Source organism: Acinetobacter sp. YH12219 (assembly GCF_013417875.1).
In the GTDB taxonomy this organism is placed as follows: Bacteria; Pseudomonadota; Gammaproteobacteria; order Pseudomonadales; family Moraxellaceae; genus Acinetobacter; species Acinetobacter amyesii.
In genome coordinates this window covers 1-46,595 of sequence record NZ_VPDC01000024.1, presented here as the reverse complement: position 1 = coordinate 46,595, position 46,595 = coordinate 1, and the positions used below count along the sequence as shown (strand labels likewise).

General features: G+C 39.1%; 47 protein-coding genes and 1 pseudogene. 21 read left to right on the top strand and 27 right to left on the bottom strand.

What is annotated here, in order from left to right; all coding sequences use genetic code 11:
• Positions 1 to 146: 146 nt before the first annotated feature.
• Positions 147 to 722: a hypothetical protein gene (locus FTV04_RS14400; RefSeq protein ID WP_180090116.1), complete on the top strand. Its 576-nt coding sequence runs from the start codon at positions 147 to 149 to the stop codon at positions 720 to 722.
• A 191-nt stretch (positions 723 to 913) separates the two neighbouring features.
• Here FTV04_RS14400 and FTV04_RS14395 read toward each other — a convergent pair whose 3' ends face one another.
• Together FTV04_RS14395 and FTV04_RS14390 are read right to left on the bottom strand one after the other, a co-directional pair.
• On the bottom strand, positions 914 to 1,519 hold the full coding sequence (locus FTV04_RS14395) for a 2-hydroxychromene-2-carboxylate isomerase (protein ID WP_180090114.1): 606 nt from the start codon (positions 1,517 to 1,519) through the stop codon (positions 914 to 916).
• Positions 1,520 to 1,833: 314 nt separating this feature from the next.
• The gene (locus tag FTV04_RS14390) at positions 1,834 to 2,583 is read right to left on the bottom strand and encodes an SDR family oxidoreductase (RefSeq protein WP_180090112.1); all 750 of its coding nucleotides are present in this window, start codon (positions 2,581 to 2,583) and stop codon (positions 1,834 to 1,836) included.
• 131 nt (positions 2,584 to 2,714) lie between these two features.
• On the opposite strand from FTV04_RS14390, the gene FTV04_RS14385 reads away from it, so the two are divergent.
• The 8 genes from FTV04_RS14385 (at position 2,715) to glmS (ending at position 10,333) form a co-directional block, all read left to right on the top strand.
• Positions 2,715 to 3,287 (top strand): TetR/AcrR family transcriptional regulator, encoded by a 573-nt coding sequence (locus FTV04_RS14385; RefSeq protein WP_180003563.1) that lies wholly within the window; start codon positions 2,715 to 2,717, stop codon positions 3,285 to 3,287.
• A 314-nt stretch (positions 3,288 to 3,601) separates the two neighbouring features.
• On the top strand, positions 3,602 to 4,723 hold the full coding sequence (ribBA, locus tag FTV04_RS14380; RefSeq protein ID WP_078191533.1) for a bifunctional 3,4-dihydroxy-2-butanone-4-phosphate synthase/GTP cyclohydrolase II: 1,122 nt from the start codon (positions 3,602 to 3,604) through the stop codon (positions 4,721 to 4,723).
• Between the two features lie 11 nt (positions 4,724 to 4,734).
• On the top strand, positions 4,735 to 5,205 hold the full coding sequence (ribE, locus tag FTV04_RS14375) for a 6,7-dimethyl-8-ribityllumazine synthase (RefSeq protein ID WP_180073534.1): 471 nt from the start codon (positions 4,735 to 4,737) through the stop codon (positions 5,203 to 5,205).
• A gap of 4 nt (positions 5,206 to 5,209) precedes the next feature.
• Complete coding sequence (gene nusB, locus FTV04_RS14370) at positions 5,210 to 5,659, top strand: transcription antitermination factor NusB (RefSeq protein WP_180090110.1); 450 nt, start codon at positions 5,210 to 5,212, stop codon at positions 5,657 to 5,659.
• A 20-nt stretch (positions 5,660 to 5,679) separates the two neighbouring features.
• On the top strand, positions 5,680 to 6,597 hold the full coding sequence (thiL, locus tag FTV04_RS14365; protein WP_180022202.1) for a thiamine-phosphate kinase: 918 nt from the start codon (positions 5,680 to 5,682) through the stop codon (positions 6,595 to 6,597).
• Positions 6,598 to 6,619: 22 nt separating this feature from the next.
• Complete coding sequence (locus tag FTV04_RS14360) at positions 6,620 to 7,096, top strand: phosphatidylglycerophosphatase A (RefSeq protein WP_180090122.1); 477 nt, start codon at positions 6,620 to 6,622, stop codon at positions 7,094 to 7,096.
• A 21-nt stretch (positions 7,097 to 7,117) separates the two neighbouring features.
• Positions 7,118 to 8,482: a bifunctional UDP-N-acetylglucosamine diphosphorylase/glucosamine-1-phosphate N-acetyltransferase GlmU gene (gene glmU, locus FTV04_RS14355; RefSeq protein ID WP_180073532.1), complete on the top strand. Its 1,365-nt coding sequence runs from the start codon at positions 7,118 to 7,120 to the stop codon at positions 8,480 to 8,482.
• A 12-nt stretch (positions 8,483 to 8,494) separates the two neighbouring features.
• Positions 8,495 to 10,333, top strand: coding sequence for a glutamine--fructose-6-phosphate transaminase (isomerizing) (gene glmS / locus FTV04_RS14350; protein ID WP_180022204.1), 1,839 nt, complete (start codon positions 8,495 to 8,497; stop codon positions 10,331 to 10,333).
• A gap of 38 nt (positions 10,334 to 10,371) precedes the next feature.
• Here glmS and galE read toward each other — a convergent pair whose 3' ends face one another.
• From galE to tviB, 23 genes are all read right to left on the bottom strand, one after another.
• Positions 10,372 to 11,391 carry a UDP-glucose 4-epimerase GalE gene (gene galE / locus FTV04_RS14345; protein WP_168379467.1) on the bottom strand — a complete coding sequence of 340 codons (1,020 nt, stop codon included), beginning with the start codon at positions 11,389 to 11,391 and terminating at the stop codon, positions 10,372 to 10,374.
• Positions 11,392 to 11,413: 22 nt separating this feature from the next.
• On the bottom strand, positions 11,414 to 12,019 hold the full coding sequence (locus tag FTV04_RS14340; RefSeq protein WP_168379466.1) for a sugar transferase: 606 nt from the start codon (positions 12,017 to 12,019) through the stop codon (positions 11,414 to 11,416).
• A gap of 124 nt (positions 12,020 to 12,143) precedes the next feature.
• Positions 12,144 to 13,268: a glycosyltransferase gene (locus FTV04_RS14335; protein WP_168379465.1), complete on the bottom strand. Its 1,125-nt coding sequence runs from the start codon at positions 13,266 to 13,268 to the stop codon at positions 12,144 to 12,146.
• Complete coding sequence (locus tag FTV04_RS14330) at positions 13,255 to 14,895, bottom strand: heparinase II/III family protein (protein ID WP_180090108.1); 1,641 nt, start codon at positions 14,893 to 14,895, stop codon at positions 13,255 to 13,257. Before FTV04_RS14330 ends, FTV04_RS14335 begins: the two co-directional genes overlap by 14 nt.
• A complete protein-coding gene (locus FTV04_RS14325; protein WP_168379463.1) occupies positions 14,892 to 15,836 on the bottom strand; it encodes a glycosyltransferase in 945 nt (314 codons plus the stop codon). Before FTV04_RS14325 ends, FTV04_RS14330 begins: the two co-directional genes overlap by 4 nt.
• A gap of 4 nt (positions 15,837 to 15,840) precedes the next feature.
• Positions 15,841 to 16,806: a glycosyltransferase gene (locus FTV04_RS14320; protein WP_180090106.1), complete on the bottom strand. Its 966-nt coding sequence runs from the start codon at positions 16,804 to 16,806 to the stop codon at positions 15,841 to 15,843.
• A 1-nt stretch (position 16,807) separates the two neighbouring features.
• On the bottom strand, positions 16,808 to 18,001 hold the full coding sequence (locus FTV04_RS14315; protein ID WP_168379461.1) for a hypothetical protein: 1,194 nt from the start codon (positions 17,999 to 18,001) through the stop codon (positions 16,808 to 16,810).
• A complete protein-coding gene (locus FTV04_RS14310; protein ID WP_180090104.1) occupies positions 18,002 to 19,096 on the bottom strand; it encodes a hypothetical protein in 1,095 nt (364 codons plus the stop codon).
• An 80-nt stretch (positions 19,097 to 19,176) separates the two neighbouring features.
• The gene (wecC, locus tag FTV04_RS14305) at positions 19,177 to 20,436 is read right to left on the bottom strand and encodes a UDP-N-acetyl-D-mannosamine dehydrogenase (protein ID WP_168379459.1); all 1,260 of its coding nucleotides are present in this window, start codon (positions 20,434 to 20,436) and stop codon (positions 19,177 to 19,179) included.
• 18 nt (positions 20,437 to 20,454) lie between these two features.
• Positions 20,455 to 21,579, bottom strand: coding sequence for a non-hydrolyzing UDP-N-acetylglucosamine 2-epimerase (gene wecB, locus FTV04_RS14300; RefSeq protein WP_180090102.1), 1,125 nt, complete (start codon positions 21,577 to 21,579; stop codon positions 20,455 to 20,457).
• Between the two features lie 103 nt (positions 21,580 to 21,682).
• Positions 21,683 to 23,539: a nucleoside-diphosphate sugar epimerase/dehydratase gene (locus FTV04_RS14295; protein WP_180090100.1), complete on the bottom strand. Its 1,857-nt coding sequence runs from the start codon at positions 23,537 to 23,539 to the stop codon at positions 21,683 to 21,685.
• A gap of 60 nt (positions 23,540 to 23,599) precedes the next feature.
• Positions 23,600 to 24,769, bottom strand: a complete 1,170-nt coding sequence (locus FTV04_RS14290) for a DegT/DnrJ/EryC1/StrS aminotransferase family protein (RefSeq protein WP_180090099.1) — start codon at positions 24,767 to 24,769, stop codon at positions 23,600 to 23,602.
• 35 nt (positions 24,770 to 24,804) lie between these two features.
• Positions 24,805 to 25,461 (bottom strand): NeuD/PglB/VioB family sugar acetyltransferase, encoded by a 657-nt coding sequence (locus tag FTV04_RS14285; protein WP_180066591.1) that lies wholly within the window; start codon positions 25,459 to 25,461, stop codon positions 24,805 to 24,807.
• A complete protein-coding gene (locus FTV04_RS14280) occupies positions 25,461 to 26,063 on the bottom strand; it encodes a sugar transferase (protein ID WP_180090097.1) in 603 nt (200 codons plus the stop codon). The genes FTV04_RS14285 and FTV04_RS14280 overlap by 1 nt, the downstream gene beginning before the upstream one ends.
• A gap of 153 nt (positions 26,064 to 26,216) precedes the next feature.
• Entirely contained in the window at positions 26,217 to 26,756 is a 540-nt protein-coding gene (locus tag FTV04_RS14275) for a serine O-acetyltransferase (protein WP_180090095.1), read from the bottom strand.
• 32 nt (positions 26,757 to 26,788) lie between these two features.
• On the bottom strand, positions 26,789 to 27,928 hold the full coding sequence (locus FTV04_RS14270; RefSeq protein WP_180090093.1) for a glycosyltransferase family 4 protein: 1,140 nt from the start codon (positions 27,926 to 27,928) through the stop codon (positions 26,789 to 26,791).
• Positions 27,925 to 29,019 (bottom strand): glycosyltransferase, encoded by a 1,095-nt coding sequence (locus FTV04_RS14265; RefSeq protein ID WP_180090091.1) that lies wholly within the window; start codon positions 29,017 to 29,019, stop codon positions 27,925 to 27,927. Before FTV04_RS14265 ends, FTV04_RS14270 begins: the two co-directional genes overlap by 4 nt.
• Positions 29,016 to 30,134, bottom strand: coding sequence for a glycosyltransferase (locus FTV04_RS14260; RefSeq protein WP_180090089.1), 1,119 nt, complete (start codon positions 30,132 to 30,134; stop codon positions 29,016 to 29,018). Before FTV04_RS14260 ends, FTV04_RS14265 begins: the two co-directional genes overlap by 4 nt.
• A gap of 31 nt (positions 30,135 to 30,165) precedes the next feature.
• On the bottom strand, positions 30,166 to 30,714 hold the full coding sequence (locus tag FTV04_RS14255) for a DapH/DapD/GlmU-related protein (RefSeq protein WP_180090088.1): 549 nt from the start codon (positions 30,712 to 30,714) through the stop codon (positions 30,166 to 30,168).
• 120 nt (positions 30,715 to 30,834) lie between these two features.
• A complete protein-coding gene (locus FTV04_RS14250) occupies positions 30,835 to 31,428 on the bottom strand; it encodes a DapH/DapD/GlmU-related protein (RefSeq protein ID WP_180090087.1) in 594 nt (197 codons plus the stop codon).
• On the bottom strand, positions 31,428 to 32,600 hold the full coding sequence (locus FTV04_RS14245) for a lipopolysaccharide biosynthesis protein (protein WP_180049547.1): 1,173 nt from the start codon (positions 32,598 to 32,600) through the stop codon (positions 31,428 to 31,430). The genes FTV04_RS14250 and FTV04_RS14245 overlap by 1 nt, the downstream gene beginning before the upstream one ends.
• Before the next feature lie 10 nt (positions 32,601 to 32,610).
• On the bottom strand, positions 32,611 to 33,633 hold the full coding sequence (locus FTV04_RS14240; RefSeq protein WP_180090085.1) for an NAD-dependent epimerase/dehydratase family protein: 1,023 nt from the start codon (positions 33,631 to 33,633) through the stop codon (positions 32,611 to 32,613).
• A 12-nt stretch (positions 33,634 to 33,645) separates the two neighbouring features.
• The gene (gene tviB, locus FTV04_RS14235) at positions 33,646 to 34,923 is read right to left on the bottom strand and encodes a Vi polysaccharide biosynthesis UDP-N-acetylglucosamine C-6 dehydrogenase TviB (protein WP_180090083.1); all 1,278 of its coding nucleotides are present in this window, start codon (positions 34,921 to 34,923) and stop codon (positions 33,646 to 33,648) included.
• A 406-nt stretch (positions 34,924 to 35,329) separates the two neighbouring features.
• Between tviB and FTV04_RS14230 the strand changes: the two genes are divergently transcribed.
• The 12 genes from FTV04_RS14230 to FTV04_RS14175 all read left to right on the top strand — a co-directional run bounded on the left by FTV04_RS14230 (position 35,330) and on the right by FTV04_RS14175 (position 45,788).
• A complete protein-coding gene (locus tag FTV04_RS14230; RefSeq protein WP_218949940.1) occupies positions 35,330 to 36,406 on the top strand; it encodes a polysaccharide biosynthesis/export family protein in 1,077 nt (358 codons plus the stop codon).
• Positions 36,406 to 36,834: a low molecular weight protein-tyrosine-phosphatase gene (locus tag FTV04_RS14225; protein WP_180008026.1), complete on the top strand. Its 429-nt coding sequence runs from the start codon at positions 36,406 to 36,408 to the stop codon at positions 36,832 to 36,834. Before FTV04_RS14230 ends, FTV04_RS14225 begins: the two co-directional genes overlap by 1 nt.
• Before the next feature lie 16 nt (positions 36,835 to 36,850).
• Complete coding sequence (locus FTV04_RS14220; RefSeq protein ID WP_180090081.1) at positions 36,851 to 39,043, top strand: polysaccharide biosynthesis tyrosine autokinase; 2,193 nt, start codon at positions 36,851 to 36,853, stop codon at positions 39,041 to 39,043.
• Positions 39,044 to 39,289: 246 nt separating this feature from the next.
• Positions 39,290 to 40,003, top strand: coding sequence for an FKBP-type peptidyl-prolyl cis-trans isomerase (locus FTV04_RS14215; RefSeq protein ID WP_078191625.1), 714 nt, complete (start codon positions 39,290 to 39,292; stop codon positions 40,001 to 40,003).
• A 54-nt stretch (positions 40,004 to 40,057) separates the two neighbouring features.
• A complete protein-coding gene (locus tag FTV04_RS14210) occupies positions 40,058 to 40,750 on the top strand; it encodes an FKBP-type peptidyl-prolyl cis-trans isomerase (protein ID WP_180011068.1) in 693 nt (230 codons plus the stop codon).
• Between the two features lie 193 nt (positions 40,751 to 40,943).
• Positions 40,944 to 41,684: a dienelactone hydrolase family protein gene (locus tag FTV04_RS14205; protein WP_168379440.1), complete on the top strand. Its 741-nt coding sequence runs from the start codon at positions 40,944 to 40,946 to the stop codon at positions 41,682 to 41,684.
• 51 nt (positions 41,685 to 41,735) lie between these two features.
• Positions 41,736 to 42,095: an HIT family protein gene (locus FTV04_RS14200; RefSeq protein ID WP_078191628.1), complete on the top strand. Its 360-nt coding sequence runs from the start codon at positions 41,736 to 41,738 to the stop codon at positions 42,093 to 42,095.
• 153 nt (positions 42,096 to 42,248) lie between these two features.
• The gene (mutY, locus tag FTV04_RS14195) at positions 42,249 to 43,295 is read left to right on the top strand and encodes an A/G-specific adenine glycosylase (RefSeq protein WP_180090079.1); all 1,047 of its coding nucleotides are present in this window, start codon (positions 42,249 to 42,251) and stop codon (positions 43,293 to 43,295) included.
• Positions 43,296 to 43,362: 67 nt separating this feature from the next.
• Positions 43,363 to 43,890: a M23 family metallopeptidase gene (locus FTV04_RS14190; RefSeq protein ID WP_180090118.1), complete on the top strand. Its 528-nt coding sequence runs from the start codon at positions 43,363 to 43,365 to the stop codon at positions 43,888 to 43,890.
• Between the two features lie 15 nt (positions 43,891 to 43,905).
• On the top strand, positions 43,906 to 44,151 hold the full coding sequence (locus FTV04_RS14185) for a hypothetical protein (protein ID WP_180022940.1): 246 nt from the start codon (positions 43,906 to 43,908) through the stop codon (positions 44,149 to 44,151).
• Between the two features lie 19 nt (positions 44,152 to 44,170).
• Complete coding sequence (locus tag FTV04_RS14180; RefSeq protein WP_180090077.1) at positions 44,171 to 44,740, top strand: DNA-3-methyladenine glycosylase I; 570 nt, start codon at positions 44,171 to 44,173, stop codon at positions 44,738 to 44,740.
• Positions 44,741 to 44,765: 25 nt separating this feature from the next.
• Positions 44,766 to 45,788 (top strand): NAD(P)-dependent alcohol dehydrogenase, encoded by a 1,023-nt coding sequence (locus tag FTV04_RS14175; RefSeq protein WP_180022938.1) that lies wholly within the window; start codon positions 44,766 to 44,768, stop codon positions 45,786 to 45,788.
• A 70-nt stretch (positions 45,789 to 45,858) separates the two neighbouring features.
• Here FTV04_RS14175 and FTV04_RS14170 read toward each other — a convergent pair.
• Positions 45,859 to 46,440: pseudogene (locus FTV04_RS14170) on the bottom strand (aminotransferase class I/II-fold pyridoxal phosphate-dependent enzyme); the annotation flags it as partial.
• A 17-nt stretch (positions 46,441 to 46,457) separates the two neighbouring features.
• Positions 46,458 to 46,595, bottom strand: a 138-nt coding sequence (locus FTV04_RS14165; protein WP_180090075.1) for a zinc ribbon domain-containing protein, incomplete at its 5' end; no start/stop codon positions are given.

Here is a 46,595-nt window from a genome sequence, read left to right as displayed (position 1 = left end):
CAAGTAACTTGGACCAGTGTTGATCATTTAGCATTGTTCGAGGCATAGCGAGTGTAAAATTGGGTTTGGCGATTTAATTTTACTATCTCGCTATTTTTTTAATCAACAAATGTCAACAGACCCTAATTAAAAATATTTAAATAGCTATGAAATATTGTGTCTCCTGTGGAGAAAAAGCATTAGTACAACATCACTTTTGTAGTGCCTGTGGTCATTCATTTGGTGATCAAGTGTCAGACAAACCTAAGCAAGCACGTTATCCCGCATTTGTGCCCAACCAAGATGATATTTCGACCTATGAACATCATCTCAAATACTTAAACAAATTAAGCTCTTTCCAAAGCAAAGTATTCTATCTTTTCTTCTTTGGTGCTTTCGCGGTCATGTTTTTTACTTTCACAAGTGTATTTTCAGGTTGGGCGTCTGTTTCCAAAGCATTTGGATCTATATGGCTATTTCCTTTTTGTATCATCAGTTGTATTGCCATAAAATTTACAAGTTTGGACTATTGGCTTGCTAAACAAATTTATGGTCGAAATTATCGTTATAAAGACAATGGATTAAGACTCGTTTACCAAGAGCTACCAAGCGCTAAAAATCATAAAGATGAATTTATCTGTATCTTTTGCGGCAATAAACGATTCTTTCGTAAAGGTATTTATGCAAGCGATTCATGCACCGTAAATTGCACCAAATGTCAGCATTATTTATATACGGAATAAAGCTTAAGTTTTTTAAGTTAGTACGCCAAAAATAAGACTCAATACAAATGAAAGCTGAGTAAAAGTAGATGTAAGTAAGACAATCAGCCATGATCCATTCTATAATTTTACTTACATCTACAATAACTTCTGCATTCCCGTCCTAAAACTGGTGCTCATATTCAGTAGCATTCACTCAAGTATTCGTCCAATTAGGCTGATCGTGATGAAGCCTGTAAAGCCGCCTCAACAAAATGTAAATGATCAACACCCCAATATAACTCATCATCGACAAACCAACTTGGCGCCCCAAACACACCACGTGCAATGGCTTCTTCGGTAATAACTTTAAGCTCAGACTTTACTTTTTCATCTTCAAGCCATGATTTAACCTGCGCTACCTCCAATCCAAGCTCCTGCATCAATTGAATTAATTCATTGAGATCATTTAAATTGCGTGGCTGACCAAACATTGCGTTAAAAATACCCGTCAGTACATTGAGAAATAGTTCAGGCTGAAATAATTGGACTGCGGTTATCAAACGCATCAACTGCAAAGTATTGATCGGAAAATACGGATTCATCTGTACTGGTATCTGCCATAGCTTTGCCCAACGTTGAAGATCAATCATGGAATAACGTGCCTTCGCAGGTACCGCCATCGGGCTACTATTGCCTGTAGCTTTAAACACTCCACCAAGAAGCATCGGCTTCCAGATCAGCTCGGCTTGATACTGCTGTGCAATCTGTTGAATGCGATGAAAACCGATATAACTATATGGGCTGCCGACATCAAAATAAAATTCAATGACTTTCATGTTTTTCGTCCTTTTTTTGCTTATTTTCCTAACTGATGTTACGCACGTAAAAGTAACATCGTATTTTTTAAATGATTTTTAAGCCGATTTGACGGAGTCTTACATCCAGGGTTTAAATAAAGGGATTAGCCTTCGGCTGGAGGTACTTTTGTTTCGGCAAAAGTACCCAAAACCATTGTCATCCGCAAAACTCGTTCACTAGCGTCTAATTATTCAAAGTATCGCAAAAACATTTTTGAATAGATGTAGTCCTGTCTCAAACACTTGCGGATGACCTTACCGCGTATCGTTCTTTTATTTGAATCAAATTACGCTTACCAGCGTTCCATCCACGGTCGCAGATCTAATTCATGCGTCCATGCATCTCGTGGTTGCTGTGAGAGATGCCAATAATTTTCTGCAATATGTACGGGATTTAAAATACCATCTTGCGCTTTTTTTGCGTACAAATCGGGAAAAGTCTCTTTAATAAAGTCGGTATCAATCGCCCCATCAACCACCACATGCGCCACATGAATATTTCTAGGCCCAAGTTCACGCGCCATGCTTTGTGCCAAGGCACGAAGCGCATGTTTTGCGCCAGCAAAAGCGGCAAAGCCTGCGGCACCACGAACCCCAGCCGTCGCACCCGTAAAAATAATTGTGCCAGATTCACGGCTCACCATGCGCTTCGCCACTTCCCGACCCGTTAAAAATGCCGAGAAACATGCCATTTCCCAAATCTTGAAATATTTACGTGCGGTTTCTTCCAAAATACTACATGGCACATTGGCACCAATATTAAAGACCATGACCTCAATCGGGCCAATGTTTGATTCAATGTGCTCGATGAGTTCAATCACTTGCTCTTCTTTTCGAGCATCCGAACCAAAGCCAAAAGCAGTCCCTCCCTGTGCTTGAATTTCAGCAATTAAGGGCTGTAATTTGTCGACATTACGCCGCGTCATACATGCGGTATAACCACCACAAGCAAAGCGTTTGGTAATTTCACCACCGGTGGCATCTCCTGCACCAATGATCAATGCCACACCTTTGACAGGCTTAGATATATGATTATTTTCCATGACGATCTCCTCGTGCTGGATAGTTTTTATATTCCATGTGCGATCAATTTTATTGAATAACGATCGTTACTATAACGAATACTATGTTATGATTAATTTATCGTCAATCATAATTTTTTGGGGTCATGCATATGCGCTATAAACCCGAATACAAACAACAAAAACGACAAGAATTGCTCAACATTACGGGGCAAATTGCGAAAAAAAATGGCTTTGCTGCAACAGGTGTTGACGGCTTAATGAAAGCTGCAGGTGTCACTAGTGGCGCATTCTATTCACATTTTTCGTCAAAACAGGATTTACTCAAAGCATTGGTTGAATATGAATTGCAGCAAAGCTTTAACATGTGGCAAAGTAACCCGAATCACAATGCAGCAGACTGGATTAATTTTGAATTAGACCGTTACTTAACCCCTTCCCACCTTGAACATCCTGAACAAGGCTGTGTTTTGCCGACACTCGCGACTGAAGTAGCTCGCGCAGATGACACGATTAAACAAGCTTATGAAAAGGAATTACTGCGCGGTCATGCTTTATTTAGCACACATTTGGCGAGTGAAGAAAAAGCTTGGGCCATGATGTCCCAATTGGTCGGTGCGGTTTTAATTGCACGGGCAATGCATGATCCCGAATTACAAAAAAGCATTTTGCAGGCCAATAAAATGATCATTCAAGATTATTTAGCTGCACACTCAGCTGCATAAGCTCCTATTATTTTGTGTGATCCTTCATGTAGTTAAGCGATTAAACGCTTCCGACAAACTGTCAGTTTCATTTGGCTCAATTATTCAAAATCCATATAAGGTTGCCAATTTTTATGCTTTTCAATCGCTTAAAGATTGGGCATAAATGGCACAATTCAAATAAAGTCCTCTTTTCAAGGTTCTGACGACTGTGTATAACAATGAGCCATTAAAGGAAAATGATAAGCATAGGCAAAGAACGCAAAAAAACGTTAGACTATGCAACAATCAATGCAAGTAAATGTCATTCGAGACAAACAAAAAGGTGAAGATTGATGCCGCTCAATACTGTTGAAGAGCTCGTAGCTGATATTCGTGCAGGAAAAATGGTCATCCTCATGGATGATGAAGATCGTGAAAATGAAGGCGACCTTGTTATCGCTGCGACCCACGTACGTCCTGAAGATATCAACTTCATGATTACGCATGCGCGTGGTCTTGTGTGCTTAACGCTCAGCAAAGAGCGTTGCCAACAGTTGAACCTACCACTCATGGTTGATGCCAATGGTGCCCAGCACGGCACCAACTTTACATTGTCTATTGAAGCAGCAAATGGCATTTCAACAGGCATCTCACCTGCTGAACGTGCGCACACCATTCAAACTGCTGTAGCAGCACATGCAAAACCCGCTGATATTGTTCAGCCAGGCCATATTTTCCCGCTGATGGCGCAGCCTGGTGGTGTCCTTCACCGTGCAGGTCATACAGAAGCCGGTTGTGATTTATCGCGTTTAGCAGGTCTTGAACCCGCATCTGTGATTTGTGAAATCATCAATGAAGACGGCACCATGGCACGTCGCCCTGATCTTGAAGTCTTTGCTGAAAAGCATGGCTTAAAAATGGGGACGATTGCGGACTTAATTCACTACCGCATGACCAATGAGCAAACCGTTGAGCGCATTGATCAACAAACTTTAGATACTGAATATGGTACTTTTGAATTGTTCCGTTACCGTGAAATTGGTAACCCAGACATTCATTTAGCACTGGTTAAAGGCGAACCGAAACAAGGAGTAACCACGGTCCGTGTACATGGTTTCAGCCCGGTTCGTGACTTATTAAAACTCAATAAACAAGATGGCGCTCCGGCGTGGAATCTCGATAAAGCACTCAAAGAAATCGCATCCAGCGATCGTGGTGTTTTAGTATGGATTGGTCAGCGTCATTTACAGGACTTAGGCCCTGCTTTAGAAAATTTAACTGCACCGAAAAATGTTAAATCCAATGCGGCACTGTCTCAGCAGTATCAAACCATTGGTGTCGGCGCACAAATTTTACGTGATTTAGGCGTGGAAAAAATGAAGCTTCTCAGCTCGCCACTACGCTTTAATGCACTATCAGGTTTTAACTTAGAAGTGGTGGAATACATCACCGCAAATCAAACATCAGAGAAATAATCGAGGTTGCTATGGCAGTTCGCCGTATTGAAGGTATGTTACATCTCGCGAACGAAGACCGTTATGCGATTTTAGTTGGTCGTTTTAATAGCTTTGTTGTTGAACATTTGCTAGAAGGTGCCGTTGATACATTGAAACGTCATGGCGTATCAGAGGATAATATCACTGTTGTTCATGCACCGGGTGCTTGGGAACTTCCTGTGGTTGCGAAGAAACTTGCAGCTTCAGGTCGTTTCGATGCCATCATCGCGCTTGGCGCAGTGATTCGTGGTAGCACGCCTCACTTCGATTTTGTTGCTGGCGAATGTGCTAAAGGTTTAGGCGTTGTTGGTCTAGACACTGGCTTACCAGTAATTAATGGTGTATTGACTACGGATAGTATTGAACAAGCGATTGAACGCTCAGGTACAAAAGCAGGCAATAAAGGTAGTGAAGCTGCCTTGACTGCTATTGAAATGGTTAACTTGTTAAAGGCTATTTAACGCTATGTCGCAAACACTTCAAGCAACTTATGCAGCAAAACGTAAAGCACGTCGCTTTGCTGTACAAGGAATTTATGAATGGCAAATGAGCCGCAATCCTGTCCATGAGATTGAAGCACGTACACGTGTGGATAATGCCATGCACAAGGTCGACCTCGGCTATTACCACGAGTTATTGACCGAAGTTGTTGCCAATCATGAAGCATTGGATGCGCTTTTAATCCCTGTACTCGATCGTGAAGTAGACGCTTTAGATGGTGTTGAACTTGCAACACTTCGTCTTGGCGCATATGAACTCAAAGAACATCTTGAGATTCCATATCGCGTCGTGTTAGATGAAGCGATCGAGTTAGCTAAACATTTTGGCGGTGCAGACAGCCACAAATACATCAATGGTGTATTGGATCGTTTAGCGACTACATTGCGTGTAGCAGAAAAACAACAAGCTAATTAATTTTTTAAGTAGTACGTTGTATGGCTGAGTTCTCGATCATTGATACCTATTTTAATCGACAGAATATCAATTCTGTCGATTTAGGGGTCGGTGATGACTCAGCCTTGCTCACCCCTCCTCCACAGCAACAATTGGTCATCTGTGCCGATACACTGGTTGCTGGGCGTCACTTCCCCCTCGACACAAACCCACATGCCATAGGCTGGAAATCTGTTGCCGTCAATCTCTCTGATATTGCCGCAATGGGTGCCAAACCACACAGTATTTTATTGGCCTTGAGCTTACCCCAAATTGATCATGACTGGCTCAAAGGCTTTAGTCAGGGTTTATATGATTGTTGCGATCAATTTGGTGTGAGTTTAATTGGTGGTGATACCACTCAAAGTCCACATTTAACGATTTCAGTCACAGCCCTCGGCTGGGTAGAATCAGGACAGGCTGTCCCACGTTCAGGCGCCAAAATTGGTGATTATATCTGCGTCAGCGGACAAGTCGGTGATGCTGCATTTGGCTTAAAACATTTGGGCCACCAATTACAAAAGCGCTTGGACTATCCAATGCCACGTTGCTTACTGGGCCAACAGCTAAAAGGCTTAGCCAACAGTATGATTGATGTCTCTGATGGGCTCGCACAAGATTTAGGACATATCCTCGCTGCTTCACACGTCGGTGCAGAAATTGAATTAGATCAACTTCCTATCGATCACGATGTAAAACAATTACAACAAGAAAAGCAGTGGCAATACGCCCTCGCGGGTGGAGATGACTATGAGTTATGCTTTACAATAAGTCCGCAGAATTATAAAAAGCTTCTGCAACTAGAATTAGATGTAAACATTAGTAAAATCGGTCAAATCACCCCAAATTTGGGAATCCGTTATAACAATCACGGTGTTGACCAAGTCATAAAATTTAAGGGATACCAGCATTTTGCATAAGCCAGCCATTAACTTTAAATCCATGTCTTGGTTTAACCGAGTCATCGCCTTTTGTGGCGTGGGATTTGGCTCGGGTCTTGCACCCAAAGCACCGGGTACCTTTGGCTCTGCTTTTGCTTTGTTTTTTATTCCAGGTTGGCTTGCAATCGGCTTTTTCAACTCCATTATAGTCATGATCCTCATGTCGATTATTGGGATCTATATTTGTGGTCAAACCGCCAAAGTCATGGGTGTCCATGACGATGGCCGCATCGTATGGGATGAATTTGCCGGTCAGTCCATTACCTTCCTCCCGATTTTATATCTTGGGCAAATGAGCTGGACTTGGGCATTGATTGGTTTTGCTTTATTCCGTTTATTTGATGTCTGGAAACCGTGGCCAATTCGTGTCATTGACCGTCAAGTCGGTGGTGGCTTTGGCATCATGTTCGACGACATCATTGCAGGTCTTTGGGCCGCGCTTTGCATCTGTATTTATTTTTATATTTTGTCTATGTAATAGAAACACCTAGGATTAAACATGTCTACTAGCGTTATTATTCTTGCTGCAGGTAAAGGGACACGTATGCGTTCTCGTTTACCCAAAGTATTACAACCACTCGCAGGACAACCCCTACTTGGCCATGTCATCAACACGGCGAAAAAACTAAATGCAGAAGAAATAATTACCATTTATGGGCATGGCGGTGAATTGGTTCAAAACGCGTTTGCACATGAAAATGTCAAATGGGTTGAACAAGCAGAACAATTGGGTACAGGCCATGCAGTCAAAGTGACTCTGCCTGTCCTAGCAAAAACTGGGATTTCTTTGATTCTCTCAGGTGATGTGCCTTGTATCACTGAAGCAACATTACAAAAACTATTAGATGCATCTGCTCAAACAGGTATTGGCTTAGTAACCCTAACGGTTAATGATGCGACTGGTTATGGTCGTATTGTACGTGAAAATGGCAAAATTCAAGCCATTGTTGAACACAAAGATGCCTCTGAAGAACAACGTAAAATCAAAGAATTTAATACCGGTATTTATGCCGTAAGTAATGCCAAATTACATGAATGGTTGCCAAAATTAAGCAACAACAATGCGCAAGGTGAATATTACCTGACCGATATCGTTGCTATGGCAATTGCTGACGGTCTCGAAGTGGCATCTGTTGAGCCAGAACGCGCTTTCGAAGTGGAAGGTGTCAATGACCGTGTACAGTTAGCTGCACTTGAACGTGAATTTCAAGCATTCCAAGCTAAACAACTGATGCAACAAGGCGTTCACCTGATTGATCCTGCACGTTTCGACTTACGTGGTACATTGACTGTTGGTCAAGATGTCCGTATCGATATCAACGTGATTATTGAAGGTGATGTTGAACTCGGTGATAACGTAGAAATTGGTGCAGGTTGTATCATTAAAAACACCAAGATTGCAGCAGGTACTAAAGTTCAACCATATAGCGTTTTTGACAGCGCCATTGTTGGTGAAGACGCTCAAATCGGTCCATTTGCACGTTTACGCCCAGGCGCAAAATTGGCCAATGAAGTGCATATTGGTAACTTTGTTGAAGTTAAAAATACCACTGTCGGCTTAGGCTCTAAAGCCAACCACTTTACCTATTTAGGTGATGCAGAAGTCGGTGCAGGTTCAAACATTGGCGCAGGCACCATTACCTGCAACTATGATGGCGCAAACAAATTTAAAACCATTATCGGTGACTCAGCCTTCATCGGCTCAAATAGCTCATTAGTCGCTCCTGTCACCATTGGTCATGGTGCAACAGTGGGTGCTGGCTCAACCATTACACGTGACGTGGCAGACAATAGCCTTGCGGTAGAACGTTCGAAGCAATTTGCCAAAGAAAACTATCAACGTCCACAAAAATTGAAGAAATAAGAGGATTAAATTATGTGCGGTATTGTCGGTGGCGTTGCAGAACGTAGTATTACCAATATTTTAATTGAAGGCTTAAAGCGTCTTGAATATCGTGGCTATGACTCTGCAGGTTTAGCGCTGATTAATAAAGGCCACGTTCTACGTGAACGTCGCGTAGGTAAAGTTGCAAATCTTGAACAAGCCGTTGAAGAAGCAGATATCGCAGGTTCAGTCGGTATTGCTCATACGCGCTGGGCAACCCATGGTAAACCGACTGAAAATAATGCCCATCCGCATATTTCAGGCAATGTTGCTGTAGTTCATAACGGCATTATTGAAAACTATCAAGAGCTTAAAGATGATCTTGAAGCACTTGGTTATGTCTTTACCTCACAAACAGATACAGAAGTTGTCGCGCATTTAGTCAATGATGCTTTAAAAAGCACTCCGAGTCTTTTAGAAGCAGTTAAAAGTGTCGTGCCTCAACTCAAAGGTGCTTATGCACTAGGTATCGTACATACCGACCATCCTGATGAATTAATCACGGTGCGTGAAGGTTCACCTCTTGTGATTGGTGTCGGTATTGGCGAGAACTTTATTAGCTCGGATCAATTGGCACTTTTACCGATTACCAACCGTTTTATCTACCTTGAAGAAGGTGATATTGCACGTTTGACACGTAATACCATTGAAGTATTCGTCGATGGTAAATTAGTGAATCGACCAATCAAAGAGCTTGATGCGACTGTAAGCAATGCTTCAAAAGGTGAATATAAACACTATATGCTCAAAGAAATTTATGAGCAGCCTGAAGCGATTAAGCAAACGATTTCACAAGCATTAAATGGTAATGCGCTTCGTGATGATTTTCTTGCCAATGCAGCTCAAGATTTCAGCCAAATTCAACAAGTGCAAATCATCGCATGTGGTACCAGCTACCATGCCGGCATGATTGCCAAATATTGGTTTGAACAACTGATTGACGTGCCTTGCCAAGTCGAAATTGCCAGTGAATTCCGTTATCGCTCGCCTGTGATTGTGAATAACACACTGTATGTTTGTATTTCTCAATCAGGTGAAACAGCCGATACTTTAGCTGCACTGCGTGATACGCAAAAGCGTGCAGCAGCGAAAAGCTTGAATATCACCACCATGACCATTTGCAACGTGGCAACCTCGTCGATGGTACGTGAAACCAACTACAGTTTGTTGACGCTCGCAGGCCCTGAAATTGGTGTTGCTTCGACCAAAGCATTTACCACACAGCTTGCGGCATTGATGCTATTGGTATTGAAAATTGGTCAAATTAAGCAAAGCATTTCAACTGACCGTGTCTCTGAAATTATTGCTGCGCTATGGCATACACCGAAAGTGATTTTAGATACTTTACAAAATAATGCTGAGATTCTACGTCTATCAGAATTATTTGTTGAAAAAAATCACTGCCTATTCTTGGGTCGTGGAACTGAGTTCCCGATTGCCCTTGAAGGTGCTTTGAAACTTAAAGAGATTTCATATATCCACGCAGAAGGTTATGCGGCTGGTGAATTAAAACATGGTCCATTGGCACTGGTTGATAATGATATGCCTGTGGTGATTCTTGCGCCACAAGATGACATGTTAGATAAACTCAAATCGAATATGGAAGAAGTGCAAGCGCGTGGTGGTGAGTTATTTGTTTTTGCAGATGAAAACAGCGGCATCAAAGCGAAAGATCGTCAACACGTGGTTTATGTGCCAAGTGTGAATGAAATCTTGGCACCGATTGTGTATAGCATTCCAGTACAACTGCTCTCTTATCATGTTGCAGTGCTACGTGGAACAGATGTCGATCAGCCACGTAACTTGGCGAAGTCTGTGACGGTGGAATAATACCCCAATGTAAAAAAGGAGCCTCATGGCTCCTTTTTTTATTTAACATACCCATTAGGATTATTTATCTGCCAATTCCAACTATCTCGCAGCATATCTTCTAAAGAAAATTGAGGTGTCCAATTTAATTCTATTTTTGCTCGACGATTATCCGCAAAACAAACAGCAACATCTCCGCTACGACGTGCTACAAATTCATATTTTATTTCAACGCCATTTACTTGCTCAAATGTGTTTATCACTTGAAGTACTGATGCACCTTTGCCCGTAGCAATATTCCAAGCGCGGCAGCCCTGACTTTTCACACGATTTTTTAACGCACAGATATGTGCATCTGCTAAATCCATAACATGAACATAATCACGTATACCAGTTCCATCTAAAGTTGGATAATCATTTCCAAAAATCGCTAATTTATCTCTTTGTCCTATTGCAACCTGTGTTACATAAGGTATTAAATTATTAGGAACACCATGTGGATCTTCTCCAATCCGTCCACTAACATGTGCCCCAACTGGGTTAAAATAACGTAATAATGCAATCGACCAACGCTCATCACTTGCAGATAACTTTTCCAATAGCTGCTCGACAATATACTTCGTATAACCATAATTATTGGTCGTATTTCCAGTAGGCATATTCTCATCTAAAGGAGATTGATGAGTTTCACCATATACTGTTGCTGATGAACTAAATACAAAATTAAAAACATTAGCTCGCTGCATCGACTTTAAAAGATTTAGAGTTCCTGAAATATTATTGTCAAAATATTCAAAAGGGATTTGCTGACTTTCACCCACTGCTTTTAAACCAGCAAAATGTATCACTGCATTGATTTGATGCATTTGAAAAATTCTATCTAGACACTCCCCATCTCGAATGTCACCTTGAATGAATATTAATGATTGATTTGCTAGAATTTGAACACGTTTAAGCGCTTCTACAGAACCATTGGCTAAATTATCTAAGACTACAACAGAATACCCTTCTTCTAACAACTTCAGACAAGTATGTGAGCCAATATATCCAGCCCCTCCAGTAACTAAAACCTTAAACACTAATTAACTCCAAGCAAAATATTTACTTAATTTTTTTCGTAGTTCCAGAAAATCGTTCCGCACCAACTTCTTGATCTGGTGCATTAATACCCTCCTTTTTTAACATGACCTCAACTGTTTTAAACATAATTTTAAAGTCTAACCAAATTGAATGTGTATTTACATATTGCACATCAAGATCAAATTTTTCTTCCCAAGACAAATTATTTCGACCACTGACTTGGGCAAGCCCCGTCATTCCTGGTTTGACGTCATGACGGCGCATTTGTTCAGGAGTATAATGTTCTAAAAAATCTTTCATCTGAGGTCTTGGCCCCACAATACTCATGTCACCTTTTAGTACATTAATCAATTGCGGCATTTCATCTAAGCTTGTTGATCTTAACTTATGACCAAAAGGTGTAATACGCTGATCATCAGGTAATGGATTACCCCTTTTATCAAAAGCGTCCAACATAGAGCGGAATTTCATCATTTTAAATATTTTTGCATTTTTACCAGGTCTTTCTTGATAAAAGAAGATAGGAGATCCTAAATTTTTACGGACTTTATAGGCCACCAAAAGAAATATTGGGCTTAAAATTATTAATGCTGTTAAAGCAATTAATATATCAACTAACCTTTTCATTTATCAAACCTGCTAAGCCTCAACATGTTGTAAATTTTATAATAAAACTCTAACTTCCTAATTCATGGATTAAAAAAATCTTAAAGTTCGATTTTTAATATATAACCTACAACAATAATTAAATTTAAAATAAATAAATCAAATGTTTAACCGTTACATCTCTAATATATTGCGCTTGGATTTTTTGACGATTCAAGAAAGATAACGATGGATTAAACTCCGAAAAAACTTTTTCAATTTCCTGCTTCAATATTTCTACAGAGCACGGCTGAATCAGTGAAACATTTTCAAATTTGCCTAATGTTGCCGATGCAACTCCTTGTCCACCATAAATGATATATTTTCCAGTTGAAAGATACTCATATAATTTAGATGGCATAGCTGTTGCAAAATCTGGGGTTAGCTGTGCATATAAAATATCGCTGCTGTTATAAATTTCAATCAGCTCATTAAAATTTTTTCTACCCAGAAAATTTAGATTTGAAGCCGCATGATCCGCTAGAGCATAAATACGTTCAAAATCTGTCCCTCCGCCCACAATGTTAAACTTCACATTGGGCAATTGTTTGCTCACTTCAACGAGTGTCGAAAGATCTTGAGCTAAGCCAACATTGCCAACATAAGTCACTGTTTTCTTATGTGACTGATTTTCTAACACTGAACTTAACTGTTCGAATACAGATAAAGATACACCATTCGGTACTTTAATCATATTCTGATAGTTTGAAACATACTTGGAAATATATTCAAATTCATGATCATTCGTTACGCTAATGATTTTAAATCGTTTTAAATTAAAAAGCGCGCATTTTGTAAATATAGTTTTAGCAATTCTGTTAATCAATGATTTAGTATCTAAATACTCCCAGCTTAAATCACGAATATCCAGCACGTTTATTTTATGAGCAGGCAATAAGGCGCTCATATGCAGTAAAAACATGGATGGAATCGTAATTAAGTTGATATCACAGCTCATTTCCTTGGCTTTTTTTAATGCCAAAGATGCAATTTTCATTTCTAATAATGCACGTTTTACGAAAGATGGAATTTTTGTGTCTATAAAAGGAATTTTGTAGTGATTAAAATTCGCATCTTCTAGCAAATGGTAATTGTCATGATCCATTGAAATTAGTTTTACTTCATGGCCTTGCTCAAGCGCCGCATTCACTAAACTTAAAATACGATTCCTTGAAGCATTTTCGCTTTCTAGACTATTTGCACTAATGATACATATCTTAGACATTTTCATCGTCCACATCCATTATGGTAATGCTTATTTTACATTCACCTGATTTTAAAAATATTTTCAAACATAGATTATCTATGGATTTACCAAATTCAGGATGCCATAAAGTATTTAAGAGCTGTGAATCTACCTGCCCCTCTAGATGAAGATAGACTGTCGTATCATCAAGCCTACATTCATACTCATTTGATGATATTTGTTTAATTTGAACATATGGATGAAAATAAAGATAAGAAACCGCCTGATTAAATTGACCTGTAATTTGATCAATTAAGCTGATTTTATGTTCATTAAATGCCACTGATCGCCGATGTGTGACACTTTTTAAGGATTTATACGATGCTACTAATTCATGGATCTGATTGCCCTTGTGAGCTATAGACTCAACTTTAGGACTAACGCGCCTTGCCACCCTGAAGCCTGACCAGATTTCACTCGAGTTCTGACCATCTATTTCAACAGTATTATGTGCAGCAGTTCCTCGCTGTAATAATCGTTCCTTACCTAGACCATATTGAGAGATACCCGAATTTACGATAAATCGCGACCCATTGACACTCAGTTCAAAACTCAACGTGTCTGCATGTGCATGTCCAGGCTGATATGAAGGACCGACTTCAGCAACATCCATCAAGAATTTATAGGTTGGGCGCTGTACGCTCACATAACCACTTGGCTTTAAATAACAATCAACTAAATCTGACGCTGCAACATTCATCCCTAGTTGCTGTGCATAGTCTAATAATTTTGCATACTGTGAGGCTATTCCAAAAGTAGCATCATTAAAGAAAGAGATTTCTCCATCAGGGTGAGTCATTGCATCTAGCCATTGCAACATACTTATAATTTTAGCTGCAAGATGTTGATGATTGATGACCTCTAATTGATCATAGATTTGAGCCAGTTGATAGATATCTAACAAATCTTCAAGAAAGATTGCATGGTACATTGGGGTTAATTCAAAGTTTGCACCATCATCTAATACTTGTTCATCAACCTCTTTACGATAAATTTTTAAACCAAGTTCTAGCCATTTTTGAGATTCAGGCGTTTGAAAATAGAGACCCGCAAAAATCAGTGCTTTAGCATTGGCAAATAAATGATTCGCTAAAATATGCCACTCAACCGTTTTAGACAGATGCTCTACCTGCAAGGCTAAACTGTTCAATTGTGCTTGATCTAAAGGATTGCCCTGCAAACTCCATTTAATCCAGTTTACGATACGAAGGGAGTTTGGATAAGGCTCCCAAGCATTGCCTGAAGAATAAGGATTTTCATCAATCCATTTATGAATTAAATCATCATGCCAGTGTTTACGCTCTACAGCATTTTCTGCATTGAGATCATCAAAATAATGTAAATTATAGAGCCATAATTTTTCTTGCTGATTAGTATTCCAATCCTCAGCCGTATTTAACTGACCTAAATGATTTAGAAATACAAACTGTGTTGGACTGAGCATACTAATAGGCTTGGCTATTGTATTGTGCCAACTTCGGGCTACATTTCTAAGCTGAATGTTAAATACTGTTTGCTTCGTTTTTGGCTTAAGCAAAAGATAATGTAAACGATAGTATATTTGTATAAATTTTAAATACTTAACAGTATTTATTAATCTTAATACTTTCATTTGGACTCTTCTATCAAATTCTCGATTGCATTAAATAAATCATCATTTTTCAAATTAAAAAGCTTTGTTCCAGCAGGCCTAGAAACTACATCAGTCGCTAAGACTGGACAATCAAAAAATAACGACTCCTTCAAACTTACTGAATCGCCATCTGTTGTCGTTATGCGTAGAAAAACCAGTCCAGATTTAAATAGTGGCCAAATAGGAGTATTGTTTGTTAATAAAATGAAGTTGTTATACTTACTTTGCAAATTTTCTGACATCTTCCTGATTTTTAAACCAAATTCATCATTAGAGAATTCAGCAATTGCCATAACGAATATTAAATCTGGATGCTCATTCGCCAGTCTGTCATAAGCTTTTAATGTAAGTTCCAAGCTATAAATATCTTGTCCAGAAATATCTAAATTTGTTTTTGATGCACTAGCGATTACTAAATTTTTTTTAAAAAGATTACTTTTTAATTTATCTGGATAAATAGAATTAATAATATTATCGGCTTCTTCAACATTAGGTGGAATAAATGCCTGTTCTATTTTAAAATTTAAATTATTATAAAAATTAATTTTTTTATAATTATCTTTTAAATGCGAGCTAACCAATACTATCTCTTTAGCATTTTTTAAAAATTTTAAACAAATACTTTTCTTAAAACCACCAAAATTTTCGATATGTCTAGACGTATTATGATCAATAAAATAAAAACCTTTGGTCTTACAAATTACCGCAATAAAAACAATTAAAAAGTTAAATGTACTAATATATATAAGATCTTTCTTAAAAAGAAAGGTATATATAATTTTCCATAAAGTATTTAGGTTTGGTTCAATTACACAAACGTCATAATCTTTCTGAAGTAAACCAACTTTTCTTTTATTAAATATAGTAACTCCACCTGTAGGTTCAGGTAATGTACCAATAAAATATAATTTTTCTTTCATTACATTACAATCCAAGTTCTTTTAAAAAAATATTTACAGAATTGGAAATACTAATGGAACTAAAATTTTCTTGAAAAACTTGTAAAGCTTTTTCTTCATTTGCTTCAAATTTAATTTCTCGAATAGAATCTAAATTTTTATCATTAACAATATATCCAGCCTGTTCGATTAAATTTTTATAAGAAGTAATACCTTTAGTTGAAATTACATTAACTCCACATGATAAATACTCAGCGAGTTTAATTGGCGAAGCAACATTATTTACTACAATGTCATCCCTAATTAAAAAACCAAAAGAAGCCGCAGATAAGAAATTTTCAATTTCTTGTTTAGAGGATAATGATACTACTGATGTCACTTTTAATAATTTTGCTGTAGCTAGTTCTTTCAATTGAGCATGGCACACTGCTAAATCATTAGTTGCTACTGAAAATTTAGCTTCATTATTATTCTCAACAATTATATTCATCATTTTTATAATTATATCAAAATTTTGCCATTTTGACATGCCGCCAATATAACAATAGTTATTCTGATCACGTTTAACACTTTTATTTATTTTTAAATCCGAAAAGCAAGGAATGACAATATTTTTTTTCTTATTAAGAAAAGGCTTTTTTTGATAAAATGTTTTCATATAAGGAGAAACATATATATGTGAATTACTTAAAAATAATGCAACATACTCCAATATCCATATAATCATATATTTTATATAAGATTTATGTTTTAAATAACTTTCATGTGGCGATGACCCCTGAACCCAAAAAATTATATGTGGTCTTCCAAAATTTATAAAAAAAGTTAAAATTACTTGATACATGTCTGAACAGACGATGTATTTTTCATTAGATAAATTATTATCTATTTTTCGGCAATTTGTTCTAGAACTAAAAACTTGAAAAATTCTCTGATATGCCAAATCAACAGCTGAATTTTTTTTTACTTTATAAAAGTTAAACAAGATCATCTTACTTACCTGATTTAGACATACAACCCAAAGCAAACCAAAAGATTGCTACATATGGTAGATAACTAACAAAAACCAATGGTTCTACAAATGTAACAATAAATGAAGCTATGATAAGCTGATAGAAAGCAAAGACATTTTTTCTCTCTTTCCAGGAAATTTTAAATGCATTAGCTATAAAAAAAGTTAAACATGTAAAGTAGAGTATAAAAAATATTATACCAAAATTAGCTATTATATTCATCCAAACATTATGAATATCTTTATAATCATATCCATAATCAAATAATGTATATCCACCTTTATATGCAGTACCTATTAATAGATTTTCTTTTATAATTTCAATAGCAGTTAGACCAGCATCTCCTCTACCTGTAGTAAAATCTGCACTTTTATCAAAAATCATACCCAAACGACTATTTTGTATTAAAAAATACTTAATAGTATCAAAATAATAATAAATTAATAATGAAAAACTTACTATAAAAATACTAGATTTAATATATCCAATTTTTTTTACAAAATTCAATAATAAAAAAGAAAAAATTATTATAGTTCCAGTTTTCCCATCGGAAATAAAAACTGAAAGTAGTATTAAAAACAGAACAAAAAAGCATATTAATCTATCAAATCTACTTTTAACATTATAAAAAAGATATAAAAACAGAAAGTACAAAATAATTAAAGAAGTATTCCAACCTGTTCTACCTATATTATATCCATTATTATATAAATTTAAATCAAAAACACTTACACCATAATCAATATTATATACATAGTTTAATGAATCATTGAATTTGGCCAAAACAACCCACAATAATCCAAGTATTAAAATAATTGAAGAAAACCTACTAAACTTAGAAAAATTCAGATTATCAAATCCAACATAATAACCCAAAAATGCATAACACATCGAAAATATAACTGACAATAAAAACACAAACTGTATATTAAATATTAATAAGCTATAAAAAATAGATACAATTAATATTATTAATAAAAAAACTCCATTTTTTTTTAAAAAGAACTCTCCATTAGTATTTAAAAAAACATACATAGAAAATAAAAGGAAAAAACCATTTATTATTAAATGAACCCAAAATAGGCTCCCAACAAAAGGAACATAATAAAATATTGACAGTATAAATGATGCTAAAATTATATCTGACAAACTTTTTTTAAAATGATTTTCCATTTAAAACCTTTTGAAAATAAAAAATTGTAATACAATTACAAAAAGGTAACTTAATGATGTTCCAACAAATATAGCAGAATAATCTAGTCGGCTTTCAAAAAAAATATAACTAAAAATAAGGGTTAAAAATGCCCAAATTAAATTAATATAAAATCCGTACCTTGGTTTTCCAACTGACAACCAAAAACCAGAAAAACTAGAAGCCAATATATATAAAAAGGATGACGTCATCATAGAATAATACATTAAATTTAAACTATAACTTACTTCAAAATCTGAGATAAGAAATATTATACTTTTAAATAATATTAAAAATACTGCAACAAATAATCCAAACAAAAAATAAAATTTAAAAATTTTATTTATATTATTCCTATCCTCATTTAATTTAGATATTAGAAAACCAACTAAAACTCCAGGAAAAAAAACTATCAGATTATATATTTGAAAAAACCAGGAAAACTCACCTAATTTCTCATATGACAATCCATAGTATTTTCCTAAATTAATACAAATAAAATATACTGGAGCTACACATAATGCCGATAAAAATATCGGAAGTGAGTTTTTCCTCAAATATTGAATGTTTTTTTGAGAAAATATTAAAGCTAAAGATTCTTTTTTTATAAAAATCAAGCCATCTGACTTATACAAATTCAAGGAAAGTAAAATAAATCTATATAATAAAAGCGCAAACAAGGCACCGAAGATATTATATTTTTTTATAAAAAAATAAATAAGTGGAAGCATAACTATAAAACTTATAATTGCATTTACTGCCATATTCTTATAATTTTTAGTAGCATACATTTTACCTTCAACTAAGGCTGATGCTCCCATAAAAAAGGATATAAAAATAGCTAAAATATAATATAAGTTATAATTAAAACATAACACTAACAAAGCTAATATAGAAAGAATTACTAATATTAAAAAATGAGAGGCTAAAATAGCCTCTTTTTCTAAATTATTTTTTATATTAGAAGAATATGCTTGATTCACTGACAAGCCTCCACCACATATAAAAAATATACTTAAATTTGCAATTAGCATAGTATAATAAGAGAATAAGCCATAATCATGCTTACTCAACATAAGCAAGCCTAAATAGCTTGATAACAATATGCTAATTTTAGAAAATAAGTTATATATTACAGAATAGATTAGGCCTCCCACTACAGCAGAATTCCTTTTGTATCCACAATATATTTTGATGCAATTATAAAATTATTTTTAAATTCTTTATGATCAACTAAAATCAAATGAATATCAGCCATTTGCCTTTCATCTAAAGAAATCAAACGTACATTATCTGGTAATTTTTGTGGCAATTCACAAATATTAGGCTCAATTGCTAAAATATTTAGGCCTTGTTCAGCTAACTGTTTAGTAATTTCTAAAGCAGGGCTTTCACGCAGATCATCAATATTCGGTTTAAATGCCAAACCATAACAAGCTACTGTTACATCCTTTATTGTTTTTTCAGGGTTCGCTTGCAAAAATTCAGCAATCTTAATTTTAACCTGATCTATCACCCATTCAGGTTTCGCATCGTTTACTTCACGTGCAGTGCGGATTAAACGCGCTTGCTCAGGTGTTTTTGCCACAATAAACCATGGATCAACTGCAATACAGTGACCGCCTACGCCTGGCCCAGGTTGTAAGATATTGACACGCGGATGACGGTTTGCTAACGCAATCAATTCCCAAACATTAATATCTAACTTATCGCAAATTACAGACAGTTCATTTGCAAAAGCAATATTGACATCACGGAAAGAGTTTTCCGTAAGTTTACACATCTCAGCTGTACGTGCATTTGTTTCAATACAACCACCTTGTACAAAAGTTTTGTACAACTGGCTTGATGCAGCTGAACATGGCGCAGTCATACCACCAATGATACGGTCATTGCTGATAAGCTCTAACAATACTTTACCTGGAAGAACACGTTCAGGACAATGAGCGACACGGATATCAGATGCTTCGCCTTCTTGCTGTGGAAAGCTTAAATCTGCACGTGCTTCGCTCAACCATGCAGACATTTGCTCAGTTGCGCCAACAGGTGAAGTAGACTCTAAAATAACCAAATTGCCTTTAGCCAAATAAGGTGCAAGTGCTTTTGCTGCTGCTTCAATATATTTTAAATCAGGTTCATGATCATCTTTAAATGGCGTAGGCACAGCAACAATATAAGCATCCGCTTCTACAGGTATGGTTTGCGCAGACAACATGCCTTTTTCTACAACGTCTTTAACCAGCGCATCTAGGTCAGGTTCTACAATATGTACTTTACCTTGGTTAATCATGTCTACTGCGTGCTGATTCACATCAACACCTGTAACTTTAATCCCATGCGCCGCAAATGTCGCAGCAGTCGGCAAGCCGATATAACCCAAACCGATGACACAAATATGTTCAAATTTATTATTCATAATACGACTTATACTTACTCAGTTATTTTTTAAAAATTCAATAATTTGCTGACAAGACGTACCATCACCATACGGGTTATGGGCTTCTGCCATTTGATTGTATAACGCGGTATCTTCAAGTAATTCAGAGACAGATTTTTCAATGATCACAGCATCTGTACCTACCAGTTTTACAGTTCCTGCATCTACTGCTTCTGGACGTTCAGTCGTATCACGCATCACCAAAACAGGCTTACCTAAAGAAGGTGCTTCTTCTTGAATACCGCCAGAATCGGTCAAAATTAAATAGCTGTGATTCATTAAATAAACAAAAGGCAGATAATCCTGCGGTGCAATTAAATGAATGTTTGAAATACCAGATAACAGCTCATTTACAGGTTTTTGCACATTCGGATTTAAATGTACTGGATATACAATTTGTACATCTGAATATTTTTTCGCAATATTTGCCAATGCTTGGCAGATATTTAAAAAGCCTTGACCAAAGTTTTCACGACGGTGTCCTGTCACTAAAATCATTTTTTTACTTTGATCTAAAAAGCTGAATTGCGATTTAAAATCAGCAATAATTTTATGATCAGTTTCTACTTTTTCTTTAACATTCAGCAATGCATCAATTACAGTATTACCCGTAATAGTAATATTATTTGGATTAATATTTTCTTTAATTAAATTATTATAAGAAGATTGTGTAGGTGCAAAATGATAATTAGCAAGTGAGCCAGTTAGCTTACGGTTTGCTTCTTCTGGCCATGGTGAGTAAATATCACCTGTACGTAACCCAGCTTCCACATGACCAATCTTCACTTTGTGATAATACGCCGCTAAAGATGCTGCAAATGTTGTTGCTGTATCGCCATGAACTAGAACAACGTCTGGGAGCCACTCATCAAATACTCCCTCCAGCCCTTTTAAAACACCCGATGTCACATCTGATAATGTCTGACCAGGCTTCATCAAATTTAGATCAAAATCAGGTTTTAAATTAAATAATTCTAACACTTGGTCTAACATTTGACGGTGTTGACCGGTAACACAAACCTTTGTTTCAAAAAAATTATTATTTTCTTTCAACTTTATAGCTAAAGGTGCCATTTTTATGGCTTCAGGACGTGTACCAAAAACCAGTAAAATTCTTTTCACAAACTACCCTTAAATTCAATTATCGATATAAAAATGTTTTAACTTACTGAACTATTCTATCAATTTTAAAATTCCATTAAAATGCTAGAAATGTTGATTTATATTATTTTTTGGCTGATTTAAAACCACTAACATATTGAGATAACAATATGTATAGTTTTTTTGTTTCAATATCATTGTTATAAATACTAATCAACTCATTAAAAGCATTTAAGATAACCACATAAGATCTATAATTTTCAAATGATTTTAAAATCCGCTCATGCCCAGTTTTCTCTACATTATCCGAATCAATCAACAGCTCTTCATACAATTTTTCACCTGGCCGTAAGCCCGTGAATTGTATCTCAATATCACCCTGTCCAGTTTCATTGATAGCTCGAAGACCACTTAAACGAATCATTTGTTTAGCTAAGTCTATTATTTTAACTGGCTCGCCCATATCAAGCAGAAATACATCACCACCTGTCCCCATCGCACCTGCCTGAATCACGAGTTGAGCTGCCTCAGGAATGGTCATAAAATAACGCGTGACTTCCGGGTGCGTTACTGTAACAGGCCCGCCTTTAGCAATCTGCTTTTTAAACAAAGGAACAACAGATCCCGAAGAACCTAATACATTCCCAAAACGGACAATACTGATTTGGGTGTTTGGATGTGTCGATGCCAAGCCCTGACAATACAGCTCTGCCATGCGTTTAGAAGCACCCATGACATTGGTTGGACGCACAGCTTTATCAGTTGAAATTAAAACAAAAGTTTCAACATTTTGATTCACTGCGGCATCGACACTACGCTGTGTGCCAATGGACGTATTATAAATACCTTCAAATGGGTTTGCCTCCACTAGAGGCACATGTTTATAAGCCGCCGCGTGATAAACCGTTTGTACCGCATACTGTTGCAATATACGCTCTAACTTCGGCTGATTGGTGACAGAACCTAATACTGAAATAATTTGTATATCAGATGCCTGCAATTCACGGTCTATCGAATACAAGGCAAATTCAGACATTTCAAACAGCACCAGCATTTTCGGCTGATGCTTCACGATCTGACGGCAAAGTTCAGAGCCGATCGACCCTCCTGCCCCTGTCACCATGACCACTTTATTTTTAATATTCTTTTCTAACAATTCAGGTTTCGGCGGTACAGGATCACGTCCAAGTAAATCAATAATATCCACTTCACGAATATCAGAGACTTGGACTTGACCATCCACCAGTTGCGTTACCCCTGGCAGTTCCATAATTTTGACATCTGCCGTATCAAAAGACTCAATAATCTCTTTTTTCCGTGCACGACCAACGGAAGGCATGGCAAGTAAGACTTCTTCAATACCAAATTTACCCAATTTGGTTTGTGCTTTTGTCGGTGAATAAATCTTTAAACCGCTTAATGACTGCCCTTGTAAAGAGCGTTTATCATCGATAAAACACACCGGTAAATAATCATCTGAACGGTTTAGCGCTGCGGCAATTTGCTGACCTGCTAAACCTGCGCCATAAATTGCAACGCGTTTACGGCTCTGTTTTTTTGCGAAGGTTTTGAGGGTTGCGTAGCGAATGACGGCACGGCTCCACCACATGTATGAAAACAGCATAAAGCCATACATGAGCGGAATACTCATGGGAATAAAAGCGACATTCAATTTTTTAATCGTGTACAAGGCCACGATTTGAATAAATGTCCCGATTAATATCCGCAGTAAGTAGTCTTCATTAAAAGAACGGACAATTGCGCGGTAAATCCCCAGCAAAGCAAAAATAGCAATGCCACAAATACCGACATAGATATACCAAGCATCTAAGCCTTGCATGACCTGTACATTCGGACGCGCCAAACGAATGGCATACGCCAGCCACATCATCAACGGTAAAACACAGATATCCATCAGCACCAAAACGATTTGTTTTTGGCGACGCGGTAATGATGCTATAGATCGGATAATGTCTTTCACAACGTGCTCGAATCAGGTCAAAGGAATATTCGCGCCTAATATTATACGCGCTTTTCAGGTTTAGATTTTTGCGATGACTTGCGTAATAGCATCCACTGTTTTTTGCATGCTGGCATCCGACAATGTTGGATGTACAAGGAACATCAAACTGCTTTCACCGAGTTGTTTTGCTTGTGGCAATGATTGTTTTGGACGCCATGCTGTGCCATCAAAAGCTTTTTCTAAATACACTTCTGAACATGAACCACTAAAGCATGGAACTGCTTGAGATGAAATTTCCGCCATGATGCGGTCACGTGACCAGCCTTCTGGCAAAGCATCAACATTGACTTGCACATAGCATTTATAAGCGGCATGTACATAATCGTTTGAAGGTTTCGCTACGGTAAAATAAGGGCTACTTTCAAATACAGCTTGGATACGCGCCATATTAGCATTACGTTTTTCCGTCCATTCAGGCATTTGTTTGAGTTGCAGACGACCAATCACAGCTTGCATTTCCATCATGCGCCAGTTAGTACCAAATGAATCATGCAACCAACGGAAGCCCGGTGGATGTTGCTTGTTATAGACGCTATCAAAGTTTTTGCCGTGATCTTTATACGACCACATTGTTTTCCAAAGACCTTCATCATTGGTGGTGACCATCCCGCCTTCACCGCCTGTAGTCATAATCTTGTCTTGACAGAATGACCATGCGCCAATATGACCAATTGAACCTGCCGATTTACCTTTGTACATCGCGCCATGTGCTTGGGCACAGTCTTCAATTACAAAAATGCCTTTTTCCTCAGCCAATTGCATGATTGGGTCCATATCACACATCCACCCTGCCAAATGCACACAGATAATGGCTTTGGTATTCGGTGTAATCACTGCTTCAATGGTACGGCGTGAGATATTCTGTGAATCCAGTTCAACATCAGCAAAAATAGGATTGGCACCTGCGGTGACAATTGAACTTGCTGAAGCCAAGAAAGTCCGTGAAGTGACAATCACATCATCACCTGCACCAATACCCAAAGCTTTGAGGGCTAAATCGAGTGCTACTGTACCATTGGCAACGGCAACTGCATGCTGAGTTCCTGCAAACTGTGCAAATTCCTTTTCGAATTCACGGCATTCCTGACCTGTCCAATAATTTACTTTATTGGATAATAGGACTTTTGACACCGCATCGGCTTCTACTTGGGTAAAGCTTGGCCAAGGCTCAAATGCACTGTTTAACATGGAGTTTTCCCAGTCTAAAAATCTAGTTTAAAAATCTATTTTGAAGTCAGAATTCGGGCGGGATTACCCACCACGGTGACGCCTGCGGGTACACTTTTGGTCACGACAGCACCCATACCCACAATCGCACCTGCACCAATCACTAAAGGCTGATCAGGTGTGCCCTGCTTAATCATCGCACCCGCGCCAATATAGGCATGTGCATGTATATGAATATTGCCGTTACATTTTACGCCTGGTGCGAAAGTAACGAAATCCCCAATCACACAATCATGCTCGACATAACTGTATAAATTGGCATGAAAACACTTGCCGATTTTGACATTTGAGCCAATGGTGACAAAGGGACTCAAAGCAGAACCTTCAGCGAGTTCTATCTGATCCATTAAAACCACATTGTCCGCAGTGATCGACCAAAGCTGAATGCCATCCGCTTCTAAACGCTGAGCGATTTTTTCACGCACACGACTATTGGCAATCGCAATTTGCACGTATTTTGTCGATGCAAATTCATTTAGAAACGCTTGGTAATTCATGGCACGATGACCATTGACTGAAGCAATGTCTGTTAAAGCATCATCGATAAAGATAATTTCAGACGCATCACCTTGACGTGCCAATTGCTGACGCGCGACAGGCATCAGGCTACGCCCACAACCTGAAGCCCCATAAATCGCATAGAGTGTTGTCATTATTTTTGTTCCGGTGTGCCGGTAAATTTTGTCATGGTTGCCTCGCCTTCAGCACTAATATCATCCTTGGCAATCACTTTTTTCACGGTTTTTAGCATGATTTTAAAATCCAGCCATAAAGACTGATTTTCCACATACCATGTGTCTAGCTCAAACTTTTTTTCCCATGAAATGGCATTACGACCATTCACTTGAGCATGCCCTGTGATGCCCGGACGCACGTGATGACGTTTCGCTTGTTGCGTATTATAAAGGGGCAAATATTCCATCAATAATGGACGTGGCCCGACAATACTCATATCACCCTTAATCACATTCCACAGTTCTGGCATTTCATCCAAACTGGTGGCACGAAGCATTTTACCAAATGGCGTGAGGCGTTCACTGTCCGGTAATGGATTGCCATCCGTATCAAGTGCATCTTTCATGGTGCGGAACTTGATCATCTCAAACGGTTTGCCATGCAAGCCCGGACGAACCTGACGAAACAGAACCGGTGAACCGAGATTCTTTTTCACCTTATAAGCCACTAAAGCATAAACAGGAGACAGCAGCACCAGCGCAGATGATGCGATAACAATATCCAATAAACGCTTTAACATGGTTCGCTCTTGAGGTTAGATAAAGATGGGAAAATGGTATCCATTTCTAGCAATGATTATACCCTGTTCGACGCCATCAGATTTGTAAAATATTTCAACGGTCAAAGGGACTCAAGTAGTCGCTGTTCTAAAACCGCCAAACAATATAGCTGTTTAGAGATCTATCCAACGACGATTGACTGCATGCCCTGGGTTATTCATGCTGATCACCTTCGCGTAGTTTCCTACTGCAGTTGCATTTTCAGGAATGTCTTTCGTCACCACGCTGCCCGCACCGATAGTGGCATTATTGCCAATTTTGACATGCTCAATGATGCAAACATTCGGCCCAATATAAACATTATCTCCAATTTCTGCTGCTTGACGGCCGCCATTGGCACCAATCGTTGTAAATTGCGACAAATTCACATTATTGCCAAGCACAGTCGTAGGGTTAACAACCAATGGTCCACCATGACCAATATATAAGCCATAACCAATTTGAGTTGTGGTATGAATATCTATGCCGTACTGCTTTTTTTTATAATAATAAATCGGATAAGCCAGCTTCGCCCAAAATGATTTTGCACTGGCTAAACGCAGCCAAAATGAAAAATTAAAACCACGATTGAATAAATAAGTTTTCAAAAAGGTTTTCAAACTGACATGACCGGTATAACGGTATAAATCACTTTTTATATATTTTAAAGTCATCTGGATCGCCTCTTAAATTGGATGAATCGCCTTTAATGGATATCCATTTCAGCCATCATGTGCTTATTCACTTGATGCACATCATATTTATTCAGCGCAATTTCACGTGAACGCTGTCCCATATATTCAATCAATTTTGGATCTTCAATAAAGTACTGCATGCTTTGCACCAAATCTTCGACTGATTTCACCGCAACCAAATAACCATTCACACCGTGCGATACTGTTTCACGGCAACCCGGTGCATCGGTGGTAATAATCGCACGCCCCATCGCCATCGCCTCTAATACCGTACGTGGCGTGCCTTCACGGTAGGAGGGCAACACGTAGACCGAGCTTTCCGCAATTGCAGGACGGACATCACTGAGTTTGCCCCAATATTTAAGGCGATCATCGGCAATCCATTCATCGAGTTCGGCTTGAGAAATAGCTGATGGATTATCATCAATCCAACCGACCAAATGAAATTCCGATTCAGGATATTGTGCTTTGATGATGCGCGCCGATTCAGCATATTCGCGCACACCTTTATCACCCAAAAGCCGTGCAATGAGTAAGAATGAGACTTTGACCTGCCCTTGTTCATTTTTGGGTAAAGGCATAACATCAAAGTCTTGCACATTCACCCCTGAGCCATTCACCACCACCGTCGGTTTACTAACATCCAGTAAGTGCATCTCTTGGAACAGCTTTAAATCATCTGGGTTTTGGAAAAAGACTTTGTCGCTACGTTTGAGCGCTTGCGCATATAAGCCATGCACCATTTTTTGGAATACACTGCGCTTGCCAGATTCCACATTTTGAAAAGCGTAGCCCAGACCAGTAATTAAAGCAAAACGATGCGGTACTTTCGCAAGCCAAGCCGCGAGCGTGCCGTAAATGACCGGTTTAATGGTATAGGACAGCACGTAGTCAGGTTTAATTTGACGAATTTGCTGATACAGGTTTTTGAGTAATTTTAAGTCTGCAACTGGATTGGTGCCCGTACGCTGCATGGGAATCTCATGTAGATGATAGCCAAGGGCTTGCAGTTTTTGCTGTTCTTCAGGAAACCTGGCAAACTCAGGTGCCATGATGTGAATTTCATAACCTCGGGCAGAAATCGCTTCTAATAACTTGCCACGAAAATTGAGTACCGATGGCAAAAAACTGCTGATCATTAAAAACTTCATGCCTGTTGGCTCCACATCTGCATATATTGACGGCTAACAGTTTCAATACTGAAATTCTGCTTTACCCGTTCACGCGTCGCCTGTTTTAAACTTTGTTTTTCTGCTTCTGTCTTTTGTACATATGCCAAAATGGCATCCGCCAAAGCTTGCGCATTACGTGGTGGAACAATACTTCCTAAATCCTGCACAATATATTTGGCATCGCCAACATCTGTACTAATACATGGCAGTCCCGATGCCATCGCTTCGACCAACACATTCGGGAAGCCTTCTGTAATTGAAGTCATGAGGAATGCATCGATGGATTGATAAAAAGCTGGCATATCTGAGATTTGATCCAGTAAATGGACTTTTTCGGCATCTAATTGATGCTGCTCAAATAAAGCTTTGACGTCCGCGTTATCTAAACTCGCCCCACTACCCGCAATTTTAAAGATGATATTTTCATCTTTAAGTAAACCCATGGTTTCAAATAAATACGGATAGCCTTTTGCCGAATGGTAACGTCCGGCAAAGCCAATCACGGTTGGCTGATGCAATTCTGGGTTCGGCTGAAATTTATCGAGAAACACACCATTGGCGATCACTTGGCTATTTGGATTTTGAATGCCAAATGCTTGGTGCTGCTCTAATGAAGAATGCGCACAATAAATAATGCTGTTCGGTTGTTTTGATAAAATTTTACTTAAACTTAAAGCAATCTTGGTACTGATCGATTCATCTTTCGGGGAAGCAAGCGAGTGATGAATGCCCCACACGACTTTTGGTTTTTTTGCTAAGCCAATGACGCTCAAACTGGTTAAGGCATTGGCATGGTACATCCAACATTGCACGGTTTGAGGTTGTAACTGTTTCAGCAATTTACGTAATTTTTGAATCGTACTCAGCGTATTGATGCCATTCCAGCCTAAAGCATAATGTGACTGACAACGATCGAGCGTGCTTTGATAGATGCTCGATGTTTTCATTAAACTGATGATCACGTGCTGATATTGGTTTTCAGTATATTGAATCAGACGCGACAGCATCATTTCTGCACCGCCCACCCCTGCAAAGTTGGTGATCACATGCACCATCAACGGTTTGCTCATGTTGCAGACTCCATCATGTTTAAGTACTGCTGCAATACCGTTGCTTTGTGGAATTGCTGAATATGGGCTTCAAAATTAGCTTCTGAATAATGTACATAATCAGCAAAAATTGCCTGTTGCATAGCTTGTGTCAAACCTGCTTGATCATTGCATTCAACCAATAAGCCAAATTTAGCATGGTCTAAAATTTCCATTGGTCCACTTGGACAATCAGTACTGACCACCTTCACTTTGGAAGCAAGCGCCTGAATCAGCACACCTGGTAGACCTTCCCAATTGGAGCTTAAAACAAATAGCGAAGCATATTTAAAATAGGCATACGGGTTTGAATTAAAGCCAGGTAAATCCACCACATCGTTTAAGCCTAAGTCCGATACTAAAGCTTCAAATTCAGTACGCAGTTCACCCTCACCTAAAATGATCAGACGAGTTTCAGAATGCTGATCATGTAAAGCGTTAAAGGAACTGATCAGAAAACCAAAATTTTTCGCTTCAGTCAGACGCCCTACTGCCAAAATCACTTTATTGCTTTCATTGAAAAATTTGTGTGTGACGGGCACTTTGAGTTTTTCAAAATAGGCATCATCCAGTACAGGGTTATAAATGGTGCTCAGGTTATTTTTCTTATAAACATAATATTCACGAAAATCGGCTTCTACACCTTTAGAGACACAAACCACTTGCTGTGCCATGGGATACGTCCAATTCACCAAAGTTTTTAAAACAAATTTAGCGAGACCCTGTAATTTCAAATTCTTAGACGGCGTCGATACTTCACGGAAGATTAAAGCGGTTTGCACGCCTGCCAGCTTTTTGGCAATACCTGCCACAATATTGGTATGGGTTTGCGTTGCCACCAAGCAGTCATATTGCTCAGCTTTCAGCTTCATCTTTAAGGGTGTGATGCTATTCATCACCCGACCGCAATTAAAATTCACCAATTGAATTTTCCGGCTGACTTCAGGCAACAACTTGGCTTTATCACCTGTGACATCACACACGCCCAAATGAATATTCAGACCTTGTTCTGCAAAGCTGTTCGCCAGTTGAATGACTGTACGTTCTGCACCGCCACCGCCCAAGCTTGGCAAAAAGAACATGACTTTATTCAACATAATCAGACCTAAATTTTAAAATGGGAGAATATTAATGCGGTGTTTTTGAGGCTTGAATGGCCATAGCGCGCTCAACCCGCTCACGATAATCCGTGATGCCGACAAGTTCACTGTCACTGGCACAGGTACTTTGAATTTTGGCTTGATAGTCTGCAAAACTGGATACCACTTTGGCAGGCACACCAATCGCCACGCTATGATCAGGGATGTCTTTGGTCACCACTGAGCCTGCACCAATGACAACATTTGAGCCAATACTCACACCGGGCATAACGATTGTATTGACCCCAATAAATACATGCGAACCGACTTGAATTGGTGCAAAGCGTTGGTAGCGCTTGCCTTGCTCATCATGAACCAAACATGTACTGCCGTCATGGGTAATAAATTTCACCCCTGAGGTCACGGTCACATGATCACCAAGGCTGACCAAAAATGGTTCTGAGCCCCAGCTTTTAATATAAATTCGGCAGTTTTCCCCGACTTTTACACCTTTTTTACGTGCATAAGCCACACTGCCTTTTGCCATAAAATAAGCCAAATCAAACAGCTGTCGAAACGCAGAAACCATAAATGACATACACAGTACCTGAATGGAGCGAGGCAACTTAAAAGGAGGAAAATAAGTCAGCTATTTTACGCTGAAAATCCACTTTACGATATGGAAAACGCAGTCACGATGCAGGATGAAAAAATAAGATCAGAGCGATTTGATTTTTTTGGCAGGACTGCCGACATAGACACCCGAGTCGTCCAAAGGTTTCGACACGAGGCTACACGCGCCAATCACCGAATCACTTGGAATTTTCACACCATCAAGTACCGTCACCCGCGCACCAAGCCAAATATTTTCACCTAAACTGACCCCTTGTTTAGTGATGGCATCTTTCACCAACAAATCGGGTTCACCAAACTTATGATTGCTCGCAATGATGATACTCTGCGTGCCGATACGGGTATTATCGCCAATGCTCACACCGCCACAACCATTGATAAATGACTTAGAATTGATACTCACGTCTTTGCCAATAGACACCTTGCCACCAAAGCATTTGATATAACAGCTTTCACCAATAAAACTGTTATCCGCGATTTCTAAAATTGCGCCTTGCTCGACAATTAAACTGACATGATCGCCAATATAAACATTCTGACCGATTTTGACCTGACCGCTGATATCGACCGTACAGGCTTTGCCGAAATAACGAAATTTCGTGCCAAAAGCCACATTATAAAATTGCTGACGGCATTGTGCAGTGAACCAATTCATCAGTTTTAACAGTTTAAAAAACATCAGCTTTTGTTTCTCCACACCACATATAAAATGGCAAAGTTATAAATAATTAACGCCACAGGCACCGCCAGGAGCATATAAATTTTATCAGCACATAAAACATATAAGCCTGCAAATAAAGCGAACTTAATCATGAGTTCAACAATTTGCAGTTTAAATAATACTTGGCTATTGCGCTTGGCAATTAAATAAGCCGAACTTGGCGGATTACAAAAAACCGCCCAATAGCCCAACGCTAAAATTTGAAAATAGGTCGAAATCCCGACCCATTCAGAACCGAAAATCCATAGATATACCGATTCAGGCAAGATAAAGAAAATTGCAAAAAGAGGCAGTGACACCAAGCTTAAAAGCACACTTGCCTTTAACGCATTATTGTTTGAATCCGTGCTTTTAAACTTACGGATAAAAAATTGACGTAAAGTCTGTGAAATCAGATTGATCGGCACACGTAAGGTACGCTCGACAATGGCATAGAAGCCCATTGCCTGCACACCCACAAAATGCGACACCACATAGTATGGCAAGTTATGTGAAAAACTATTCAGCAAGGCATGCGGTGTATTGGCGTAAATGAAATCTTTATAATTTTTAAACGCATGCCAACTGACTTGATAAAGTTGATGTTTCAGTAAATAAATCAGCACCGCCACAATCATGATAATCGAACTAATGTTATAACTATTCACCAAGCTGATCTGCATCACGAATGGCAACGAGAGTTGCACTAACACGACAATGGCATTTCTAAAAATATTTAAACCTGCACAAAAATATTCTTTATGCGCTGCAAATTGATAGTTATACAGACTTTGAATCAAAGTGTTGGCAAGTATGCCTGTGGCAACAGCCCCTGCCATTTCAATATTTAGAATAAAACTAATAACAATACCGCTAACAATCGCGATGAAAGTTGAAAATACTACCCCTTCAAAGATCAGGCTTTTTTTATCACCTTCTTCGGCAACCAATAAAGCTTGATCAAGACGTAAATTCGCCACCGTCGATATAACACTGACTATCGCCAATGCAATCCCGTAAGCCCCAAAGTCAGCAACAGAATATAGGCGTGTTAAAACAGGAAGTGCGATAAATGTCATTATCGCACCTGCCAGTAAACTTAAGGTAATCAGCCCAATCGACTGATACTTTGCGAAAATTTTCGCAATCATCTGTTCAATATCATTTTAAGTTGTTTACGTACCAACGCATCGCCAGTTGAATGCCTTCGGCAATTTTGAACTGCGGTGCATAACCCAAGCCTTGCTCAATTTTGGCAATGCTGGCTTGTGAATGACGTACATCACCAGCTCGGAAATCACGGTACACAGGATCGCGCTCAAAGTTCACCGCATTTTCAGCAAGTGCCACCTGAATGGCACGATATAACTCATTCAACGTAGTACGGTCACCCACAGCCACGTTATACACTTGGTTTTTTGCCTCATCTGATGCAGTCGCCGCCAAGATATTGGCTTGAACCGTATTATCAATAAAACAGAAGTCACGACTGGTTTCACCGTCACCGTTGATGAAGACATCTTCGCCAGCAATCATTGCAGCTGTCCACTTAGGAATTACTGCAGCATAAGCACCATTTGGATCTTGACGCTGACCAAAGACATTGAAATAACGCAAGCCAATCGCTTTAAAACCGTAGCTACGTGCAAAGACGTCAGCATACAACTCATTAACATATTTCGTTACGGCATAAGGTGAAAGCGGATTACCAATATTTTCTTCAACTTTTGGCAATGCAGGATGATCCCCATAAGTCGAACTGCTGGCTGCGTATGTGAAGCTGGCAACACCTGCATCACGCGCAGCAGTAAGCATATTTAAAAAACCACTGATATTGGTGTCATTGGTGGTGATCGGATCGGCAATCGAACGCGGCACAGAACCTAAAGCCGCTTCATGCAAGACATAATCCACGCCTGCACAGGCATTTTGGCAGTCGGCAAACTTACGAATATCGCCTTCAATAAAACTAAATTTTGCCCATTGTTCAGCTGTCACTAAGCCCTTTACTTCATCCAAATTATGCTGATGACCCGTAGCAAAGTTATCTAAACCCACTACGATTTGATTCAGCTTTAATAAAGTTTCAAGCAAGTTTGAACCGATAAATCCAGCAACTCCAGTTACCAACCATGTTTTAGGCGCTGTTTTAAGGTTTTCACATACCTGTTGATATTGATTCATTTGGTATGCCTCTTACAAACGAAGATCAGATTCGGCTTGAGATAACACATATTTCAAGTCATATAGCACATGCTCAGATTTACCTAAAGCACGGATCGCCTCTACACCCATGTCTTTAAATTGTTCATGCGCAACCGCTAAAATTACTGCATCATATTTGCCATTTTCTAAGTTTGAAATTGGGCAAATACCATATTCATGCTCAGCTTCAGATGCATCTACCCAAGGGTCATAGACATCAATCTGGGTATGATATTCTTTGAGTTCATTGACGATATCAATAATGCGAGTATTACGAATATCTGGGCAGTTTTCTTTAAAACTTAAGCCTAAAATCAGTACTTTGGCATCTTCAACTTGAATGCGTTTTTTCAGCATGGCTTTAACCAGCTGAGTGACCACATAAGCACCCATACCATCATTTAAACGGCGGCCCGCTAAAATAATTTCTGGGTTGTAGCCAATCGCTTGGGCTTTATGAGTCAAGTAGTATGGGTCAACACCGATACAGTGACCACCAACTAAACCCGGTCGGAATGGAAGGAAGTTCCATTTGGTACCTGCTGCTTGTAATACCGCTTCAGTATCAATGCCCATTTTATTGAAAATCAACGCCAATTCATTAATTAAAGCAATATTCACATCACGCTGGGTGTTTTCAATTACCTTCGCTGCTTCTGCAACCTTAATGCTAGCTGCTTTATGAGTACCCGCTTCAATAATCAGGTTATAGACTTCATCAACATAATCAGCGACTTCAGGTGTTGAACCCGAGGTGATTTTTAAAATATTCGTCACACGGTGCAGTTTATCGCCTGGGTTAATACGCTCAGGGCTATAACCTGCATAAAAATCTTGATTGAATGTTAAACCTGAGTTCTTCTCTAAAACAGGAATACAGACTTCTTCAGTCGCACCAGGATAAACCGTTGATTCATAGACAACCACGTCACCTTTTTTCAACACTTTTGCAATGCTTTCTGAAGCTTTTACCAATGGGGTTAAATCTGGCTGTTTATATTCATCAATCGGGGTTGGCACTGTAACAATAAAGAAATTACAGTCTTTTAAATTGTCTAAATTTGCGCTGTAACTTAATTGAGCTGATTGTGCTAATTCTTCAGGAGAAACTTCTAAGGTATGATCACGTCCGCTACGCAATTCATCAATACGCTTCTGATGAATATCAAAGCCCACCACGGGAACTTTTTTTCCAAACTCAACAGCTAGCGGTAAACCGACATAACCTAATCCGATTATGGCAATTTTTAATTCGGAGAGTTGTAACATACTGAAGCCTATGTCATCGATGAATCATCAATCATCGTTATGTTGTAAATAGCGCTAAATTATATCAGAAAATCAAATTTCGATTGTGTAATGATGTTCTATGACGACTGTAATTTTAATCAAAAATATTTATAGGATTAAACAATTCACCCTATAAAACCAACATTGCATATTTAAAAAAATTCAAATAACAACTAGATCTTTAAAAAGATATTCATCCATACAAGTGTTGATTAAACTTACGATTTAAAACAAATGTAAAACTATATTCTACAAGGTGAATAGTATAAACTTAACATTCTAAAATGAGTAATTTGGGTACTTAAACCCGTCCATTTCAATTCAATGATTCAAATATTTTATAAATAGGATTTGTATTCGAGTGAGTTACTATCGTTATAGCTGTATGTTAGCTTTGAGTCTAAGTATGACGGGTTGTGCCATTACTTCAGGCTTACAAACCTATGACCTTCCTAAAGAAGGCACATTTCAGACTGATTTAGGCTCGACAGTCAATGTTATTAAGCTAACTCAAGAAAATTTAGTTGCTGTTCAACCCGCCCAAGTAAATCAGCAAAATTTTGCCCATCTGTTCAATCAACAACAAAAAAGTTATCGTCTAAACTCAGGTGATATTTTATCTATTTATTTATGGGCATATCCCGAAATAACCCCCCCAACAAATACAATTAACAATCAAGATGCCATTATTTCTAACGGCTACCAAATTGATCAAAGTGGCTATATCCAATTCCCTATTATTGGTCGATATAAAGCTGCAGGAAAATCCCTAACAAAAGTCAATCAGGAGTTACGTAGCCAACTTGCTCGTTACTTAAAAACCCCAGATGTGATTGTTCGCGTTCTTTCCTACCAAGGACAACGTTTTTCGGTTCAAGGTAATGTAATGAAAGGTGGTCAGTTTAATCTAACCGACCAACCTACCAGCGTATATACTGCACTTGGTCTTGCTGGCGGTGTGAATACGCAATTTGGCGATAATACGTCTATTACCTTGGTACGCCAAGGACAAACTTACAACTTAAATAGCATTCAGTTAGAAAAGGCTGGCTATTCACTACATAATCTACTCATACAGCCTAACGATACAATTTATGTCAATTCACGCGAAAATCAGAAAATTTATGTAATGGGTGAATCTGGTCAAAACAAACCTGTCCCTATGCGGGATCAAGGCATGAGCTTAAGTGATGTCCTCGGAGAGAGCCTAGGGCTAAATTCGCTTTCAGCAAGTCGAGGTAAAATCTACGTAGTGCGTAGCGATATGAATAGCCCAATGACTGAAATTTACCATTTAGATTTAACCAGTATCGGTGATTTTGGTCTCGCAAACCAGTTCAAAATGCGTAGCAATGATATTGTGTATGTTGATGCATCTGGTTTAGCTCGTTGGCAGCGTGTGATCAATCAAGTGATTCCTTTCTCAAATATGATCTATAACATGGACAGATTGGGCCAATAATGTTATTTAAAAATATTTTGGTAGTCTGTGTAGGTAATATTTGCCGAAGCCCTATGGCAGAATATCTCCTAAAAAAAGCTCATCCCGACCTGAATATTTATTCAGCTGGAATCTCAGGTATGATTGGACATGCAGCAGATGAAAAAGCTCAATACTGTATGCAAAAAATTGGCATCGATATGAGTGGACATATTGCCCAAAAATTAAATGCTGAACTGATCAAAAAATCAGATTTAATTTTGGTCATGAGTTCAAATCAACAAAAGCATATTGAACAAACGTGGCCATTTGCAAAGGGAAAGACCTTTCGTTTAGGACATTGGCAAGGTAAAAATGTGCCTGACCCATACCAGCACGATCAAGCCTTTTTTGACCAGACCTCAGAACTGATCCAATCTTGCGTTGCAGATTGGACTAAACAAATTTAACTTTTGATGTACGATTATGAGCCAAAATACCAATACAGAAGATACAATTGATTTAAAAGAATTATTTTTCTCTCTGATTGCACAGTGGAAGTTAATTGCTCTATGTGTGATTTTAAGCCTCGTTTGTGCCTTACTTTATTTAAGAGCAACACCAGATACTTATGCAGTCAATGCTTTAGTACAAGTTGAAGAAAGTAAAGGGGCTTCAGCTGCTTTGTTAGGTGATCTGTCTAATATGATTGATCAAAAACAACCCGCCCAAGCAGAAATTGAGATTCTTAAATCGCGTTTAGTTCTAGGTACCGTGATTCAAAATTTACATCTCGATCTAAAAATTTCGGGTACTGAAAATTCCTTTACTGACCGATTAATCTCAGCTCATGAATACGCCACCGAATATAAAAATAAATCTGTGGTTTTCAAAGATAATGAAAAAAGTTTTGAAATCCGCCAATTTGATATCCCCGCACTATATCGCGACAAGGATCTTGGCCTACAGTTTCAAGAAAATAAATTTTCTTTAGTTGATCTTCAGACTGAACAAACAATTTTAACAGCACCATTGAACCAAAAAAATTCTTTACGTACAGCAGAAGGCCTTTGGGAAATCTCAATTTATAGCAAAGATCAATTCAAAGACGACTATTTAATTCAAAAGCAGTCTCTACCTGCAGCAGTTGACAGTATTTTGGCAAATTATTCTGTTGCTGAAAAAGGTAAAATGACGGGCGTGCTTGGCCTTAACTATCAAGGCCAAGATAAAGAACATATTACAAAAGTTTTAAATGCCATTTTAGCAGCCTACAGCCATCAAAATATTGAAAGACGCTCTGCTGAAAGTGCACAAACTTTAAAATTCTTGGATGAACAACTCCCTGAATTGAAACAACAGCTTGATGTCGCAGAACGTGAATTTAACAAATTCCGTCAAGAGTTTAATACTGTCGATGTCACTAAAGAATCTGAACTCTATTTAACTCAAAGTGTCACTCTTGAAACTCAAAAAGCTGAATTAGAGCAAAAAGTTGCTGAAGCTTCTGCGAAGTACACCAGTGAGCATCCAGTGATGCAACAAATGAATGCTCAATTGGGTGCAATCAATAGCAAAATTGGTGAACTAAATACCACCTTAAAAAAATTACCAGACTTACAACGTCGTTATTTACAGCTATACCGTGAAGTTGAAGTAAAACAACAACTTTATACAGCGTTGTTGAATTCTTACCAACAGCTTCGTATTGCCAAAGCTGGTGAAATTGGTAATGTCCGTATTGTGGATACTGCTGTAGAGCCGATTGAACCGATTGCGCCGAAAAAACTACAAATCTTGATACTTTCAATTTTCCTCGGTGGTTTCCTCGGTACATTACTTGCGTTGTTTCGTAACATGTTGCGCTCAGGGATCAAAGATTCATCAGAAATTGAAAACAATCTGGATCTTCCTGTTTATGCCACTGTGCCCCGCTCACCTGTTCAAGAGAGTCGCATCAAGTTACTGAAGAAGAAAAAGACCATTCCTGTACTTGCAGTTAAAAATAGCGATGATATTGCAATTGAAAGCTTGCGCAGTATGCGTACTGCCATTCACTTTGCACTGACATCTGCAAAAAATAACCTGATCATGATTTCGGGGCCTGCACCAGAAGTCGGTAAATCGTTTATTTCAACCAATTTAGCTACGATTCTTGCGCAAAGTGATAAACGCGTTTTAATTGTTGATGCCGATTTACGTCGTGGTTATTTAAACAAATACTTCAATCATGACAACCAACCAGGTCTTTCTGAGTATTTAAATGGTCAGCGTGATCTAGACAGCATCATTAAAACCACTGAAATTCCAAATTTAAGTGTGATTACTCGCGGTAAGAGCCCTTCTAACCCATCTGAGCTTTTAAGTTCTGGTAAATTCAAAGAATTCTTAGAGTTGATTTCACCGATGTTTGATCATGTGATCATTGATACGCCTCCTGTACTTGCTGTGACAGACGGTATCATTATTTCGCAATATGCTGGTGTGAATTTGGTGATTGCTCGTTATGCGAAAACTCAGTTGAAAGAACTAGAGTTAACCGTGAACCGCTTTGAACAAGTGGGTGTGAAGGTCAATGGTATTATTCTAAACGACATTCAACGTAGCTCAGCTGGTTATGGTTATGGTTATGGCTATAACTATTCTTATGGTTATAAAGCTTCAAAAGACCAAGACTAATTCAAGCCTATTCAAAAAAGCCACCAAATACGGTGGCTTTTTTTATTTGCGAAATTTATGTTGCATGCATCTTTCTGTATAAAAAATGTTTTATATATTCATACCGTTATAGTATAAAAATAAGAACATGACTATGATGATCTTTCCTGCACCTTACCTGATCATAGAGATAGGTAAGCGTTGAACAGGAAAAGTCTGCTAGAATTTCAGCAACTTTTTACATATAAAATAATTGTGGGAAAATATATGAGTAAGGCCCTACCTATCGCTGTCGCTGTATTACTCGGCGGTGCCGCACTTGTTCCTGTTTACTATGCAACTAAAACGCCTGCTACGCAATCAGCAACATCAACTCAACCAGCTGCAAATGCTTCTGCTGTCGCTAAAATTAGTTATGCACTTGGTTATGAAGTTGCCCATCAAACGCCTCCAGAATTAGATATTGATAGCTTTGTCACTGGCGTTCGTGCGGGTCATGCGCGTGCAAAACCAGCATATACTGAAGAAGAATTACAAAAAGCATATGCTGAGTTCCAGCAAGAAATGCAAAACAAGCAGCTCGAAAGCAATAAGCAAGCACAAAGTAGCAGCGATAATTTCTTAACAGAAAACAAAAGCAAAGCTGGGGTTAAAACCACTGCTTCTGGTTTACAGTACCTAACAACGAAAGAAGGTACAGGTAAACAACCGCAAGCCACATCAGTTGTTAAAGTTCACTACACAGGTAAGTTAGTGGATGGCACAGTATTTGATAGTTCAGTACAGCGCGGCGAGCCAATTGAATTCCCATTGAACCAAGTAATTCCAGGTTGGACTGAAGGTCTACAGTTAATGAAAGAAGGCGGCAAAGCCACTTTGTATATTCCTTCAAACCTAGGTTATGGTGCTCAAGGTGTTCCAGGAACGATTCCACCGAACAGTACTTTAATTTTTGATGTAGAACTCATTGAAGTTAAATAATAAAACCGGTACAGGAGAGCTTTTCGCTCTCCTGCTTTATTTTGAGACTCGGTCATGAAATTACAGATCAGTATGTTGTGTTTGGCACTCTGCTCAAGCACTGTATTTGCCAAAGATGTCAGTAATAAAAGTAGTGCTGCAGAACAAGTCGGTTATAGTTTTGGTTATTTAATGGGACGCAGTAATGCTGAATCGATTAAGGACTTAGATATTGATGCATTTGTTGCGGGTTTAAAGGCAGCATCTAAAGGTCAAGCTTCGTCACTAACAGATGAAGAAATGACCCGTGCCTTAACTCAATATAAAAAGCAAACCGAAGCGAAACAACTGATTGAACTGAAGCAAAAAGCGGATGCGAATGCCACCATTGGTTCAGCTTTCCTTGCTGAAAATGCCAAAAAACCGGGCATTCAGGTCACGAAATCTGGCCTGCAATATCAAGTCATTCAAGCCGGCAAAGGTAAGTCACCTAAAGCCAATTCAACAGTGAAAGTTCACTATGAAGGTCGCTTAATTGATGGCACTGTTTTTGATAGTTCAATTGCACGCAACCAACCTGCGATGTTCCAAGTGAGCCAAGTCATTCAGGGTTGGACAGAAGGTCTACAGTTGATGAAAGAAGGTGCAAAATATCGCTTCTTCATTCCTGCCAATTTGGGCTATGGTCAAATTGGTTCAGCAGACGTCATTGAGCCAAATAGCACGCTGATTTTTGATGTAGAGCTCATTGAAGTTCTCCCGAAATAACAATACTCTCTTTAGGAGCATCGACAAATCTCGGTGCTCCTCAATATTTCTTCTTTCCATTATTTTCTTTTACAATTTTTTTTATTGATTTGACTTAAAATTCACATTGATATCTTATATTTATTTCACAAAAACCAATTTCCCTTTATCTTAAGTCTTCATCAACTGCGTAGCCGCACATAAGGATTTGACCATGACCGTTAAAATTAAGACTCGCGAAATTCAATATACAGCAGCTGATGGAACTCAACTTTTTGGCTATTTTGCCGCACCAGAGTCAGACACTGCAGTCGCAGGTGTGTTAGTTGCCCCGGAATGGTGGGGACGCAATGAATATACCGAACAACGTGCGCGCGAATTGGCTGAACAAGGCTATGCTGCTTTCGCTTTGGATATGTATGGTGACAAAAAAGTCACCACAGATGCCAAGCAAGCTTATGAATGGATGATGCAGACTTTTGATCATGCCGACACCATTGTGACCCGTGCGTCTGCTGCATTAAACACTTTGGCACAGCAAAAAGAAGTAAATGCAGATAAACTCGCAGCTATAGGCTTTTGCTATGGCGGAAAAGTCGTGCTGGATTTAGCTCGTTCAGGTGCTGCATTAAAAGCTGTGGTGACCTTCCATGCAACACTTGCTACAGCGACTCCTGCACAAACAGGACAAGTCCAAGCAGAGATTTTAGTGCAACATGGTGAGCTCGACTCGATGGTGAGCTTAGATGATGTTGCGACCTTTAGAAATGAAATGGATGCTGCCCAAGTGCAGTATCAAATCAATATTTTTGAAGGCGCAAAACACGGCTTTAGCAACCCGATGGCGGATGAACGTGCCAAAGCCAACGGCGTAGATTTAGCTTATAACGCTGCTGCAGAACAACAAAGCTTAGCGGCCATGTATGCCTTGTTAGCACGCCAGCTTGGTTCTTAAAGCCATAAGAACCACTACCAATATTTAATTTATAAAAATGAGGAGAGCACAATGACAGAACTCAATTGTCCATATTGCAATTTTGACGAATATGACGTTATTGCAAAAAATGATTTTGGTGTTGTACTTCCTGAACCACATACACTGTCTAAAGGGCATGCTGTCATTGTCCCGCTACGTCATGTTGGTTCATTTTTTGAAATTACTGATAAAGAACGTAAAAGTTTAATGTCCTTACTTGAACAAGCGCGTAATGAATTAAATTTACGCTATCAACCCACTGGCTTTCATATTGGGTTTAATGATGGACAAGTTTTTGGCGAAGCCACTGAACATGTGCATATTCACATTATTCCACGTTATGAAAACCAAACATTGGCGCTCGATACCCGCTGGGGCTTTAAAAGCTAAACTTTAAATTTACACTCACTAAGGAGCCTCGGCTCCTTTTTTGATGGCCACTATTTTTGCATTTCCCCTGATATACAGTTTTCGTTTTGAACAAAAAGAATGACTATTGAAAGATGTATACTAGGCAGGTTTTTTCAATTTTGACTGTATTGCATGTTTAACTTTTCTGATGCCCTTCTCGACTGGTTTGATGTCCATGGTCGTCATGACTTACCGTGGCAAGTGAAGGATGACCCTTACAAAGTATGGGTTTCAGAAATTATGCTACAACAGACTCAAGTCAAAACCGTCTTACAATATTTTGATCGATTTATTCAACGGTTTCCGACTGTTGAAGATTTAGGCCATGCCTCTTGGGATGATGTGGCACCCTATTGGGCTGGCTTAGGCTACTATGCACGGGCTCGGAACTTACACAAAGCCGCAGGCATTGTTGCACGTCAGGGACATTTTCCAAGCAATCTTGAGCAGTGGATGGAACTACCGGGTATCGGCCCGTCTACCGCGGGTGCGCTGATGTCTTTAGGTTTAAGACAATATGGCGTGATTATGGACGGCAACGTCAAGCGTGTATTGTCTCGTTTCTTTGCTATTGAAGATGATTTATCGAAACCTGTACATGAACGGGCCATGTGGCAACTGGCGACAGAGCTCTGCCCCACTGAACGCAACCACGATTATACCCAAGCGATTATGGATCTGGGTGCAACCGTTTGCACGCCGAAAAAACCGCTCTGTTTATATTGTCCCATGCAACAGCACTGCAAAGCACATGCACAAGGTTTAGAGACTGAATTACCTTATAAAAAGCCTAAAAAGCCTGTTCCAGTGAGAGAGGCTCAAGTCATGCTGATTCAATCTGCAGGAGAATGGCTGTGGATACAACGTCCGAATAGCGGTCTATGGGGCGGTCTGTGGTGTTTACCTATTTTTGATCAACCCCATGAGTTTCAATCCCACACTCAGCAGCTTGGTCTGAAACCTACCACCACTCAAGTGCAGATATCACATAGCTTTACTCATTTCACTTGGCTTTTAGAAGCTACTGTATTTACCGTTACCGCAGATCAAAAAGAGCATTTAGCGATTGAATGCAACGCACAGTGGTTTACACCGATACAAGCCACTTCACTCGGTATTCCAACCGCCATGAAAAAACTTATTTCTACGCTAGAACTCGAAAGCTATTCTATGCCATAGTTTTGGACTGCTCATCAATTGTATAGGGACAAATGTGACTCAAGGATTTTTTCAGCTTCGCAAAGGGTTGTTTGGCGGTATTGGTTTTATTTTGCTTTTACTCAGCGCCTGTACGTCGACTCCACCCAAACCATCTAGCAGTACATTGCCTGCTCATGAAGTGAAAAAATTACAAAACATGCGTTTATCCAATCAATTGCCTGTTCCTGTTCATCAAGTCAAACGAAGTGCCCTCAAGGATACTTGGGGCGCAGCGCGTAGCCAAGGACGAAGCCACGAAGGCATTGATATTATTGTTCCACGTGGAACAAAAGTTCTCAGTGCTACAGAAGGTTTAGTTGCTGACTTACGTAATAACAATTTGGGTGGTAAAGTGATATGGATTATGGGGCCCGCAGGTTCTTGGCATTATTATGCGCATCTTGATGCTCATAAACGCGGCTTAAACGTCGGCGACTATGTCAAAAAAGGTGATGTCATTGGCTATGTAGGTAATACTGGCAATGCCCGACATACTGCACCACATTTGCATTATGGCATTTACTTGGGTGGTAAAGGTCGCAATGCTGTTAACCCCTATCCGTATTTACGTTAATTTTAGGAAACATACATGTCAGAAGCGTTGATCAATCGTCTGGTGGAATTTGCAGAATCTGGTAATCAACAAAAAATCAGCCTCAATGGCCAGTCTTATCAGGGCTGGATCATGGAGATCACTGAAGAAGCATTACTCATCAGCACCGGCTACGCAGACAAATCGGGTAACGATGTATGGATTCAATTTGCCGATCTCGATCAAGCGGAACTCTTGTATTGGGACAATAAAAACGATCAATGGACAGCTTTTAAAATTTAAGTCAAAAGGAGCATTTAACATGACGACACAACGCTGTGCTTGGTGCTCCGAAGATCCTTTGTATATTTCCTACCACGACACTGAGTGGGCGAAACCTAGTTTTGATGAGCAGCATCTCTTTGAAATGCTGTGTCTTGAAGGACAACAAGCGGGGCTGTCTTGGATCACTGTGCTGAAAAAACGGGCCTGTTATCAGCAGCATTTTTTTCAATATCCCATTGCCGAAATTGCAGCGTTGAGTGACCTACAATTACAAGAAAAATTACAAGATTCAGGTTTGATTCGCCATATCGGCAAACTCACTGCCATTCGAGATAATGCCAAAGCATGGCAACAGTTAAAAGCCCAAGGGATTCATCCTGTGGAATTTCTTTGGAGTTTTGTCGAAGGACACATTGCCAATAATGATGTCGTTGAATATCGTAGCGCCCCTGCACAAACCGCTCAAAGTCAGGCCATGTCCAAAGCATTAAAAAAGCATGGCTTTAAATTTGTCGGCCCAACGACTTGCTATGCTCTGATGCAAGCTATCGGTATGGTAAATGATCATGAAAATCACTGTGACTTTAAATACACGCACGCAGAATGACCTCAAAAACAGAAAGGATAGAATAATGAGTGACAATACAATCCACGCCTATGCAGCAATGAACAGTGGTGAAGCCCTTGTTCCCTATCAATTTGATGCAGGTGAATTACAAGCCCATCAGGTTGAAGTCAAAGTCGAGTATTGCGGTCTTTGTCACTCAGATATTTCTATTATCCAAAATGATTGGAAATCTTCGGTTTATCCTGTAGTCCCTGGGCATGAAGTGATAGGAACCATTACCCAACTCGGCAGCGAAGCCAAAGGACTGAAAATCGGACAGCGTGTAGGCATTGGCTGGACAGCAGAAAGTTGTCAACACTGTGACCCGTGTATCGATGGTCGCCAAGTGCAATGTACCGGAACCAAGACAGCGACGATCGTCGGTCATGCAGGTGGCTTTGCCGACAAAGTCCGTGCTGGCTGGCAATGGGTTATTCCCCTTCCAGATGATCTCGACCCAACCAGTGCTGGCCCTCTGCTCTGCGGTGGGATTACGGTATTTGATCCCATTTTACAGCACCAAATTCAGGCCATTCACCATGTTGCCGTGATCGGCATTGGTGGATTAGGTCATATGGCGATTAAACTGCTCAAGGCTTGGGGCTGTGAAATTACTGCGTTCAGCTCAAACTTAGATAAAACCGATGAACTTAAAGCCATGGGGGCTGACCATGTGGTGAATAGTCGTGATCTTGCTGCAATTAAAGCTCAGCGTGGGAAGTTCAATTTGATTTTAAGCACGGTCAATGTGACGTTGGATTGGCAAGCCTATCTTTCAACTTTGGCACCGAATGGAAGCGTTCACATGCTTGGCCTAGCACTTGAGCCGATGCAAATTCCCGCAGGTATGCTGATCAGTGGTGCTAAATCAGTTACAGGCTCATCAACTGGCTCTCCTGCGGCACTGCGTGAATTACTTCGATTCGCTGCACGTCAAAATATTGCACCTCAAATTGAAATGTATCCCATGTCTCAGGTGAATGAAGCGATTGAACGTTTGCATTCAGGAAACGTGCGTTATCGGATTGTGCTGAAGGCTGATTTTTAACGGCAAAAATCTAAGCCAAGAAAGCCTGCCGCATGCAGGCTTTTTTTGTATGCTTTATGGACTCATTAATCTAGATGACATTTGTGTTTCTGCATTCCTTACGCACCCAATCTGCAAGCAATAAAATGGCCTGCTGAATATCTACAGACAACTCATGCCCGGCATTTAGACGAATACAGTTGTTATAACGATTGTCCTCACCAAAAATTAAACCTGGCACAATATTGATGCCATGTTTTTGCGCATGGTAATACAGCGCCAAACTGTCTATTTGTTCAGGCATCTGCAACCACAGTGCATAACTGCCTTGAGGCCGATTTAGACGGATATCAACCCCTTGAAAAGCATCGTAAATATACTGACGATACTGCTCGACTTGCACCATTAATTTAGGACGCAATTCAGCAAGATGTTGGCGATACGCACGACTAAAAATCAAATCGGCAAGTCCTAACTGCAAAGGCGTATTCACCGAATTATTTTGCAAAAGTAATTTGGGACGCAAATGTTGCAAATGTGGTGGAAGACAAAACCACCCCACCCGATAAGAAGGCGATAAAGATTTTGAAATCGACGCACAATAGATCACATAGCCCGCCCGGTCCCAATATTTGATAGGCAATGGTCGCTTTGCATTGAAACTACACTCAGCTTGACATCCTCACCCCCTTAAAAGAGGGTGATTCCTACAGCTAGACGCTTATGCCCAAGCGCAAGAATGTTTAGAGCTGAGTTTATATCTCGATCATGAGCTGTACCACAGCTCATGCACTCCCATTCTCTTATTCCAAGATCTGTCTTACCTTT

What these genes read in the sequence shown, in the direction of transcription:
- ribBA (WP_078191533.1), top strand. Translation starts at nt 3,602, where the DNA reads ATGCCGCTCAATACTGTTGAAGAGCTCGTAGCTGATATTCGTGCAGGA.
- FTV04_RS14210 (WP_180011068.1), top strand. Translation starts at nt 40,058, where the DNA reads ATGAAATTACAGATCAGTATGTTGTGTTTGGCACTCTGCTCAAGCACT.
- FTV04_RS14335 (WP_168379465.1), bottom strand. Translation starts at nt 13,268, where the DNA reads ATGAAAATGTCTAAGATATGTATCATTAGTGCAAATAGTCTAGAAAGC.
- FTV04_RS14390 (WP_180090112.1), bottom strand. Translation starts at nt 2,583, where the DNA reads ATGGAAAATAATCATATATCTAAGCCTGTCAAAGGTGTGGCATTGATC.
- FTV04_RS14260 (WP_180090089.1), bottom strand. Translation starts at nt 30,134, where the DNA reads ATGTTGAATAAAGTCATGTTCTTTTTGCCAAGCTTGGGCGGTGGCGGT.
- FTV04_RS14205 (WP_168379440.1), top strand. Translation starts at nt 40,944, where the DNA reads ATGACCGTTAAAATTAAGACTCGCGAAATTCAATATACAGCAGCTGAT.
- FTV04_RS14330 (WP_180090108.1), bottom strand. Translation starts at nt 14,895, where the DNA reads ATGAAAGTATTAAGATTAATAAATACTGTTAAGTATTTAAAATTTATA.
- FTV04_RS14200 (WP_078191628.1), top strand. Translation starts at nt 41,736, where the DNA reads ATGACAGAACTCAATTGTCCATATTGCAATTTTGACGAATATGACGTT.
- FTV04_RS14220 (WP_180090081.1), top strand. Translation starts at nt 36,851, where the DNA reads ATGAGCCAAAATACCAATACAGAAGATACAATTGATTTAAAAGAATTA.
- nusB (WP_180090110.1), top strand. Translation starts at nt 5,210, where the DNA reads ATGTCGCAAACACTTCAAGCAACTTATGCAGCAAAACGTAAAGCACGT.
- FTV04_RS14215 (WP_078191625.1), top strand. Translation starts at nt 39,290, where the DNA reads ATGAGTAAGGCCCTACCTATCGCTGTCGCTGTATTACTCGGCGGTGCC.
- FTV04_RS14315 (WP_168379461.1), bottom strand. Translation starts at nt 18,001, where the DNA reads ATGGAAAATCATTTTAAAAAAAGTTTGTCAGATATAATTTTAGCATCA.
- FTV04_RS14360 (WP_180090122.1), top strand. Translation starts at nt 6,620, where the DNA reads ATGTCTTGGTTTAACCGAGTCATCGCCTTTTGTGGCGTGGGATTTGGC.
- ribE (WP_180073534.1), top strand. Translation starts at nt 4,735, where the DNA reads ATGGCAGTTCGCCGTATTGAAGGTATGTTACATCTCGCGAACGAAGAC.
- FTV04_RS14225 (WP_180008026.1), top strand. Translation starts at nt 36,406, where the DNA reads ATGTTATTTAAAAATATTTTGGTAGTCTGTGTAGGTAATATTTGCCGA.
- FTV04_RS14250 (WP_180090087.1), bottom strand. Translation starts at nt 31,428, where the DNA reads ATGTTTTTTAAACTGTTAAAACTGATGAATTGGTTCACTGCACAATGC.
- FTV04_RS14285 (WP_180066591.1), bottom strand. Translation starts at nt 25,461, where the DNA reads ATGACAACACTCTATGCGATTTATGGGGCTTCAGGTTGTGGGCGTAGC.
- FTV04_RS14385 (WP_180003563.1), top strand. Translation starts at nt 2,715, where the DNA reads ATGCGCTATAAACCCGAATACAAACAACAAAAACGACAAGAATTGCTC.
- FTV04_RS14175 (WP_180022938.1), top strand. Translation starts at nt 44,766, where the DNA reads ATGAGTGACAATACAATCCACGCCTATGCAGCAATGAACAGTGGTGAA.
- FTV04_RS14325 (WP_168379463.1), bottom strand. Translation starts at nt 15,836, where the DNA reads ATGAAAGAAAAATTATATTTTATTGGTACATTACCTGAACCTACAGGT.
- FTV04_RS14290 (WP_180090099.1), bottom strand. Translation starts at nt 24,769, where the DNA reads ATGTTAAACAGTGCATTTGAGCCTTGGCCAAGCTTTACCCAAGTAGAA.
- FTV04_RS14230 (WP_218949940.1), top strand. Translation starts at nt 35,330, where the DNA reads ATGTTAGCTTTGAGTCTAAGTATGACGGGTTGTGCCATTACTTCAGGC.
- FTV04_RS14310 (WP_180090104.1), bottom strand. Translation starts at nt 19,096, where the DNA reads ATGTTGAGTAAGCATGATTATGGCTTATTCTCTTATTATACTATGCTA.
- glmS (WP_180022204.1), top strand. Translation starts at nt 8,495, where the DNA reads ATGTGCGGTATTGTCGGTGGCGTTGCAGAACGTAGTATTACCAATATT.
- thiL (WP_180022202.1), top strand. Translation starts at nt 5,680, where the DNA reads ATGGCTGAGTTCTCGATCATTGATACCTATTTTAATCGACAGAATATC.
- wecC (WP_168379459.1), bottom strand. Translation starts at nt 20,436, where the DNA reads ATGAATAATAAATTTGAACATATTTGTGTCATCGGTTTGGGTTATATC.
- FTV04_RS14400 (WP_180090116.1), top strand. Translation starts at nt 147, where the DNA reads ATGAAATATTGTGTCTCCTGTGGAGAAAAAGCATTAGTACAACATCAC.
- FTV04_RS14280 (WP_180090097.1), bottom strand. Translation starts at nt 26,063, where the DNA reads ATGTTAAAGCGTTTATTGGATATTGTTATCGCATCATCTGCGCTGGTG.
- FTV04_RS14275 (WP_180090095.1), bottom strand. Translation starts at nt 26,756, where the DNA reads ATGACTTTAAAATATATAAAAAGTGATTTATACCGTTATACCGGTCAT.
- tviB (WP_180090083.1), bottom strand. Translation starts at nt 34,923, where the DNA reads ATGTTACAACTCTCCGAATTAAAAATTGCCATAATCGGATTAGGTTAT.
- FTV04_RS14340 (WP_168379466.1), bottom strand. Translation starts at nt 12,019, where the DNA reads ATGAAAAGGTTAGTTGATATATTAATTGCTTTAACAGCATTAATAATT.
- mutY (WP_180090079.1), top strand. Translation starts at nt 42,249, where the DNA reads ATGTTTAACTTTTCTGATGCCCTTCTCGACTGGTTTGATGTCCATGGT.
- FTV04_RS14255 (WP_180090088.1), bottom strand. Translation starts at nt 30,714, where the DNA reads ATGTCATTTATGGTTTCTGCGTTTCGACAGCTGTTTGATTTGGCTTAT.
- FTV04_RS14265 (WP_180090091.1), bottom strand. Translation starts at nt 29,019, where the DNA reads ATGAGCAAACCGTTGATGGTGCATGTGATCACCAACTTTGCAGGGGTG.
- FTV04_RS14270 (WP_180090093.1), bottom strand. Translation starts at nt 27,928, where the DNA reads ATGAAGTTTTTAATGATCAGCAGTTTTTTGCCATCGGTACTCAATTTT.
- FTV04_RS14395 (WP_180090114.1), bottom strand. Translation starts at nt 1,519, where the DNA reads ATGAAAGTCATTGAATTTTATTTTGATGTCGGCAGCCCATATAGTTAT.
- glmU (WP_180073532.1), top strand. Translation starts at nt 7,118, where the DNA reads ATGTCTACTAGCGTTATTATTCTTGCTGCAGGTAAAGGGACACGTATG.
- FTV04_RS14240 (WP_180090085.1), bottom strand. Translation starts at nt 33,633, where the DNA reads ATGAATCAATATCAACAGGTATGTGAAAACCTTAAAACAGCGCCTAAA.
- FTV04_RS14245 (WP_180049547.1), bottom strand. Translation starts at nt 32,600, where the DNA reads ATGATTGCGAAAATTTTCGCAAAGTATCAGTCGATTGGGCTGATTACC.
- FTV04_RS14180 (WP_180090077.1), top strand. Translation starts at nt 44,171, where the DNA reads ATGACGACACAACGCTGTGCTTGGTGCTCCGAAGATCCTTTGTATATT.
- FTV04_RS14185 (WP_180022940.1), top strand. Translation starts at nt 43,906, where the DNA reads ATGTCAGAAGCGTTGATCAATCGTCTGGTGGAATTTGCAGAATCTGGT.
- FTV04_RS14320 (WP_180090106.1), bottom strand. Translation starts at nt 16,806, where the DNA reads ATGATCTTGTTTAACTTTTATAAAGTAAAAAAAAATTCAGCTGTTGAT.